57 protein-coding genes and 1 riboswitch (2 of these 58 running past the window's edge) are annotated in these 57,671 nt (G+C 36.7%); of the genes, 50 read left to right on the forward strand and 7 right to left on the reverse strand.

Annotation, left to right across the window (positions count from 1 at the left end):
• The 11 genes from ACIQXJ_RS16350 to ACIQXJ_RS16400 form a co-directional block, all read left to right on the forward strand.
• Window positions 1-154: the 3' portion of a helix-turn-helix transcriptional regulator gene (locus tag ACIQXJ_RS16350; protein ID WP_340822660.1), read on the forward strand. Its footprint begins 50 nt before the window's first position; the window shows 154 of its 204 coding nt (coding positions 51-204); its start codon lies beyond the left edge, outside the window; its stop codon occupies window positions 152-154.
• 2 nt (window positions 155-156) lie between these two features.
• Entirely contained in the window at window positions 157-459 is a 303-nt protein-coding gene (locus ACIQXJ_RS16355) for a hypothetical protein (protein ID WP_401012746.1), read from the forward strand.
• A 40-nt stretch (window positions 460-499) separates the two neighbouring features.
• Entirely contained in the window at window positions 500-952 is a 453-nt protein-coding gene (locus ACIQXJ_RS16360; protein WP_403055056.1) for an SACOL1771 family peroxiredoxin, read from the forward strand.
• A 162-nt stretch (window positions 953-1,114) separates the two neighbouring features.
• Window positions 1,115-1,750 carry a sugar transferase gene (locus ACIQXJ_RS16365; protein WP_403055054.1) on the forward strand — a complete coding sequence of 212 codons (636 nt, stop codon included), beginning with the start codon at window positions 1,115-1,117 and terminating at the stop codon, window positions 1,748-1,750.
• Between the two features lie 18 nt (window positions 1,751-1,768).
• The gene (locus ACIQXJ_RS16370; protein WP_403055052.1) at window positions 1,769-2,893 is read left to right on the forward strand and encodes a glycosyltransferase family 4 protein; all 1,125 of its coding nucleotides are present in this window, start codon (window positions 1,769-1,771) and stop codon (window positions 2,891-2,893) included.
• Window positions 2,886-4,568 carry a GNAT family N-acetyltransferase gene (locus ACIQXJ_RS16375; RefSeq protein ID WP_403080873.1) on the forward strand — a complete coding sequence of 561 codons (1,683 nt, stop codon included), beginning with the start codon at window positions 2,886-2,888 and terminating at the stop codon, window positions 4,566-4,568. Before ACIQXJ_RS16370 ends, ACIQXJ_RS16375 begins: the two co-directional genes overlap by 8 nt.
• Complete coding sequence (locus ACIQXJ_RS16380) at window positions 4,549-5,295, forward strand: hypothetical protein (RefSeq protein WP_403055048.1); 747 nt, start codon at window positions 4,549-4,551, stop codon at window positions 5,293-5,295. The genes ACIQXJ_RS16375 and ACIQXJ_RS16380 overlap by 20 nt, the downstream gene beginning before the upstream one ends.
• Window positions 5,283-6,299, forward strand: coding sequence for a polysaccharide deacetylase family protein (locus ACIQXJ_RS16385; protein WP_403055046.1), 1,017 nt, complete (start codon window positions 5,283-5,285; stop codon window positions 6,297-6,299). Before ACIQXJ_RS16380 ends, ACIQXJ_RS16385 begins: the two co-directional genes overlap by 13 nt.
• A gap of 216 nt (window positions 6,300-6,515) precedes the next feature.
• Window positions 6,516-7,787: an imidazolonepropionase gene (gene hutI / locus ACIQXJ_RS16390; RefSeq protein ID WP_403055044.1), complete on the forward strand. Its 1,272-nt coding sequence runs from the start codon at window positions 6,516-6,518 to the stop codon at window positions 7,785-7,787.
• A 1-nt stretch (window position 7,788) separates the two neighbouring features.
• Window positions 7,789-8,787, forward strand: coding sequence for an agmatinase family protein (locus ACIQXJ_RS16395; RefSeq protein WP_403055042.1), 999 nt, complete (start codon window positions 7,789-7,791; stop codon window positions 8,785-8,787).
• A 202-nt stretch (window positions 8,788-8,989) separates the two neighbouring features.
• Window positions 8,990-9,877 (forward strand): 5'-3' exonuclease, encoded by an 888-nt coding sequence (locus tag ACIQXJ_RS16400; RefSeq protein WP_401012728.1) that lies wholly within the window; start codon window positions 8,990-8,992, stop codon window positions 9,875-9,877.
• Here ACIQXJ_RS16400 and ACIQXJ_RS16405 read toward each other — a convergent pair.
• Together ACIQXJ_RS16405 and ACIQXJ_RS16410 are read right to left on the reverse strand one after the other, a co-directional pair.
• Window positions 9,870-10,373, reverse strand: a complete 504-nt coding sequence (locus tag ACIQXJ_RS16405; RefSeq protein ID WP_403055040.1) for a C39 family peptidase — start codon at window positions 10,371-10,373, stop codon at window positions 9,870-9,872. The genes ACIQXJ_RS16400 and ACIQXJ_RS16405 overlap by 8 nt on opposite strands.
• Window positions 10,374-10,752: 379 nt before the next feature.
• The gene (locus ACIQXJ_RS16410; protein ID WP_401012940.1) at window positions 10,753-11,097 is read right to left on the reverse strand and encodes a thioredoxin family protein; all 345 of its coding nucleotides are present in this window, start codon (window positions 11,095-11,097) and stop codon (window positions 10,753-10,755) included.
• Window positions 11,098-11,557: 460 nt separating this feature from the next.
• Here ACIQXJ_RS16410 and ACIQXJ_RS16415 point away from each other — a divergent pair, with 460 nt between their 5' ends.
• The 19 genes from ACIQXJ_RS16415 (at window position 11,558) to ACIQXJ_RS16505 (ending at window position 36,126) form a co-directional block, all read left to right on the forward strand.
• Complete coding sequence (locus tag ACIQXJ_RS16415; protein WP_403055038.1) at window positions 11,558-13,942, forward strand: 3-hydroxyacyl-CoA dehydrogenase/enoyl-CoA hydratase family protein; 2,385 nt, start codon at window positions 11,558-11,560, stop codon at window positions 13,940-13,942.
• A gap of 44 nt (window positions 13,943-13,986) precedes the next feature.
• Window positions 13,987-15,159: an acetyl-CoA C-acetyltransferase gene (locus tag ACIQXJ_RS16420; protein WP_340822676.1), complete on the forward strand. Its 1,173-nt coding sequence runs from the start codon at window positions 13,987-13,989 to the stop codon at window positions 15,157-15,159.
• Window positions 15,160-15,230: 71 nt separating this feature from the next.
• Entirely contained in the window at window positions 15,231-17,015 is a 1,785-nt protein-coding gene (locus ACIQXJ_RS16425; protein WP_403055036.1) for an acyl-CoA dehydrogenase family protein, read from the forward strand.
• A 456-nt stretch (window positions 17,016-17,471) separates the two neighbouring features.
• Window positions 17,472-17,825, forward strand: a complete 354-nt coding sequence (locus ACIQXJ_RS16430) for an arsenate reductase family protein (RefSeq protein WP_340822678.1) — start codon at window positions 17,472-17,474, stop codon at window positions 17,823-17,825.
• Window positions 17,826-17,906: 81 nt separating this feature from the next.
• Entirely contained in the window at window positions 17,907-18,287 is a 381-nt protein-coding gene (gene gcvH / locus ACIQXJ_RS16435; RefSeq protein ID WP_340822679.1) for a glycine cleavage system protein GcvH, read from the forward strand.
• 261 nt (window positions 18,288-18,548) lie between these two features.
• Window positions 18,549-18,890: a toprim domain-containing protein gene (locus ACIQXJ_RS16440; protein ID WP_401012717.1), complete on the forward strand. Its 342-nt coding sequence runs from the start codon at window positions 18,549-18,551 to the stop codon at window positions 18,888-18,890.
• A 13-nt stretch (window positions 18,891-18,903) separates the two neighbouring features.
• Window positions 18,904-19,215, forward strand: coding sequence for a thioredoxin family protein (locus ACIQXJ_RS16445; protein ID WP_401019762.1), 312 nt, complete (start codon window positions 18,904-18,906; stop codon window positions 19,213-19,215).
• A 55-nt stretch (window positions 19,216-19,270) separates the two neighbouring features.
• A riboswitch (SAM riboswitch) is annotated at window positions 19,271-19,375 on the forward strand.
• An 84-nt stretch (window positions 19,376-19,459) separates the two neighbouring features.
• Window positions 19,460-20,488 carry a methionine ABC transporter ATP-binding protein gene (locus ACIQXJ_RS16450; RefSeq protein ID WP_403055569.1) on the forward strand — a complete coding sequence of 343 codons (1,029 nt, stop codon included), beginning with the start codon at window positions 19,460-19,462 and terminating at the stop codon, window positions 20,486-20,488.
• Window positions 20,478-21,146, forward strand: a complete 669-nt coding sequence (locus tag ACIQXJ_RS16455; RefSeq protein WP_403055033.1) for a methionine ABC transporter permease — start codon at window positions 20,478-20,480, stop codon at window positions 21,144-21,146. Before ACIQXJ_RS16450 ends, ACIQXJ_RS16455 begins: the two co-directional genes overlap by 11 nt.
• A 62-nt stretch (window positions 21,147-21,208) precedes the next feature.
• Window positions 21,209-22,072 (forward strand): MetQ/NlpA family ABC transporter substrate-binding protein, encoded by an 864-nt coding sequence (locus tag ACIQXJ_RS16460; RefSeq protein WP_403055031.1) that lies wholly within the window; start codon window positions 21,209-21,211, stop codon window positions 22,070-22,072.
• A 354-nt stretch (window positions 22,073-22,426) separates the two neighbouring features.
• Window positions 22,427-23,362 (forward strand): glycosyl hydrolase family 8, encoded by a 936-nt coding sequence (locus tag ACIQXJ_RS16465; protein ID WP_403055029.1) that lies wholly within the window; start codon window positions 22,427-22,429, stop codon window positions 23,360-23,362.
• A complete protein-coding gene (locus ACIQXJ_RS16470; protein WP_403055027.1) occupies window positions 23,337-24,194 on the forward strand; it encodes a diguanylate cyclase domain-containing protein in 858 nt (285 codons plus the stop codon). The genes ACIQXJ_RS16465 and ACIQXJ_RS16470 overlap by 26 nt, the downstream gene beginning before the upstream one ends.
• On the forward strand, window positions 24,184-25,623 hold the full coding sequence (locus ACIQXJ_RS16475) for a hypothetical protein (protein WP_403055025.1): 1,440 nt from the start codon (window positions 24,184-24,186) through the stop codon (window positions 25,621-25,623). Before ACIQXJ_RS16470 ends, ACIQXJ_RS16475 begins: the two co-directional genes overlap by 11 nt.
• The gene (locus ACIQXJ_RS16480) at window positions 25,616-26,875 is read left to right on the forward strand and encodes a glycosyltransferase family 2 protein (protein ID WP_401012703.1); all 1,260 of its coding nucleotides are present in this window, start codon (window positions 25,616-25,618) and stop codon (window positions 26,873-26,875) included. Before ACIQXJ_RS16475 ends, ACIQXJ_RS16480 begins: the two co-directional genes overlap by 8 nt.
• Before the next feature lie 11 nt (window positions 26,876-26,886).
• Window positions 26,887-28,941 carry a cellulose biosynthesis cyclic di-GMP-binding regulatory protein BcsB gene (locus ACIQXJ_RS16485; protein WP_403055023.1) on the forward strand — a complete coding sequence of 685 codons (2,055 nt, stop codon included), beginning with the start codon at window positions 26,887-26,889 and terminating at the stop codon, window positions 28,939-28,941.
• Between the two features lie 654 nt (window positions 28,942-29,595).
• Window positions 29,596-30,486, forward strand: a complete 891-nt coding sequence (locus tag ACIQXJ_RS16490; protein ID WP_403055021.1) for a response regulator — start codon at window positions 29,596-29,598, stop codon at window positions 30,484-30,486.
• Window positions 30,483-31,529 (forward strand): HEAT repeat domain-containing protein, encoded by a 1,047-nt coding sequence (locus ACIQXJ_RS16495; protein ID WP_403055019.1) that lies wholly within the window; start codon window positions 30,483-30,485, stop codon window positions 31,527-31,529. Before ACIQXJ_RS16490 ends, ACIQXJ_RS16495 begins: the two co-directional genes overlap by 4 nt.
• Window positions 31,526-32,947 (forward strand): glycosyltransferase family 2 protein, encoded by a 1,422-nt coding sequence (locus tag ACIQXJ_RS16500; RefSeq protein WP_403055017.1) that lies wholly within the window; start codon window positions 31,526-31,528, stop codon window positions 32,945-32,947. The genes ACIQXJ_RS16495 and ACIQXJ_RS16500 overlap by 4 nt, the downstream gene beginning before the upstream one ends.
• On the forward strand, window positions 32,944-36,126 hold the full coding sequence (locus ACIQXJ_RS16505; RefSeq protein ID WP_403055015.1) for a hypothetical protein: 3,183 nt from the start codon (window positions 32,944-32,946) through the stop codon (window positions 36,124-36,126). Before ACIQXJ_RS16500 ends, ACIQXJ_RS16505 begins: the two co-directional genes overlap by 4 nt.
• A 110-nt stretch (window positions 36,127-36,236) precedes the next feature.
• On the opposite strand, the gene gltC is transcribed toward ACIQXJ_RS16505, so the two are convergent.
• On the reverse strand, window positions 36,237-37,139 hold the full coding sequence (gene gltC, locus ACIQXJ_RS16510) for a glutamate biosynthesis transcriptional regulator GltC (protein ID WP_401012699.1): 903 nt from the start codon (window positions 37,137-37,139) through the stop codon (window positions 36,237-36,239).
• Window positions 37,140-38,392: 1,253 nt separating this feature from the next.
• On the opposite strand from gltC, the gene sufC reads away from it, so the two are divergent.
• From sufC to ACIQXJ_RS16590, 16 genes are all read left to right on the forward strand, one after another.
• On the forward strand, window positions 38,393-39,172 hold the full coding sequence (sufC, locus tag ACIQXJ_RS16515) for a Fe-S cluster assembly ATPase SufC (protein ID WP_403055013.1): 780 nt from the start codon (window positions 38,393-38,395) through the stop codon (window positions 39,170-39,172).
• 18 nt (window positions 39,173-39,190) lie between these two features.
• The gene (sufD, locus tag ACIQXJ_RS16520; RefSeq protein ID WP_403055011.1) at window positions 39,191-40,498 is read left to right on the forward strand and encodes a Fe-S cluster assembly protein SufD; all 1,308 of its coding nucleotides are present in this window, start codon (window positions 39,191-39,193) and stop codon (window positions 40,496-40,498) included.
• The gene (locus ACIQXJ_RS16525) at window positions 40,498-41,727 is read left to right on the forward strand and encodes a cysteine desulfurase (RefSeq protein WP_403055009.1); all 1,230 of its coding nucleotides are present in this window, start codon (window positions 40,498-40,500) and stop codon (window positions 41,725-41,727) included. The genes sufD and ACIQXJ_RS16525 overlap by 1 nt, the downstream gene beginning before the upstream one ends.
• Window positions 41,717-42,145, forward strand: coding sequence for a Fe-S cluster assembly sulfur transfer protein SufU (sufU, locus tag ACIQXJ_RS16530; protein WP_340822698.1), 429 nt, complete (start codon window positions 41,717-41,719; stop codon window positions 42,143-42,145). The genes ACIQXJ_RS16525 and sufU overlap by 11 nt, the downstream gene beginning before the upstream one ends.
• Window positions 42,146-42,169: 24 nt before the next feature.
• A complete protein-coding gene (gene sufB, locus ACIQXJ_RS16535) occupies window positions 42,170-43,567 on the forward strand; it encodes a Fe-S cluster assembly protein SufB (protein ID WP_340822699.1) in 1,398 nt (465 codons plus the stop codon).
• A 116-nt stretch (window positions 43,568-43,683) separates the two neighbouring features.
• On the forward strand, window positions 43,684-44,541 hold the full coding sequence (locus tag ACIQXJ_RS16540; protein WP_403055007.1) for a DUF72 domain-containing protein: 858 nt from the start codon (window positions 43,684-43,686) through the stop codon (window positions 44,539-44,541).
• Complete coding sequence (locus ACIQXJ_RS16545; RefSeq protein ID WP_403055005.1) at window positions 44,541-45,362, forward strand: sulfite exporter TauE/SafE family protein; 822 nt, start codon at window positions 44,541-44,543, stop codon at window positions 45,360-45,362. Before ACIQXJ_RS16540 ends, ACIQXJ_RS16545 begins: the two co-directional genes overlap by 1 nt.
• Before the next feature lie 16 nt (window positions 45,363-45,378).
• Window positions 45,379-46,746, forward strand: coding sequence for a bifunctional metallophosphatase/5'-nucleotidase (locus ACIQXJ_RS16550; protein WP_403055003.1), 1,368 nt, complete (start codon window positions 45,379-45,381; stop codon window positions 46,744-46,746).
• 37 nt (window positions 46,747-46,783) lie between these two features.
• Window positions 46,784-47,893 carry an HD-GYP domain-containing protein gene (locus tag ACIQXJ_RS16555; RefSeq protein WP_340822803.1) on the forward strand — a complete coding sequence of 370 codons (1,110 nt, stop codon included), beginning with the start codon at window positions 46,784-46,786 and terminating at the stop codon, window positions 47,891-47,893.
• 44 nt (window positions 47,894-47,937) lie between these two features.
• Window positions 47,938-48,708, forward strand: coding sequence for a sporulation protein YunB (gene yunB / locus ACIQXJ_RS16560; protein WP_403055002.1), 771 nt, complete (start codon window positions 47,938-47,940; stop codon window positions 48,706-48,708).
• A gap of 116 nt (window positions 48,709-48,824) precedes the next feature.
• Window positions 48,825-49,748 (forward strand): lipoyl synthase, encoded by a 924-nt coding sequence (lipA, locus tag ACIQXJ_RS16565; RefSeq protein WP_340822807.1) that lies wholly within the window; start codon window positions 48,825-48,827, stop codon window positions 49,746-49,748.
• 33 nt (window positions 49,749-49,781) lie between these two features.
• Complete coding sequence (locus ACIQXJ_RS16570) at window positions 49,782-50,135, forward strand: YutD family protein (RefSeq protein WP_403055000.1); 354 nt, start codon at window positions 49,782-49,784, stop codon at window positions 50,133-50,135.
• Between the two features lie 156 nt (window positions 50,136-50,291).
• On the forward strand, window positions 50,292-51,104 hold the full coding sequence (locus ACIQXJ_RS16575; protein WP_403054998.1) for an undecaprenyl-diphosphate phosphatase: 813 nt from the start codon (window positions 50,292-50,294) through the stop codon (window positions 51,102-51,104).
• 113 nt (window positions 51,105-51,217) lie between these two features.
• Window positions 51,218-51,607 (forward strand): hypothetical protein, encoded by a 390-nt coding sequence (locus ACIQXJ_RS16580; protein WP_403054996.1) that lies wholly within the window; start codon window positions 51,218-51,220, stop codon window positions 51,605-51,607.
• 250 nt (window positions 51,608-51,857) lie between these two features.
• The gene (locus ACIQXJ_RS16585; RefSeq protein ID WP_403055567.1) at window positions 51,858-52,385 is read left to right on the forward strand and encodes a D-glycero-alpha-D-manno-heptose-1,7-bisphosphate 7-phosphatase; all 528 of its coding nucleotides are present in this window, start codon (window positions 51,858-51,860) and stop codon (window positions 52,383-52,385) included.
• Between the two features lie 48 nt (window positions 52,386-52,433).
• Window positions 52,434-52,628, forward strand: coding sequence for a hypothetical protein (locus ACIQXJ_RS16590; RefSeq protein WP_401012668.1), 195 nt, complete (start codon window positions 52,434-52,436; stop codon window positions 52,626-52,628).
• A gap of 181 nt (window positions 52,629-52,809) precedes the next feature.
• Here ACIQXJ_RS16590 and ACIQXJ_RS16595 read toward each other — a convergent pair whose 3' ends face one another.
• On the reverse strand, window positions 52,810-53,076 hold the full coding sequence (locus ACIQXJ_RS16595; RefSeq protein ID WP_403054994.1) for a DUF3055 domain-containing protein: 267 nt from the start codon (window positions 53,074-53,076) through the stop codon (window positions 52,810-52,812).
• Window positions 53,077-53,164: 88 nt separating this feature from the next.
• Here ACIQXJ_RS16595 and ACIQXJ_RS16600 point away from each other — a divergent pair, with 88 nt between their 5' ends.
• Window positions 53,165-53,617 carry a DUF86 domain-containing protein gene (locus ACIQXJ_RS16600; RefSeq protein WP_403054992.1) on the forward strand — a complete coding sequence of 151 codons (453 nt, stop codon included), beginning with the start codon at window positions 53,165-53,167 and terminating at the stop codon, window positions 53,615-53,617.
• Entirely contained in the window at window positions 53,614-54,366 is a 753-nt protein-coding gene (locus tag ACIQXJ_RS16605) for a TIGR01457 family HAD-type hydrolase (RefSeq protein ID WP_403054990.1), read from the forward strand. Before ACIQXJ_RS16600 ends, ACIQXJ_RS16605 begins: the two co-directional genes overlap by 4 nt.
• A 127-nt stretch (window positions 54,367-54,493) precedes the next feature.
• On the opposite strand, the gene ACIQXJ_RS16610 is transcribed toward ACIQXJ_RS16605, so the two are convergent.
• Entirely contained in the window at window positions 54,494-54,730 is a 237-nt protein-coding gene (locus ACIQXJ_RS16610; protein ID WP_403054988.1) for a YuzB family protein, read from the reverse strand.
• A gap of 404 nt (window positions 54,731-55,134) precedes the next feature.
• Here ACIQXJ_RS16610 and ACIQXJ_RS16615 point away from each other — a divergent pair, with 404 nt between their 5' ends.
• On the forward strand, window positions 55,135-56,202 hold the full coding sequence (locus ACIQXJ_RS16615) for an NAD(P)/FAD-dependent oxidoreductase (protein WP_340822817.1): 1,068 nt from the start codon (window positions 55,135-55,137) through the stop codon (window positions 56,200-56,202).
• Window positions 56,203-56,289: 87 nt separating this feature from the next.
• Here ACIQXJ_RS16615 and ACIQXJ_RS16620 read toward each other — a convergent pair whose 3' ends face one another.
• Window positions 56,290-56,625: a YuzD family protein gene (locus tag ACIQXJ_RS16620; protein ID WP_401012658.1), complete on the reverse strand. Its 336-nt coding sequence runs from the start codon at window positions 56,623-56,625 to the stop codon at window positions 56,290-56,292.
• A gap of 84 nt (window positions 56,626-56,709) precedes the next feature.
• Here ACIQXJ_RS16620 and ACIQXJ_RS16625 point away from each other — a divergent pair, with 84 nt between their 5' ends.
• Window positions 56,710-56,946, forward strand: a complete 237-nt coding sequence (locus ACIQXJ_RS16625; protein WP_024364841.1) for a NifU family protein — start codon at window positions 56,710-56,712, stop codon at window positions 56,944-56,946.
• A 52-nt stretch (window positions 56,947-56,998) separates the two neighbouring features.
• On the opposite strand, the gene ACIQXJ_RS16630 is transcribed toward ACIQXJ_RS16625, so the two are convergent.
• On the reverse strand, window positions 56,999-57,671 hold the 3' portion of the coding sequence (locus tag ACIQXJ_RS16630) for a DUF2225 domain-containing protein (RefSeq protein ID WP_403054986.1). 20 nt of this gene lie beyond the right edge of the window; 673 of the gene's 693 nt are visible here — the last part of the coding sequence; its start codon lies beyond the right edge, outside the window; it ends in the stop codon at window positions 56,999-57,001.

The following is a 57,671-nucleotide window of genomic DNA, read 5'->3' on the forward strand; positions in this document are numbered from 1 at the left end:
ACAGCTATCCGAGAAACTAGGAGTTTCAAGGCAGACAATTATTTCTATAGAGAATGGTCGTTACAATCCATCTTTAGAGCTTGCGTATAAAATCGCAAAATCATTTCAACTAAGTATTGAAGAAGTATTTATTTTTGAGAAAGGTAGTGATTGAATATGAGTTTGGAACAAATGTTAGGATTTCTTGGTATAGTGCTTGGCATTTCAGGAGGTCTTTTTGGACTTTGGTGGGGACGTAGGATGGCAGCACGTAAAAATGGGCTCGATGAAAGATATGAAAAAATTACAGTAAGCTCACTAGCGAATGGGTGGAAAATAACGGTTATCTCCATTTATGTTCTATTTCTATTGCTGATAGCTGGTGTTCAGTTATCTACCGCTCAGGCTTTAGGAATCCTTTTACTAATTCATATGGCTGGATGGGCATTTTCGACAGTTTATTATAATTTAAAATATTAATTCCAAGTAATGGAAAATAAAATTAAGAGGAGCATTTTAAATGCAGCACAAGTTTGGTATGAATTTATCATGGTCGCAAGGAAGAAATGGTACAGGGAACTTAACGTCAACTAATTTGAATACAATCGTATCTATTCCTCGGGAAATGAATGGACCAGGAATAGGAACAAATCCAGATGAAATGTTATTAGGTGCTTCAGCAACTTGTTATTTAATTACATTTGCAGCATTACTGGAAAACGCCAAAATACCAGTAGAGGCATTGTCGATGGAGTCAGAAGGGTTTGTAGATGTAACGGAGGGTGTTTTTACATATGAGAGAATTGTCCATAAACCAAATGTAAAAGTACCGCATCTACCTGAACGTGAAGAGAATCTTATTAATCGGTTAGCTCAAAAAGCAGAACAAACGTGTATGATTAGTAAAGCATTAAAGGGAAATGTTCAAATCGAATGTCACCTTCAAATTGAGCAGGCGTCTGATTGTCAGTAATTAACTTAATCGCTTGATTATTAAAGGAATTATGCCAAAAGTTTTTCTGGTGTAATTCCTTTTGTCATATTTACAGAGTATTTGCTTTGTCTGAAATAGTTCTATAAATGGGCGAAATGAATATATAAAGTTAAGCACTAAAAAAATGTAAAGGATGATGTATTGCACGTACAGACAGCTGAGACAATCACATTTTACGGTCAGTATGGTAAACGGATTTTTGATATAATTGGGGCATTTATTTTAATAATTATTACAATTCCTCTTATGTTAGGTGTACTCCTCCTATTATTCGTTACTACAGGACGCCCCATTTTTTTCAAACAAATTCGAACTGGTTACGAACATCAACGTTTTATCATTTGGAAATTAAGAACAATGGCTATTCAGGCAACACCTGTCAACATGCCTGCTATATGTACAGAAGGTATTCCAGATGATTACTATTTCAAAACTGACCAAGATACGCGCATTACAAAGATAGGAGCAATACTACGTAAGTTAAGCATCGATGAAATTCCGCAGCTTTTAAACGTATTAAAGGGAGAAATGAGTATTGTTGGACCAAGGCCCGAAGTACCGACAATTACGAATAGTTACAGTGCATTACAGGCACGCCGTTTGGAAGTAAAACCAGGTTTAACAGGGCTTGCACAAATTAACGGACGATCTAATATTTCGCATGGTCAAAAAGTCTCCTATGACATTCATTATGTGGAAAACATAACGTTTTGGATGGATTTAAAAATTGTTATGAAAACCTTTTTCGTCGTTCTAGCTAGAACAGGAGCTTACTAAAAGAGCAAGAGGTGAAGGATGCTGAAGATTGTTCAACTAATAACACGTATGGATAAAGTAGGAGGCGCTCAAAAACATGTGGAGGCACTTGCTATAAAGTTAAAGCAAGATGCCCATAAAGTTACGATTGTTACAGGTTATTATGATGCTTCATTATGGCGTTTACAAGATGAGCAAATTGATGTAATCAGTATCCCTGCCATGCAGCGGGCAATTCATCTAACAAAAGATATCCAAGCACTTTGGCAATTACGAGCTACTTTTAAAAAAATACAGCCTGATGTCATTGCTACACACTCTTCTAAGGCAGGGGCAATTGGACGTATTGTCGGTGGCCTTTTGCGCATCCCGACGATTTTTACCGCACATAGCTGGAGTTTTACAGAAGGGGTGCCACAAAAAAAGCAACTGATGTATCGCCAACTTGAAAAAACGGTCCAGCCACTAACAACTAAAATCATCACCGTTTCTGATTATGATCGTAAGTTGGCATTAACAAGAGGCATTGCACCTGCTCATAAAATGCAGACGGTTCATAATGGCATTGAACAATTAGCAACGCAAATAGCACCAAATAGAGTGAAAAATGAGCATCCGCAAATTGTTATGGTTGCTCGCTTTGAGGTGCCAAAAAGGCAGGATTTACTGTTGGAGGCTTTGATGGAGTTATCGGATATACCTTGGCACCTTCAATTTATTGGTGATGGATCTTTGCGTCCCCAATTAGAAAGTTATGTTAAAGACAAAGGTTTTTCAGAGCGAGTTACGTTTTTAGGCAATCAATTAGATGTCACAAAATGGCTTGCTCAGAGTCATATTTTTGCACTGTTATCAGACTGGGAGGGTTTACCCATTTCAATTATTGAAGCGATGAGAGCAGGACTTCCTATCATTGCCACGAATGTTGGTGGAGTCAATGAGTTAGTGACTGATAAAGAAAATGGATTTTTAATCGCTCGTGACGATCCAGGCCTACTGAAAAAAAGGCTTAGACAGCTTTTAACGGATGAAACGCTATGCGAAAAAATGGGCGATGTAAGTGAACGACGTTTTTTACGTGATTTTACGTTTATTCCTATGTATCAAAAAACATTATCAATCTATGAACAGGCAATTTCAAAGTTTGAAAAAAAGGGTGATTAAATTGCAATTAATTCGCATTAGAACAGAAGATGAACTTGTGTATTATAAGGGGATTTGGGATGAGATATTAGCGAATGAACACAATGATAATCCGTTTATTGAATATGCATGGTTTTATAACTGGTGGATTACTATTGGAAGAAAAGAGCGTATCGAGTTATATGCTGTGCAAAAGGATGAGGATATTATTGCATTTTTGCCATTTACGGTACGAATGCTTTGGGGTGTTCGTCTATATGCCTTTACAGGTGAAAATATCGCGAATTATTCGGGTGTTATCGCAAGAAAAAAATGGCAATTACCTGCTATAACATTTGTATTTGATGAGCTTATGAAAAAGCATCGTCATGTACTATTTTCATTTCATGGATTACTTGAAAGTAAAGAGTCCTCGAAAGCAATTGAGCAATATTTCGTTGAAAGGCAATTACCGCCACATATTTTTCGAGTAGTAACACCATATCTTGCCTTTCAAGACGTCGACTTCAATAGCCATTTCAATAACCGTAGAAAAATGCATGGTATAGATAGAAGAGAAAAAAAGCTGCGTAACTTAGGAGCTTTACGTACAAAAACACCTGAACAAGAAAATCTTTGGCAAATGTTTAGATTATTTGATCGACGTGGGGCAAAGAAGATGGATACGAGTGGTTTTACAAAAGGAAAGAAAAAGGAATTTTTTGAACGCATTTTCCACCTTAAAGGGGAAGCGATGCAAGTAGAAGTAGACGCACTTGTTTTTGAAGATCAATGGCTAGCCTTTAACTATGGTATTTGCTGTCGAGGACGCTATGTCACTTACGCACTCGGACATGAGCCGAACTTCAATATTTTTGGGATTGGTCGTTTACTTAATCAAACTACGATAAAGCGCACTTTTTCAGAAAATTATCGTATGTTTGATATGAGTATTGGTTATGAGGCTTATAAATTTGATTGGCGCTCTGGCATCGATTTTACGAGACGTATTGTTGCAAGTAGTAAGACAAAACGTGCAAAGGTATTGCTTGGTTGGATTGTACTGAAGGAACGTTTAATGGAAATGCTAAAAAGTAGTCAGCGTTTCGTTGGATGGAAACGTCATACTCTTGGTGAAATGCGCTATTTAGTAAAGTATGGAAAAGTGAAAGATTGGCTAGAATATGGACAACAATTCGTTGAAAAGTTTGTTCGTTTTAAGCAAGTGGACTTGTATGAGTTATCCCCATCTGATCGAGTCGTTCCACAACAACCAGTAGGGGAGTTGTTTGAGGAAATGCCGATTCAAGAGGCAATGTCACTCGATCAGGAAAAGATTATTTCATTATTTTATAAGGGGTATACCATTTATAAAGATTCCTTTGCACAGACGACGAAGCCTGCATTTGCATTACATACGAAAAACTTACGTGTGGATGCATTGCAAATCGTTGAATCGTTGCCTAAACAAACCTACTTTTTGAGCTATGATTTCTATAAAGAGATAGGTGTTGTTACTGCATTTATTCAAAAAATAAAGCCAAACGAAACACTTTGGATGACAGCAAGCATTTGGCAATGGCGTAAGCGAAAACGATTGCAGCAATTAGGCTATAAACGTATTTCTCGAATGAAGCATTTTAAATGTGCTCGTTATGAGCGCAATCATGTAGAAAATTACACAGAGAGTGGGGGCGATGTTCATTCTATCCATTAGAAGTAAGCGATGGAATATCGCGATGCAGCATATTTACTTTGCAGAAAAGCTAGCAAATACTAGAAAGTCAATGAAGTTAGTTTGTCACACACATTCACTTGTTCCGAGCCGTAAGCTTGTTAAACGTGAAGCGGTTCATATTCTATTAACTGATCATGAGTGCTCGATGTATACAGCACTTTCGAAAAACAATCGAAAACTGCTACGTCGCGCACAGGAAGAGCCCTATCAAGTATTTTTATATAAAGAGCCTTCTGAAGAGAACTTACGAGCTTTTCAACAGTTTTATAATGATTTTGCAAAAAGGAAAAAAATTGAACAAATTACTAAATCGCAGATGGAATCCATTATGCTTTTAAATCAAAAAAACGCTTTGTTTTTGTCAGAAGTACGTAGTATGTGTGGACAAACATTGTGTTATCGATTGGATATTGTACATGCACAAAAAGCGATGTCCTATTATGTAGCGACAAGTGATGCTTTATCATTGCCTGCCCATTTAAAGCGTCCATTACGTTATGCGAATCGTTTCTTGTTATGGCACAATTTAATGTATTTAAAGCAGCAGGGATTTGTACTATACGATATGGGCGAGCTAACAGATGTCGAAACGATTCGTCAATTTAAATTGAGCTTCGGTGGACAAGTTGTTAACGTATATTCAGGCTACATCGCACAATCGAAAATTAGTGCGTTGTTATTGGGCGTGCAAAAGTGGAGAAAATAGCAATCAATGCAAAACATGGTGGTTTAGTGATTTCACTGGACTTTGAGTTAAATTGGGGTGTCCATGATGTATTTCGGCATGGGCAATATAATAAAAATTTATATGGTGTTCGTCAGGCATTACCTAAAATTCTGATGCTGTTTAAGCAATATGAAATCCATGCGACATGGGCTACTGTTGGATTATTATTTGCAGAATCTAAAGGTGAGATGGCTCATTACTTGCGAGGCATTCCAGTGAAATATAAACAAATGCGGTATGCAGCACATTCCCAGCTTGCGAAAGTAGGGGAAAATGAGCAAGAAGATCTTTTACACTTTGGTAAATCATTAATCGAAGAAATTATTCAAACACCCCATCAGGAAATTGGTAGTCATACATTTTCCCATTTTTATTGTTTAGAAAGTGGACAAACAGAAACGGACTTTCTTGCGGATTTACAAGCAATGAACATGATATGTGACGGGTATATTGAACCGATGAAGTCCATTGTTTTTCCGCGTAATCAAGTGAATGACAATTATTTAGCTATTTGTCAGCAAGTAGGATTTGTTTGCTATAGAGGAAATGAACTACATGATTTATACAATCCTAAAAAGTTCACTAAAAAAAATCGATTATCATTTGGTGTAATGAAATGGCTGGATAGCTATGTTAATGTAACTGGCAATCATATGGTACGACTGGAAGAGATGCAAGGGGATGCATTTATTAATGTTCGAGCAAGTGCATTTTTAAGACCATATAGTAGCTTGTTGCGCGCATTTGAGCACCTCAAGGTAAAACGAATTAAAGAAGGAATGCTTGCTGCTGCAAAGGAAGGGGCTTTTTATCATTTGTGGTGGCATCCGCATAACTTTGGAAAACATATTGATAAAAATTTGGCGATGCTCGAGGAGCTTTTGCAATATTATCAAGAATTACAGAAGGATTATAATTTCCAGAGCTATTCCATGCACGAGGTAGCTAGGCTATGTAATGTAAGCAATAACATTTCTGAATAGAGTGTTATTGCTTTTTATTTTGGTTGTTAGAATTCGTCTTTTACTTATATGGAGGTTCTGCTTTTGTAGAATTTTTAAGAGAATAAGAGGGAAATTACTTGAGCGTGACGAAGATGTAAGTTACTTAGTGTTAAATTAGTATTTAAGGGTGTTTACCCTATATAGAACAAGCAGAAGGAAAGAATTAGCTTTCTACATAACAAAGGGGAGTTAGGGATGATGGAAAAGCAACAAAGGCCAATTTGGATTCAAAATATTTCTCAATTAGTGACAGTTGCAAGTGACAAGAAGGGACCTCGTGTACGTGAAGAAATGCGAGAGCTTGGGATTATTGAAGGTGGAAGCGTCTGGATTGAAGATGGTACTATTCAAGATCTTGGTACGACTCGTGACATGATACTTAAATATTTACCCCGTGCAGAGGAAGCGGAGATTGTAGATGCAACAGGAAAAATTGTGACACCGGGATTGATTGATCCTCATACACATGTTGTTTTTGGTGGAAGCCGCGAGCATGAATTTGAGATGCGTTTAGAAGGTGCGAGCTATATGGACATTATGAATGCTGGGGGAGGCATTCATGCAACAACTCGAAAAATGCGCACATTGACAGAAGAACATATTTTCAATCAAACGACGAGACGCTTGGATTTATTTTTACAGCATGGAGTCACAACATTAGAAAGTAAAAGTGGCTACGGATTAGATTTAGAAAATGAGCTAAAGCAACTACGTGTCATGCAGCGCTTGCAAAAAAAGCACCCAATGGACATCGTACCAACCTTTATGGGAGCACATGCAGTACCAGAAGAATATCGAGAGAACCCAGAGCAGTTTGTTGATTTAGTTATTGATGAAATGATTCCTGCAGTTGTTCAAGAAAACCTGGCAAAATTTATTGATGTATTTTGTGAGGTCGATGTCTTTACACCGGAGCAATCCGAACGTATATTATTGGCTGGCAAGGCACAAGGGCTCATCCCTAAAATACATGCTGATGAAATTGAAGAAAATAAAGGTGCACATATTGCGGCAAAAGTAGGGGCCATCTCTGCCGAGCATTTATTAAAAGTTTCGGATGAAGGTATAGAGGAGCTTGCTAAATCGGGTGTTATTGCATGTTTATTACCAGCGACCGCATTGTATTTAGGAGAAAAACCTGCACGTGCTAGAGACATAATTGACGCAGGTGTGCCTGTAGCCATTTCGACTGATTGTAATCCTGGATCCTCTCCAACAATTTCGCTTCCTCTTGTAATGAACCTAGCATGTATCACAATGAAAATGACACCAGCAGAAAGCTTATGTGCTGCTACGTATAATGCTGCTTGTGCATTGCAAATTGAAGATCGTGTTGGCTCCATCGAAGTAGGAAAGCAAGCTGATTTAGTTCTATGGGATGTTCATAATCATCAAAAGCTACATTATATATTTGGTGTGAATCATGTGAAAAAAGTTTGGAAAAAAGGCGTGAAGGTGGTAGGTTAAGATGTTTATTCAACCTGAATGGCAATGGAAACAAGAAAATGGCTCAGGTATGCATCAGTGGATTAAGCAAAAACAAAATCCACATGCAAACGATGTGGATATTATTGTGTATGGAGCATTACTATCATATGCAAGTGATCCATCACAAAAAGCTCAGTATCCTAATGCTTTTCGTAAGGCATGGTCCAGTTTTCAATCTTATAATTTAGACGAACAAGTTGATTTACGTTCATTAGCAATTGTTGATATTGGTGACGTAGCGATAGATTCGAAAAATCGAATGCTTTCGGAATCGGCAATAGAGGCGGCGGCGGAAAACTTAAGTATTGCCTATCAAAAAAGCTTCACATGCCTTATTGGTGGAGATCATGCGATTACTGCTTGTTCATTAAGAGGGATTAAAAATGCTTTTCCGAAAGATCGCATTGGCATTATTCAGCTTGATACACATTTAGATGCAAGAAATCAAGAAGAAATTGGATTAGCAATGAATTCGCCAATTCATCAACTTATTGCATCAGGCGTTGTAGAGGGAAAGCATATTTATAATGTCGGCTTGCATGGCTTTTTTAATTCGCCTGAAATGATTTATTATGCACGTGAGCAAGGAATGCATATGATTACGTTAAAGCAGATGCGACGCGACGGTATACAGTTGACTATCCGTGAAATGCTGCGTCAGCTTATGCATGAAGTAGACAGAATTTATGTGTCTGTTGATTTAGATGCACTGGATATTACATTTGCACCTGATGTACCTGCGGCCACACCTGGTGGGTTAACAGCCTATGAATTATTTGATATTTTAAAGCTTATTGGCGAAAATGAGGGCGTACGTCATATTGATTTTATTTACGCTGATCCAAAACAAAATGAACTTCGTATAGAAACAGTAAAAACGGGCGTTACAGCATTTTTACAATGGCTAACTGGCATTCAATTGGATCACCACAATCGTATATCAAGAAAAGAAAAAGCAGACTATGGGGTTACCCCATAGTCTGTTATTTGCATAAAGAAGAATATTGACGTTGATTTCCGCTACGGACGGGCGCTTTCCGTGGACACATCTAAATTGTTTGAGTGCCTGACACTTAAATACACTTAAATTAATGCGATAGTTTGCTATAATAGAAAAATGCTTATTATTCTTTAGATAATGTCTAAACGCTAGAATAATAGATTAGAGAGGATTTTTCATCATGACTACAAAACCAAAATTGCTTATTGTAGATGGTATGGCATTGTTATTTCGTTCCTTTTTTGCCTCAGCTGCAATGGGGCATTTTATTCGCTTAGAGGATGGCACACCTTCTAATGGTGCGCAAGGGTTTGTCCGCCATGTGTTGACGGCACAATCTATTATGCAACCAACACATTTAGCTATTTGCTGGGATATGGGTTCACAAACATTCCGCAATGAATTATATGATGGCTATAAGGCAAATCGCCCAGCACCGCCAGAGGAAATGCTTCCTCAATTTGATATGGCTAAAAACTTATCTCAACATATTGGGTGGCAAAATTTCGGCGTTGTCGGTATGGAGGCGGATGATTTAATCGGCTCAATGATTACCAAATGGCAAGATGAAGCCGATATTACGGTTATTAGTGGGGATAAGGATTTATTGCAACTGTTGACGCCTACAACGCAAATAGCATTTACGAAAAAAGGTTATACAGAGTATGATCTTTATACACATTCTCGTTTTAAAGAAGAATATGGGATAGAACCGATTCAATTTGCACAAGTAAAGGCTTTTATGGGTGATACAAGTGATGGCTATCCGGGCGTTAAAGGGATTGGTCCAAAACAGGCGCTGAACCTTATTCAAATGTACGGCTCTATCGACAATGTTATTTCTTCCTTAGAGGAATTAAAGCCTGGTCAACGTACGAAAATCAAAGACAATCTTGACATGCTGAAGTTATCACACGAACTAGCAACAATTCAAACGAATGTACCGATAGAAGCAGATATTGCTCAATTAGTAGTGCCAAACTATGAGCAACAGACATTTAAAGCGATAGAAGAACGTGGCTTTACACTTATTGCAAAGCAGGCACGTTCATTGTATTCCCTTATTTAGGTGCTATTTTAACGAAGCTTAACACTTTTTCATTACTTTGAAATAGAGCAGTACGGATTTGGCTGGCACGATTTTTGCCACCATTATCATGGAAAATTAACAATAGCTCACCGTCTTGCACCTCATAGCCAATGAGTGGTACCCAATGATAGACAAAGGTAGATTTTTTATTAAACCATTGCAAGCTAAAATAACGGTCAAAGCGCATTGCAACGGGACGTCCTGCATCTATCTCCTGCAGCGCCTCTTTTAACGTACAGTTGCGTATTTCCCATGTCGGTAACAGTTTCCGAAGGTTATGAATTAAACGCCATTTAAACAAGCCAATCTTTGTGCCGCCGAGTAGTTCATAAAGTTCGTTAACCGATGGAGCTGTCGGACTATAGTAGTGCAGAATGACATGGATTGTTGTTGGCCCACAGGCAGAATTACGATATTTAGTTGCAATGAATGCTTCGTATTGTGATATTCCTTGTATCGGCAAATACTGTTTCATAAAAATCTCCCTTCGAAAAAGAACTGTTTAAATGTAAGTCTTATGCGCTTTCACACATAATTACGTGGAATCCTTCTTTATATTATGAATAGGCTGGGACAAAAGAGAAAAAGTGTTAGATTGTTTGCAAACAATCTAACACTTTTTTGCTGAGACAGTTGATGTTCGCTACGGCTGACGCTTTCCGCGGACACACCGCAAGGCCGCATACCTCGCTATCGCGTGGTTTGTTGCGTCTTACATTTTGTCCTGTTTCCACTGGAGTCACCGCCTTCGCTACTATCAACCAGTACTATCTATGGCAACAATTTACGAAAACCATTGCCCATTTTGTAAATTTAAGAGTTATGTCCCAGCAACATTACTTTTTTTCCTAGATTTATTGTTGAGCTGCTAAAAACTCAGTAACTTGCTGAGGTGTTTTAGCGTTAGCACTATGTAAGTGTGCTAATTTTTCACCGTTTTGGAAAATTAATAAGCTTGGAATACCCATTACATCGTATTTATCTGCGATTTCAGGAAGTTCGTCGCGGTTAAGCTCGTACCAATCAAATTGGTTGTACTCTTCAATAATTGGATCGATAAACATATTCATGCGTGTGCAATCAGGACACCATCCAGCATAAAATTTCACAAGTACTTTTTGCTCACCAGAGATAAGCTCATTAAATTGTTCTGCAGTAGTTATTGTTTTCATTAGTATTTCACTCTCCTTGCTAACCATTTTACACATTTTCTCTTCATCCTGAAAGTTATCTGTTTGGGATATGTAGACTCTACTTATTGTCCTATTTTCGCTCGTAAAAAACAAAAAAAGTTGTATATTGTAAAAATAAATGAAGAAAAAAGATTGCTAATTTAGACAAAATAATCTACACTAAAAACAGAAAAAGTAGTTTTATTTTCATTCAGTGGAAGACTTTTCTCGTGCTGATTTGAGTTGCATATCAACTGACTGAAGATAAGTCTCTGGCGCTTGTCACAGATTATGAAATGACATCAGTTAAAATCTTTTAGCTAAAAATCTGCGACAATGTAAGTGATTGCGACTAGCTAGCATACATTGTAAAAGGTCAACGTGAATGTCAAAATCTAAGCAAAAAATGCCAAAGCGAAATTTTGATTTTTTTTGGCCAAAAAATGAATGGCTATTCATTCAATGGGAGAATAAGGGGGAATTGCTTGTGACTTATAACATTAAAAAAGCGGCTGTTCTAGGTTCTGGAGTAATGGGTTCTGGAATTGCAGCACATTTAGCAAACATCGGTATTCCAACATTATTATTAGACATTGCACCGAAAGAACTAACGAAAGAGGAGGAAGCAAAGGGTTTAACTTTAGAGCATCCAGCTGTAAGAAATCGCTTTGTGAATAGTGCTCTTCAAAAGTTAGTAAAGCAAAAGCCAGCACCACTTACTTCTAAGAAAAATTTATCGCTACTAACGGTGGGGAACTTTGAAGACGATTTAGACAAACTAAAAGATGTAGATTGGGTAATTGAAGTTGTTGTTGAAAATCTAGCAATTAAACAAAGTTTATATGAAAAAATTGATGCTGTACGTACAGCAGGTACAATTATTAGTTCTAATACATCAGGCATTAGTATTAATGCAATGGTGGAAGGGCGTTCAGAAGATTTCCAAAAACATTTTTTAGGGACGCATTTCTTCAATCCGCCGCGCTATTTAAAATTACTTGAAGTAATTCCTGCAACGACAACTGCACCGGAAGTTGTAGACTTTATGAAAAAATTTGGTGAGGACATTCTTGGCAAAGGGGTCGTACTAGCAAAAGATACACCGAACTTTATTGCCAATCGCATAGGCACATATGGCCTGCTCGTTACTTTACTGGAAATGATGAAAGGCGGCTATTCTGTTGGCGAAGTAGATTCAGTGACAGGTCCACTTATCGGTCGTCCAAAATCTGCTACTTTCCGTACGTTAGATGTCGTTGGCTTAGATACTTTTATCCATGTGGCAAAAAACGTATATGACCAAACGTCAGGAGATGAACAGCAAGTATTTGCAGTACCGGAGTTTTTGCAAAAAATGGTTACAAACGGCTGGCTAGGTGCTAAGTCTGGGCAAGGATTCTTCCTGAAGCAAGGAAAGGAAATTTTAGAAATTGATCCAAACACATTAGCATATAGCCCTGCAAAAAAATTACAAACACCTTCAATTGAAATGGCGAAACAAACGCGAGGGTTAGCTAATAAAGTTAAGGCATTAACATATGCTAAAGATCGTACAGGTGAGCTGTTATGGGGGATTTTTGCACCTACATTAATTTACTCTGCACAGCTACATGGTGAAATTGCTGATGATATTGTGGCAATAGATAATGCAATGAAATGGGGCTTCGGCTGGCAACAAGGACCATTTGAAATATGGGATGCCATCGGTGTTGCAGAATCCGTTGCCAAAATGGAAGCGGAAGGTCGCGAGATCCCTGTATTTGTCAAAGATATGCTAGAGAAGGGCTTTACTACATTCTATTCAGAGCTTGAAGGTGACGTAGCGTATTATAATGGGTCGCAATACGTAAAAGTCCCTGTTAATGAAAAAGAAATTAACTTAAAACGCTATAAAAAGAAACATGGCGTTATTAAGTCTAATACAGGTGCTAGCTTAATAGATTTAGGTGACGGAATTGCACTACTTGAGTTCCATTCCCAATCAAATGCTATCGGTTTAGATATTATTCAAATGATTAACTACGCAATAGATGAAGTGGAAGCAAATTATAAAGGCTTGGTAATCGGAAACCAAGGTAAAAACTTCTGTGTTGGTGCTAACTTAGGAATGATTTTAGTAGAAGCACAGGATGATAACATTTTTGAACTAGACTTTGTCATTAAAGCATTCCAAGATGCTATGCAAAAAATAAAATATTCTAACAAACCTGTTGTGGCAGCACCGTTTTCGATGACGCTAGGTGGGGGTGCAGAAGTATGCTTACCTGCTGCACATATCCAAGCGACGATGGAAACTTATATGGGCTTAGTAGAAGTCGGTGTTGGTTTAATTCCAGGTGGTGGCGGTAATAAAGCGCTTTACCAAAAGTTCTTGAAAGGTTTACCAAATGGCGTTGAGGTAGACTATCAAAATATTGCTAATAAAGTATTCGAAACAATTGCGATGGCTAAAGTTTCAACTTCAGGTGAGGAAGCGCGCGATAATAACTTCCTAGATTTTGCAGATGGTATTTCAGTCAATGCAGATCACCAAATTTATGATGCAAAGCAAGCTGCTTTGGCACTTTATGATGCAGGTTACCAACCACCAGTGCCAACAAAGGTACCTGTTGTCGGTGCATCGGGCTACGGTACGTTACTAATCGGTGCTCAAGGCATGTTTGAATCAGGTTTCATTAGTGAACATGATTTAAAAATTGCTAAGAAGTTAGCGTATGTAATTGCAGGTGGAAAAGTTCCATATGGCACATTAGTAGATGAGCAATACCTATTAAACTTAGAGCGTGAAGCATTCCTAAGCTTAGTGGCAGACCCGCTATCTCAACAAAGAATGCAACACATGTTATTAAAAGGAAAACCACTTCGTAACTAACTAGACTAAAATGTTTGCACATGAAACAAAGGGGGATTTAGACGATGCGTGAAGCCGTTATTGTAGCAGGAGCACGAACTCCTATTGGAAAAGCGAAAAAAGGTTCATTAGCAACAGTAAGACCGGATGATTTTGGGGCAGCAGTTGTCAAAGAAACATTAAAGAGAGCGGGCTATGAAGGTCCTGTCGATGACTTAATTTTAGGCTGCGCAATGCCAGAAGCAGAGCAAGGGATGAATGTAGCTCGTAGTATTGGAGCGCTTGCAGGGCTGCCAGATACTACACCTGCACTGACAATTAATCGATTTTGTTCATCGGGTTTACAGGCAATAGCATATGCAGCTGAACGTATTATGCTTGGTCATTCAAAGGCCATTCTTGCTGGCGGTGTTGAATCGATGAGTATGGTGCCAATGGTAGGAAATACACCACGCTTAAATCCAACATTAGCTGAAACTGCACCACAATACTATATGGGGATGGGGCATACAGCAGAGGAAGTAGCACGTCAGTACAATGTTAGTCGTGAAGATCAAGATGCATTTGCTGTACGATCACATATGCTTGCAGAAAAAGCAATTAAAGAAGGTAAATTCAATGATGAGATTGTTCCGATTGAGGTGGAACAACATTATGTGGATAACAATAATAAACTACAGGTAAAAAAATTTACCTTCAGTGTTGATGAGGGCGTTCGTCCAGGCACATCAGTTGAAGGTTTAGCTAAACTTCGTCCTGCATTCCATGTAAAAGGAAGTGTTACAGCAGGTAACGCTTCTCAAACTTCTGATGGCGCTGCTGCAGTTCTAGTAATGGATCGTGAGGAAGCCGAAAAGCAAGGAATGACACCGATGGCTAAGTTTTTAGGCTTTGCGGTTGGCGGAGTTCCACCTGAAGTAATGGGTATCGGTCCAATCGTAGCAGTTCCCAAAGCACTTGAAATTGCAGGTTTATCAATTCAAGATATTGATTTGTGGGAAATTAACGAAGCATTTGCCTCACAGTCATTACAGGTTGTTCGTCATTTAGGCATCGACCAAGAGAAAGTCAACGTGAATGGTGGAGCAATTGCTTTAGGACATCCACTTGGCGCAACAGGTGCGATTTTAACGTTGAAGCTAATTCATGAGCTGAAACGACAAGGTAAAAAATATGGTGTTGTTACGATGTGTATCGGCGGTGGTATGGGCGCTGCTGGAGTATTTGAGATTTTATAAGTTATGTGAAATTATTTGAGAATTGTGAATTGTGTGAGTGCCTGGCACCTAAAAATAAGGAGGAATTTAACATGACAGAAAAAACAACAGATATCATTAAAGGCGGCGGATTTATCATTGAGGACGTGGCATTGGATCGCGTATTTACACCAGAAGATTTTACAGATGAGCATAAAATGATTGCCAAAACAACTGAAGAGTATGTTGCTAATGAGGTATTACCTGTAGTTGAAAACTTAGAGCATCATGAGTTCGAGCATTCAGTACGTCTACTGAAAAGTGCTGGTGAACTTGGTTTATTAGCTGCAGATGTACCAGAAGAATACGAAGGTCTTGGTTTAGATAAAGTATCTTCTGCATTAATCGCTGAAAAAATGTCAGTAGCTGGAGGCTTCTCGATTACACATGGTGCACATGTAGGGATTGGTTCATTGCCTATCGTGTTATTCGGGAACGAAGATCAAAAGCAAAAGTATTTACCGAAGCTTGCTTCTGGTGAATTAATTGCAGCTTACGCATTAACAGAGCCGGGGTCAGGTTCGGATGCTTTAGGTGCCAAAACGACTGCAAAGCTAAATGCTGCTGGTACTCATTATGTATTAAACGGTGAAAAACAATGGATTACTAACGCTGGTTTTGCCGATGTCTTTGTTGTGTACGCAAAAATCGATGGCGATAAATTTTCAGCATTCATCGTGGAACGTGCCTATAATGGTGTTTCTGTAGGTCCAGAAGAAAAGAAAATGGGTATCAAATCTTCTTCAACTCGTACATTAGTGCTTGAGGATGCAGAAGTCCCGGTAGAAAATCTACTAGGTGAAGTAGGTCGTGGACACGTAATTGCGTTTAACATTTTAAATATCGGTCGTTATAAATTAGGTGTAGGAACAATCGGTGGCTCAAAACGTGCTTTAGAGCTAGCTATTCAATATACAAACCAACGTCAACAATTTAAAACGAAGCTTTCAGATTTCAACTTAACGAAAGAAAAACTATCGACAATGGCGTCTCAATTATATGCGTCTGAGTCATTAAATTATCGTACGGTCGGTTTATTTGAAGATCGTTTAAGCCAACTAAGCCCTGAAGAACAAAAACAAGGTAAAGTTATTGCAAATGCAATTGCTGAATATGCAATTGAATGTTCGATTGCAAAAGTGTTTGGTTCGGAAACATTGGATTATATTGCAGATGAAGCGGTGCAATTACATGGTGGTTATGGCTTTATGGCAGAGTATGAAGTGGAGCGTATTTATCGCGATTCCCGAATTAACCGTATTTTCGAAGGTACAAATGAAATTAACCGCATGATTGTACCAGGTACATTTATGAAAAAAGCATTAAAAGGCGAATTGCCATTATTACAGGTCGCACAAAACTTACAACAAGAACTTCTTATGCTAATGCCTGAAGATGTAGGCACAGAGCCACTAGCACAAGAAAAATACCTTGTGAAAAATGCTAAGAAAATTGCTGTGTTAGCAGCTGGTATGGCAGCGCAACGCTATGGAGCGAAGCTTGACCAAGAACAAGAGGTATTAGTGAACATTGCCAATATCGCCAACCAATTATTCGCTATGGAGTCTGCTGTTTTACGTACAGAAAAGGCAATTGCGCGTGAAGGTGCAGAAAAATCACATCAAAAACTACTTTACACACAAATCTTCTGCCAAGAAGCATTTGCAGAAATTGAGAAAGAGGCAAAGGATACAATTCTTGCTTCAGCAGATGGAGATACTGCACGTATGACATTGTCAGCATTACGTAAACTGACTCGTAACAATCCTTATAACCTAATTGCTAAAAAGCGTGAAGCTTCAGTTAAACTAATCGAAGCAGAAAAATTCATCGTATAATATAATCTTTGACCTAGCTACTTGCTATAGGGTAGCTAGGATCAGAATATCGACAAAAGACAACGAGAAAATCATTCTTGTTGTCTTTTATCATATGGGTGCCAGGCACTCAAACAATTCTGAATTTTGCTAGTAGATATTAATGTAAGACGTAACAGACCGCGCGCTAGCAAGGGTTACGGCTTACACTGTGCCAGCGGAAAGCGCAGTGGATTTTTTGCGAAATAGAAGCCGATATGATGCTAGGAATCTTTGCTAAGTGCCAGATGCGAGGTGCCAGGCACACAAACAATTTCTGTGCTGGTCAGACCGTCCACCCGTAGCGAAAATTAATGGCGGTAGCCGCATTCGACATTACTAATTTATCTTGCGTAACTAGCCAATAAATGTTTCATTTTGGCTCATACTAGTTATGATGGTATACTACAGGAAATGATAGCAGAGGAGCCTATAAATATGATTCAATTTATCCATTACCCTAAATGTACAACTTGTAAAAAAGCGCAGAAGTGGTTAAACGACAATGGCGTTTCATACGAAGAGGTACACATTGTTGAACAACCACCTACGAAAGAGCAAATAAAGAGTTATTGGCAAGCTAGCGGACAGCCACTGAAGAAGTTTTTCAATACATCTGGCATGAAATATCGTGAACTTGGGTTGAAGGATAAACTGGCGGAAATGCCGGAAGATGAACAGCTCACACTACTTGCTTCGGACGGTATGCTAATTAAGCGACCGATTGTTACTGATGGAAAAAAAGTAACGTTAGGTTTTAAGGAATCAGATTTTGAACAAGCGTGGAAATAACAGCTTTAATCCTTGTTTTTATGAAAGAAGTATGGCACACTGAAAGTGAATATATTACATATTTATGGAGGGGTTTTTGGCATGAGCACACCTAAAGACTTACGTTACTCTGAAGAACACGAATGGGTAAAATTAGAAGATGGTAAAGTACGTATCGGTATTTCACATTTCGCACAATCTGAATTAGGAGATATCGTTTTCGTTGAGCTTCCACAAGTTGGCGACGAAATTAAAACAGATGATCCATTTGGAAGCGTAGAATCAGTAAAAACTGTTTCTGAATTATACGCACCAATTTCAGGTACTGTAGTTGAAGTAAATGCAGATTTAGAAGATAGCCCTGAATTCGTAAACGAATCACCATACGAAAAAGCATGGATGATCGTTGTAGAACCTGCTGATGCTTCAGAGATTGAAAGCCTTATGACTGCAGAACAATACGAAGAAATGATTGCAGAATAAACAAGCCTATAATAGAAAAACGTCGGCATACACACCGGCGTTTTTTATTATATAACACGAGTTATTAGTTGTTAATTTGATGTGTACAAAGCTAAACTCTGCAAGTAAACGATAGTATAGTGACTCACCAAAATGTTGTCCAAATTGCGAAGAGACATGTGGAAATGATTGTTAACAAGTAGATCTATGCATCGTGTTAAATCAATCAGGAAATTGCGATGAATTATTGTAGTAGATAACTGTCTAAATGGGGGTGGCGTGATGTTCGAAGGGAAATGTTTAATCGTGGAAGGCCGTTCGGATAAGCTTCAAATAGAACCTATTTTGAGTGAAGATGTTACAATACTTTGTACAAATGGTACAATTGGTGTGCATCAATTAGAAGAATTACTCGACCCATATGAGGGCTGTGAGCTATATACATTTTTTGATGCAGATGCATCAGGAGATAAACTACGAGCATTAATGGACAGACATTATCCTGAGGCGGAGCATTTGCGGACAATGCCTACTTATAAAGAAGTAGAAACTACACCGAGGAAAGTGCTTGCGATGATTTTATTACGCGCGCATTTTTCCATCCATAATGAATATATTTTGTAAGGTTGCGTGAAAAATGGAAGAATGGTCAAAAGAGCAGTGGGAAACGGCTGTAAAATCTGGTGAAAAAACGGCCTTTTATTTATATACACCGATGTGTGGAACATGTGCAGTTGCATCTAAAATGATGGATATCATAGAACAGTTACTGCCACAGTTAAAATTAGGTAAGGCAAATATAAATTTTTTAGAGCAAATAGCTTATGATTTTCAAATCGAAAGTGTACCTTGTTTACTCGTTAGCGATGGAGGAAAAGTTATAGAGAAGGTTTATGCATTTCAATCCGTACCGTTTTTATACGAATTGTTAAAAAAACCAATTGACTGAACTTTGCTAGCATGGTAAAGTAACAACTATATTAAAAACTATTAAATATATCGAACTCTTATAAAGAGCGGCGGAGGGAAGTGCCCTATGAAGCCCGGCAACCATCACATATGTGAAAAGGTGCCAAATCACTCAAAGATTTTTCTTTGAAAGATGAGAGAACGGTTTAGCGTATAAAGTACGTGACCCCTTCTACTTGTCTGTGAGTGAAGGGGTTTTCTATATGAGAAAAGGAGTATTCGCTATGATACAGCTTCAAAATATTACGAAGAAATACAAAACCGCAAATGGCGAATTAACTGCTGTTAAAGATGTCAATCTTACGATTAACAAAGGTGAGATTTTTGGCATTATCGGCTATAGTGGCGCTGGTAAAAGTACGATGATTCGTTTATTAAACGGTTTAGAAAAGCCGACAACAGGTACGGTGAAGGTGAACAATCAAGAATTTTCATCTATTAAGGGCCAAAAGTTGCGTGATGCTAGACAAAAGGTAAGTATGATTTTCCAACATTTTAACTTACTTTGGTCAAGAACAGTTGCTGAAAATATCGCTTTTCCACTTGAAATTGCAGGTATAGCTAAGAGTGAGCGAGACGCACGTGTGAAAGAACTTATAAAACTTGTTGGATTAGAAGGACGTGACAAGGCGTATCCATCACAGCTATCAGGTGGTCAAAAGCAACGTGTTGGCATAGCACGAGCACTTGCCAATAATCCTGAAGTGTTGTTATGTGATGAAGCTACATCGGCACTCGATCCAGAAACAACAGATGCAATTCTTGATCTGCTTGTCGACATTAACGAACGATTAGGCTTAACAATTGTATTAATTACCCATGAAATGCATGTAATCCGCAAAATCTGTCATCGGGTAGCGGTAATGGAGGCTGGAGAAATTGTAGAGCGTGGTGAAGTATTACAAGTGTTCCAAGCACCACAAGCGGCCATTACTAAAAAATTCGTTTCTCAAATTACCGATACGAAGGAAACCCAGGAGACAGTTGCACAGCTTAGAGTAAATTATCCAACGGGACACCTTGTTAAGCTTGTCTTTGTTGGTGAAAAAACAGAGCAGCCTGTTATATCGCATTTAGTAAAACAGTTTGATGTGGAAATAAGTATTGTCCATGGCAATATCTCACAAACTAAAAATGGTGCATACGGTACACTTATTGTACAAATTGATGGCACAGAGACAAACGTAGCAGCTGCTTTAAGTTATTTAAATACAGTTGAAGTACAAACGGAGGTGATTGCAAATGCTAACTAGTCTCTTTCCGAATGTCGACTGGGAAAAAATGTGGACAGCCACATATGAAACACTTTATATGACCACTCTTTCAACAGTCGTAACATTTATACTTGGTTTAGCCATTGGCATTATCCTCTTTTTAACGAGTCCACACCAATTATGGGCTAATAAAATCGTTAACTTTTTAACAGGATCGGTCGTTAATATATTTCGTTCGATACCATTTATCGTGTTAATTATTTTACTAATCCCATTTACAAAGTTTTTACTTGGGACAATCCGAGGAGCAAATGCAGCCTTACCAGCACTTATTATCGGTGCTGCACCATTCTATGCACGAATGGTATTAATAGCATTACGTGAAATTGATAAAGGCGTTATTGAAGCAGCCCGCTCAATGGGTGCTAAAACGTCTACGATTATTTGGAAAGTACTAATTCCAGAATCATTACCAGCACTTATTTCTGGAATTACCGTAACGGCTGTAGCACTCGTTGGGTATACGGCAATGGCTGGAATTATTGGTGCTGGCGGCCTAGGAAACTTAGCCTTTTTAGATGGCTTCCAACGTAATCGCCAAGATGTGACATTAATGGCAACTATTTTGATCTTAGTAGTCGTATTTATCATCCAATGGATTGGCGATATGATTACAACGAAAACAGACAAACGTTAAAAAGGTTAACCCGGTTTTTACCGCTAACATATTGTTTGAACAAATAAAGGGAGTGTATACAAATGAAGAAGTTATTAGCAGGATTATTTTTGTCAGTACTTGTACTAGCTTTAGCAGCTTGTGGTGCTGGTAACAAAGACGAAGCAGGTTCAACATCTGGAGACAAGGCAGACGACAGTGCAAAAACTGAAGAAAAAGTAACATTAAAAATAGGTGCTTCTAACACACCTCACGCAGTTATTTTGGAACAAGCAAAACCGATTTTAGCTAAAGAAGGTATTGATTTAGAAATTGAAACGTACCAAGATTACGTACTACCTAACCAAGATTTAGATTCTGGTGAAATTGAAGCGAACTATTTCCAACATATCCCTTATTTAGAGCAACAAATTAAAGATAATGGCTATGATTTCGTAAATGCTGGAGGCGTACATATCGAGCCAATCGGTATTTACTCTAAAAAATATAAATCGCTTGAAGACCTACCTAAAGGTGCAACAATCTTATTATCGAACTCAGTTTCAGACCATGGCCGTATGCTGTCATTGTTAGAAGCAAAAGGCTTAATTAAATTAAAAGATGGTATCGACAAAACAGCAGCAGAAATTAAAGATATTGTTGATAATCCGAAAGACTTTAAATTCGATGCAAATACTGCACCAGAATTACTTGTTCAAATGTTTGAAAACGAAGAAGGCGATGCGGTTCTTATCAACTCTAACTATGCAATTGATAACGGCCTAAACCCTATTGAAGATGCAATTGAGCTAGAAGATAAAGAATCTCCATATGTGAATATTATTGCGGTACGTGCTGGAGACGAAAATAAACCAGAAATTAAAAAATTATTAGAAGTGTTAAAATCTAAAGAAATCCAAGACTTCATCGTGAAGGAATGGAAAGGCTCAGTAGTACCAGTTAAATAGATTTTTCTAACACTATAGTACAAGCCATGAAAATGGTTTGTACTATTTTTTTTGGGGGGAAAGATAAATAATGGTTTGAAATCCAATAATTAAGTTCTTCTATTTTTTCTAAATTGTTTAGAATTTGTTTAGATTCATTTAATATGATTACTGATATAATATTATTCGCCAATAATACTGAAAAAATTTGGTATTTAGTCCTGATGGAGGTGAAATCCTATAACGAAATTTTTTAAGGGTGGTATTTTAGTCATATTTTGCCTGTTGTTTGTTTTAATGAGCTGCTCACAAGGGAAAGAGAAAATAACCAAAAAACCCATTTCATCAACAGAGAAGTTTGTTATTGAGGAACTAATGACAGAAGATAACTTATTACGTACTGATTTAACGCAACAAAAAGATGTGTTTTTATCTGAATCAGTCGGATTATGGTTGACCTATTTACTAGAAAAAGATGATCAAGCTCGCTTTGATGAGCAGCTTGAAGTGATTGATAATTATTTTTTAGAGAAGAAATTTATTGTCTGGCGAATTGACGATAAAAAACAAGCTACTGTCAACGCACTGATTGATGATTTTAGAATTATGCGAGCGCTCTTTGATGCTGGTGAGAAATGGAATGATGAACGTTATATTACGTTAGGGAAGTCCATTGGCAAAAACATTGTAAAGTATGGAATGCAAGAAGATACGTTTGTAGATTTTGTTGATGTTCATACACATAAAAAGGCTAACACTATTACATTAAGTTACATTATGCCTTCTGCCCTTTTAAAGATGCGACAATATCATGTTTTATCTAAAGCGCAACTAGAGCATCAATTATCTATTTTATCAAAAGCTCCAAAAGCTCAAGCAGGTTTTTTTCCAAAATATTATGATGTCGTATCCAAAAACTATGAGTATGATACAGAGTTACATATGATAGATCAATTGTATACTGCTTACCATAGTGCAACTGTAGGTTTGGAAACGAAGCATTTTACCAATTGGTTGCTGTCTTTATATAGTAGAGATCATAAATTGTACGGTCGCTATGATGCTAGTACTGGTGAACCAACTGTAACATTCGAATCACCTGCTGTGTACGCGATGGCTACTCGTTATATGTTGGAAATCCATAACGATAGGATGGCTGAAGAATTTTTCCGTAAAATGGAATCGCTCAAGGCGAATGCAAATACGGGGTATGTAGACGTGCAAACAAATGCGACACATATATTTGATAATTTATTACCACTTCTAGCGGAAAGAGAGGTCGTCGATGCGAACAGCAATAAAATGGAATAAAGCCATATTTCTTTATGGAATTTTACTTATTTTGCTTCTACAATTACCTGCTTATTTTTTACTACATCAAGATATGGAAAGCTTATTATTATATATCTTTTTAGTACTTATCGTAATCATCACACTTTGGAGAGGTACGGTTACTGGGCTAATAAGTAGTCTTTTATTTATTTTTATCAGTGGATCAACATTACTTTATATCGGTATGACTGGTTCTGTAGCATTGTTAAGTAATGCATTTTCAATGCAACAATTTTTGGCATATGGTGTTGTATTACTACTCCTAGTATTATGTGCAGGAAAGATTCATGAATTATTGTTAGCACAAGAAAAATATATGAAAAACTTACAGCAGGATGTCAAAAACTTTGTAGCAATTGATGTTGAAACTGGTTTTGATAATGAATCCCGTATGCGTGTAATTGTTAATGAAGAAATGCGAAGAGCGGATCGTCATCAACATTCTTTTGTTTTTATTATGCTAAAGCTTGAAAACTATGAAAAATTTAAAAAGCTATATGGTTTCAAAGAAGCACAGTTTTTATGGAAGCAACTAGCGGAAAAAATACAACAATCTGTTAGACAAACAGATAAAAAATTTCGGTATCGTGAAAATTATCTTGCCATTTTATTAATCGATACATCAGATCAATACATCGATATTATTTACGAAAAGTTGGATCAAGCTTTAAAAAACCATCAATTATTAAATAAGCGATGGGTGACACTAAGCTACAAAACAAGTTATTTTACTTACACGCCAAAGATGGATCAAAGTTTTGATGATTTATTAGCAGAAATGGAAAGAGAGATGAAAACAAGTGCGCTTTAGATTTGGCTTGCTCGTCTTCATTGTTCTTTTTTATTTGGTTAGTATGCCTCAGCATTATCAAGCAAGTGCCGATGATAAAGACATTGCACTTATTTATGTTACTAGCAATCAACAAGTAGATGAAGATGTGCAAATTCTACGTGAAATGCTAAATGCTTATACAGATGTAGATGTCATATCGGTGGAAAATATTAAAGAGGATACGTTGGATGGTTATAAACGAATTGTCATTTTAAATTCCTATAAGATGCATATACCTTTCCAAGCATTACAGGCTATGAACAATTTCCATGGACCCGCTGTTGCTATAGGGGAGAATATTGAGCAGATTTCCTCATTCGCACATTGGCAAAAGGGAAAAAAAGTCGAGCTTCGAAAAATCGGGGAACATGAATTGCAGAGTCCGATTGAATGGACGGTCATGACCCCACCTAACGATGCTGAAGTTATACAAATGGCATCTTCATTTAATGAAGACTTCCCTTTTATTATGAAAGAAAAAAACAGCAATTGGTCTTATATAGGGAAAGTGATTCAATCACCCCCTTTAGTATATGACTGGCCTTCAATATTTGGTGAGCTATTGAAACTATCGACTCCAACCATACATCCTGCATTTATTGTGTTAACAGACATTAATGTGGAAACGGATGTTTTGAAGTTAAAGAAAGTAGTTGAACAGTTAAAGCAATTTAATGTTCCTATCAACTTACAGATTAGCCCTCTATATGAGGAAGATGGTGCAATTTATTATTTACAGGACAATAAGGCATTGCTGAAATATTTACAACAACTACAGCAGGAGGGGGTAGCTTTTATTTTATCTTCTTCACAAGCTAACATTGAAAAAAGTGTAGATTATTTAGTATTACGAAAAATTTACCCTACGTTAATTCTAGATGATAGTGCATTTTTTAGTGGAGTATTGCGACAACAAGAAAATCATTTTTATATAACCGAAAGAGATTCACAAAAAATTTATCCCTACACAATAGCAGCAATAAATGATGTGAATTTATATCCGCTGTATTCCGCACAGCAGTCGATTCGTAAAGTCAATAATGCGCCAGGTTCAACTATTGGAATTCAATATCCTAGTTACTTAGGGGCTCATCATGTACAAGAGCTTGTTGAACTCTTAAACAAACAAGTACAGCTAGAATGGCTTGATTTTAGAAAAACAGAACAGTTTGTACAGACGTCTAAGGTTTCAATAATGCAATCAGCAAACGGAGAGCAAAAGATACAGCTTTCTTTTACCAAACTGGATCGCTTAAAAAAAATGTTTGATGAGCGGCCATTTGAAGTAGTTTTATGGCTGTTAGTAATCATAGTATCGTTATTTGTTATTGTATTTTTTATGAATACTTTGCGACTACGTATAACGCTACGTAAGCGATTATTTGAGGAGAGGAAAAGTAATGGCTGATATTTTATTTTATATTTCATTGTTTCTCATATGGATTATGCTGTTATACCATATGTTTTTAATGCAAGGGGGCTATTTGCATTTTCGATCTTATGAAAAGGTTATCGATGAATGGTCAAAGAAAATGATAGATGTTCCAACAGTGAGTATCTTTATTCCTGCACATAATGAAGAAGTTGTAATTGAACAAACTTTACGTGCAATGTCCCGATTGTTTTATCCGAAAGATAAGTTGGAAGTAATCGTTATTAACGATAATTCATCGGATAGGACAGGAGAGATTGCAAGAAAGTTTACAGAAAAATATCCGTTTATACGAGTGATTGAAACAGTAGAACCTTATAAAGGCAAGGGCAAATCTTCTGCATTAAATGCTGCATTAGCCGATTCTACTGGGGAAGTTGTTATTGTTTACGATGCAGACAATACGCCAGAACGTATGGCAATTTGGTATTTAGTTATGGGGCTTGTAAATGACCCTAAAGCTGCAGCTACAGTGGGGAAATTTCGAGTGGTAAATGCGACTGAAACATGGTTAACACGATTTATTAATATTGAAACAATTTGTTTTCAGTGGATGGCACAAGGTGGTCGTTGGAAGTGGTTTAACATTGCAACAATTCCAGGTACAAATTTTGCCATTCGTCGTAGTATTTTAGAACAATTAGGTGGATGGGATGTAAAGGCGTTAGCGGAGGATACTGAATTAACTATTCGTGTCTATAATTTAGGCTATCATATCCGCTTTTTCCCTAAGGCTATTACATGGGAACAAGAACCAGAGACGTTGAAAGTATGGTGGAAACAACGAACACGCTGGGCAAGGGGAAATCAGTATGTTGTGCTAAAGTTTTTAAGCCAATTTTTCACATTGAAAAGAAAAAGTATTATTTTTGATTTGTTTTATTTCTTTTTTACTTACTTTTTATTTTTCTTCGGTGTCATTTTGTCCAACATTTTATTTATCACCAATCTTTTTTACGATATTGGACTAACTGTCGGAGATATCGCAATTGTTTTATGGGTTTTGGCTTTCTTGTTATTTTTAGGTGAAGTGATGATTACCTTAAGCATTGAAAAAACAGAAATGAATCGTAAAAATTTTTTCTACGTTATTTTAATGTATTTTACATATTCACAAATGTGGATTGTATTAGTTATTTGGTCGCTATTTTTAGAGATAAAAAGAGTTTTTACTGGCCAAGAAGTGCAGTGGTATAAAACTGAGCGCTTTGCAAAGAAAACAAAATAAGGAGAACAATAATGAGAGTCTTACTTTATATTTTTACAGTCTTAATCAGTTTGCCGTTCTTAGCTACGCATGCTTTAGCTGCGCCAATCACAGTAGAAAAACAAACAATAGCTATTGAGGCAAACAGCTTAGCAAAAAAACCATTGTTGTCTCAGGCAATTGAATTACAAGGGCCTTCCTCTTCAAGAGATTTCTATTACACGCTCAGTCAAGATGTAGAGGCAAAGGGACAAACTGTTTCATTTCAAATACAGCAGTCAGAGCTGTTAATAGCTCCATCCTCTTTTACGATAAAAGTGGATGATAGCGCAATTAGATCGATTGCATTAACTTCAGATTTATTGAAGCAAACTGTGACGGTTACTTTACCGGAAAGTGCCTTAATGAAAGGAACGCATAAAATAACAGCAAGTTTCTATGGAATTTTGAAAGAAGGTGTCTGTGTGGCACCGGGGAATGAAGGCAATTGGTTACGTATCGATATTTTATCGTCTATTTCATCATTTAATGAAAGTACACAACAATGGACATTGAGCAACTATCCTGAAGCGTTTGTAGGCTATGAAGAATATAGAACAACACTTATAGTACCTGATGAGGCTTCAGAACAAACATTGAATGCTAGTTATCAACTTGCTGCTTATTTGTCAGAGCAAGGGGAGAATGACGTTGATGTTAAAAGAGAATCTGCTGTTGCACGTGTTGCTGGTCCGGTTATTGTGGTAGGAGCAAAAGATGAATTTAGTACAAATTATATGATTAAAATGCTCGGGACTGCCAATAGTCAATTTGAAGATGGTCTTTCACTTAGTGTTCATAGTCTTAAAAATGAGGAAAGTAATCAAAGTGTGCCTATTTTGTTTGTGTCAGCCGCTTCTTCAAACGCACTACAAGAGCGAATTTCATTATTGACGGATACTAAATTATATAGTCAATTTGCCGGAAGTACGTTAACAGTGGATGAGTTACCAACAGTGAACAATTCTTCTAATTCAACACTTCTCTTTTCACAACTAGGTTTTGACCATCAAATATTATCGAGTCAAGAAACGATGACTCCGCACTATTATGTGTCTTTACCACAGGTTGAGGCTGATAAAGAAGCAAACATGCGATTAGTCTTAAAGAAATCAGCTCTCTTACCTGAAAAAGGTAAAAATAATGAACGACAAGTAGAATTGATAGTATGGGTTAATGATGTACCGCATGCAGTTGACCTTCAGAAGCTAGAGTCAATTTCTTCAGATTTATATGAAGTGAATGTGCCCATTCAAACAAATGTGTTAAATAAACAATCGATGACAGATATCCAATTTGAAGTAACTGGTTTTCAATTAGAGGATCCTTGTGAAACGACGAATGAACGTTATTGGCTTTATATTGATGGTAGTAGTACATTATCTATTACAAAAGAAGCTACAACACCAACATTTACATTGAGAGATTTTCCAAATGCTTTCCAAGAACAATCTTTGATTATTGTTCCGAATAATACGGTAATAAACGATACACAAATGCTCTTGTTGTATAAGTCGTTAATGACGAATGGTGAAATGGCTCAAACAATATTGAGGAAAGAACGAGACGTTAAGGAAGATGAATTAAAACGAAGTGCAATTATTTTTGCTGGAGCTTCTTCCGATTTCACAACGCTCATAGGAAACAAAAACAATATCCCACAATCTGTAGAGGATTTACTAAAGCAAGGATTTCTTCCAGAAACAATTGCTCAATATACATTTATTACCCAAAGTTTTTGGGATGATAAGCAACCGCTATTAATCATCCAAATGATGGATGAAGCAGCAAATCAAAAGGACTTTTTAGCCCAATTGAAGGGGACAAATGAAAAGGTAAGCTCTGCTATTGAAACAAAGGAGGGGAAATTTGTAGTTGCAGCTAGTAGTGCGGCAGACATTGAAAAATCTACCTCAGAGCAGAAGAATTCTATTTCATTTGTGCTTATAGCAGAATTTGCTGTATTGATATTAGTGATTGGGCTTATACTATATTTGATTTTACGTAGAAGAAGAAAAAATCTCCTGGTTGAGGAAGAAGAAGAGTAGAATGTAAATTAATTTAGTAGAGACAAAAGACGAAAAGTGTTAGATTGACTGCCATCAATCTAACACTTTTTTGTTGTAAATGATGATGGTTGCGTGTAAAGGAAATTAACGAGAAATAGGTATGTTATCAAGCCTAAAAATGGAATGAAAAGAATATAGTAAACTTCGTGAACATTCTATGCTCTGTTTTGAGGAGGTTGTTTGACACAAAAGTTTTTGTGTGCTTATTTTGCTTCATAATATCGAGTAACTAGCTGTATTTTTTAAGGTTTAATATTGCTAGTATAGGGCAGTAAAAAGGTGAAGGCTTGCCATATTAAGGTGGTTGACGAATAAACTAGCGTATGACTGCTAGGTGAACAAAATAATAGAATGGCTTCAACAACTCTGTTAAAAAATTGCTATATAAGGTGGTCTTCAATTGTTAAAAGCTATATAATGATAAAATTGACTACCTCCAATATTTTGCTTTTCGTGGACGAGCTTGTTAGAAATGGTATGTGCCGTTTTTTGAGGGGCTTGTCTGACTCATTTTCTTGCGGAACTTATGATGTGAGGTTGCCTTGTTTAAAAAATAACAATTATATAACTGTACTTTTCAAGGTGTTGAAGGTTTGGAATCATTTCTATGATTGCTACAAGGAGGTATGAATAATGAATGAAGTTAAATTAACAAAAGCAAATGAAATAATGCAAGAACAAGATGTGAAAAAGTACTTTGAAATTATGCTTGAAAGTGTTATTCGTTCACACATGACGATTACCACTATTTTTTTAAAAAGTGTAAAAAATACCTCGTTAGAAGTAGACCATAGCAATGTGAATACTCAAATTGCCCAATTTTTAAAAGAGAATATTCGGAAGACGGATTTACTCTTTCAATTGGAAGATAGAGAGCATTGGGGCATTGTTTTTTTACAAAGCAGTGATGTAGAAGCAAATGCGTTTTTACAAAGAATCTTTAATTTACTTAAGAAGGATAAGAAAATATCAAATCAAGTTGCATTAAAAGCTTCTATTACGGAAATACGTAATAATCATATAAATTTCGATCTATTATTGGCGAAAAATAAAGAGTTACTAGCAGACGACGATCAACCAAATTGGTTTATAGAACACATTGATGATTATCGTATACAAACAATTGAACATGTAAAAGTGAGTATTATTGAGCAAAATGCGATTTTTAGAAAGGTGCTAGAAACGACTTTAAAATCTATGGATATAGCTAATTTTACGTTTGAAGTAACAGCATATGAAGATGGTTATAGTTTTTTACAGTCTAAATCTTATCAATCGGGTCATTTGCATTTAATCATTATGAATGATATTTTACCACGCAACAATGGCTTAGAAATTTTACACAGTTTACGGTCAATGCCGAATGAAAAAAAATTCATTATTTACATGATGTCTGAACGTAATTCAGAGATTGCCGCATTGAATGCCTATGAGGGTGGAGTCGATGAATTTATCGTTAAGCCGTTTAATTTACGTCTATTAGAAGCGAAAATTAAACGAACTTTTGCGAGGTATTGGTTATGATTGAATTATCACTGTCGTTTCTTTTAACAGTAATAGCGCTACTGCTAATTGTTCTGTGTGGTTTCATGCTATATATATTTTATCAACGCCAAAGTGAAGTTTATTTTAATAAATCTAGAGATGCATATATAAGAGATTACTCGCAGCTTTGGTATGAGTATTTATTTAATAATGAAATTTTTTCAGTTGTGCTAATTCCTCGTGGCAAGCCACAAGTAGAGGCAATCGAAGATATTTTCACATCCTATTTAAAGAACATTACAAACGAAGAAATGAAACGGAAAATGAAAGACTTTTCCAATTTATATGTGAAAAAGTTTTATGAAAAGGACTTAATGAGTAAACGTTGGAGTATTCGTATGAATGCTTTGTACCGCATTGCAGAATTACAGCTAGATGATTTACTTGATGCTTGTAAAAATTTGGAAAAAAAGGATTATTCTAAGGAAGAGTTTTTTCAATTGCTTAAAATATATTCCTTGTTTCAGCCAGAATTATTTATTCAAAAATTAAAGGTTCCCAATGCAAAATATTCGGAAAGTGAATATAGAAGGTTATTTGTTTTATTAGAGGAAGATATTTTTATGCGATTTTTTGATGACTTTACCAGTTGGCCTGCTAGTATTCAATTTGCTGTTATCGATACAGCTGCTGCCAAAAAAAATATGAAATATATTGATAAATTAGAGGAATTATTAACGAATGATAATGCCGAGCTTAAAATACGAGCACTGAAGGGTCTTTTTGAAATTGGTGTGATAGAAGACATCGATCCGTATATACCATTCGTAACATCAGATTTATGGGAAGTACGATTAATGGTAGGAAAGATATTTAAGTATGTACCACTGTCCTATACTTATCCGTATTTAAAACAGCTTCTTCAGGACGACAATTGGTGGGTTCGGTCCCAAGCGGCAAAGACAATTGCTGAAGACCGTGAAGGAATTGAGAAATTGAAGGAGTTTATTTCCGATTCTCAAGATCAATATGCAGTAGAAATGGCACAAGATTTAATAACAAGAAAGCAGGGAAGCAGATGAATTTTTTACATTACTCCATGTTGATCTTTGGCGGCGTAATAGTATTTTATATGCTATTTGTTATTGTTTCTTATTGCACTATGTTTGCCATAGCTATGTTTGATTTGCGAAAACGGTACCGCTTGGACCCTTCAGAATACGACGATGCGCATATCGACGCATTTTATTCGAAGCCAGTATCCTTACTTGTCCCAGCTTATAATGAAGAAATAGGTGTAGTAGATACCGTCTATTCTTTGCTTAATTTACGTTATCCGCAAACAGAAATTATTATTATTAATGATGGCTCAACAGATAACACACTTGAAACGGTCATTCAGCATTTTCAAATGAAGCCAGTGAATAAAATTGTACAAACCAATATTCAGACTAAGCAAGTGCTACAAATCTATGAATCTGAAATTTATATGAATTGTATATTAGTTGATAAAGTGAATGGTGGGAAGGCGGATGCATTAAATGTTGGCATTAATGTATCCCAATATCCGTATTTTTGTTCCATTGATGGGGATTCAATTTTAGATGAGAAAGCATTACTTCGCGTGATGAAACCTATTGTTTTATCTGACGGTGAGGTGGTTGCGGCTGGGGGAAATATTCGTATTGCCAATGGGGCAAAAATGCAACTTGGCTCAATTTACGACTTGCAGTTACCAAATAATTACTTGGTCATTATGCAGGTGATTGAATATTTACGAGCCTTTTTAATGGGACGAATCGCTCTAAGTAAGTTTAATCTTGTATTAATTATTTCTGGAGCCTTTAGTGTATTTTCAAAAAAATGGGCGGTTGAAGCAGGGGGCTATGCAACAAATATTATTGGAGAGGACATGGAGCTTGTTGTAAATATCCATCGACTCATTAAAGAGAAAAAAGCAAATAAACGAATAGAGTTTGTACCAGATCCAGTATGTTGGACAGAAGCACCACACACATTAGGGGTATTGCGAAATCAGCGAAGACGTTGGCACCAAGGAATGTTTGAAAGCCTTTGGAAACATAAAAAAATGACATTAAACCCACGGTACGGTTTGATTGGATTAGTCTCATTTCCATATTTTTGGCTTGTTGAATGTTTAGGACCTATTGTAGAACTAGGTGGTTATATATACATCGTAATCGCGTTTTTCTTAGGGCAAATTTATTATGAGATGGCGATTTTGTTATTATTGCTTTTTGTTATATATGGTGTGATTTTTTCTGTGGCTTCGGTATTATTCGAGGCCTGGAGCATGAATACGTATCCAAGAAAGAGAGACTTAATACGTATGGTTCTTTTAGCGCTTACAGAAATTTTTTGGTATCGTCCACTCACGCTCCTATGGCGTTGTGAAGGATTAATTCGTTTCTTACGTAAGAAGAGTGAATGGGGAAATATGAAGCGTGTCGGGATTGCTGAAAAGGAGAAAAGTGTATGAAGCGAATATATATAGGAATTATCGTGGCATTCATTCTTATTAGTACTCCAATTATAATTTGGTACTTGGACGATAAAACCCCGCTAAACGTAGCTATTTTAGATAAAACAGTTCCGAATGAAACATATCGTGAACATATCGGAGTAAATTGGTTTTTAAATCATTATAAATATACAATGGACAATCAGCCTTATGACATAACTAAAAGTTACTTTGGTACTTATCCAGATGACAAACTGAAAAGCGTAAAGGAAAAGAAATTCCCAACAGACTACAGTAACTATGATGTGATCTATTTAGCAGATACGTATGGGGTATATAAAGATGATTTAGAAGAGCAAAAACGGCTTGGACAACGCTCAGAAAAAATTGTCGGTGGTTTAGAAATGGAAGAATGGCAAGTGATTGTATCTCGTCTAGCGAGTCATAAAAAGAGTATGCTAATAGCCGAGTATAATACATTTGCTTCTCCGACATCGGAAGCCGTCCGAAAAGAGCTTCAAGATTATCTAGGCATTTCATGGTCTGGATGGATTGGACGTTATTTTAATGAGTTGGATTATCATAAAAACACGGAAATCCCACAATGGGTAGTGGATGAATATGGTGACGATTGGCCTTATAAAGGTGGAGGCTTTCTATTATTTAATGAAATTACAGAAAAACTAGTAGTATTAGAGATGGACAAGCACGTAAACACGGAAGGGATTCAACTGCAATTTACTGAGGAGGGCAAGCAGTTTTTTGATACCTCTAGTAGTGCGAAATATGAATACTGGTTTGATATCATTACGCCGAAATATGCAGAGGATGCACTTGCTAATTATAAATGGGACTTAACAGATGAAGGGGCAAAGTTATTAGAAGAAAACAATATTCCGCAACAATTTGCAGCGATTGTATCACAGGATAAACGTTATACAACGAGCTATTATTTTGCGGGGGATTTCAATGATATGGCACGTGTACCTACCCTTTATAAATTCAAGGGGTTACCTACTGTTTATAAATATGCTGAGAAGTTTGCTGATAGTTCATTTTATTGGTCTATCTATATACCTGTTATGCACAAAATATTTGAGACGTTTGACAACAAGGAAGTTAAAGAAGCGAGTCACCCTAAAGATTTAAACTATAATGCACGCATTCAAGGTGAAACATTCGAAGTTTTACAGGATGGAAAATGGGAACCGATAACATTTAAAGGTGTCAATATCGGTATGGGGAAACCAGGTGCGTTTCCAGGGGAAGCGGCAATCACTGAAGAAGAGTATTATCGTTGGTTTAATCAAATTGCTACGATGAATGCGAATACGATACGAGTATATACATTACATCCCCCAGGTTTCTACCGAGCGCTAGCAAAGTACAATGAAGAAAATCCAGATAAAACATTATACGTTTTACATGGTGTTTGGATAAATGAAGAAGGCTTATCGGAATCGCTTGATGCTTATGATACGACTACCTTAAAGGATTTCCAAAATGAAATGAAGCAGATGGTTGATGTGATTCACGGTAATATTTATGTGGAGCCTGTCGCAGGGCATGCATCAGGCTTATACGATGTAGATGTTTCGCAATATATAATTGGCTGGGTGCTTGGGATTGAGTGGTATCCGAAAATGGTCGTTGGAACAAATGATAAGCATGCTACTATTGGACAATATAATGGAACATATTTTGAAACCAAAAATGCCTCACCTTTCGAATATTGGCTAGCAGAGCAGATGGACACGATTACAATATATGAGAAGAGCAAATACAATTGGATGCGCCCGATGAGTTTTACTAACTGGGTAACAACGGATTTACTTGAGCATCCATCTGAACCATCTGAGGACGAAGATTTAGTAGGAGTAAACCCTAACGTGATTTTTACGAAGGGTGAAATGCAAAAGCCAGGACAATTTGCTTCGTACCATGTCTATCCATATTACCCGGACTTCTTTAATTTTGATAAAGACTATTTAAATTATGTAGATTTCCGTGGGCAAAAAAATAGTTATGCTGCTTATTTAAAAGAATTACATGAAGCACAAACAATGCCTATATTGATTGCAGAATTCGGTATTCCGGCATCTCGTGGAATGACACATGAAAATGTCTACGGCTGGAATCAAGGGCATATGTCTGAAAAGGCACAAGGTGAGACATTGCAACATTTGTATGAAGATATCATGCATGAAGGATTGCTTGGCGGTCTTGTTTTCACATGGCAGGATGAGTGGTTTAAGCGGACATGGAATACAATGGATTACGATGATCCGAATCGTCGACCGTTCTGGTCTAATGCTCAAACAAATGAACAGCAATTTGGCTTAATGAGCTTTGATCGAAATAAAATTAAAGTAGATGGAAAAATAGAAGATTGGAATGAAGGTACACAACTTTATGAAACATCGCCTTCTAGCTCAATTGACTTTGCGGTAGATTACGATGAGAAGTATATGTACATGAAGTTGAAAAGCGAGTATTTATCGAAAGCTTCACCACGCATCTTATTGGATGTAGTGCCAGAACAGGGGAATACATCTGCAACAACTATTAAAGATATGAAATTTTCAAATGGTGTAGATTTTATGGTCGAGTTGAATAAAGATAACGATTCTCGTGTTGTGATTGATGAATACTATGATTTCTATGATTATTTCTATGGACATCGTTTAAATATGATTCCCCCACGCATGAAAGAAGCGATAAAAGATAGCGGTAAGTTTGCGCCGATATATTATGTGTTAAACAAACAATTGTATTTACCAGAACAAAAAATGACAACCGACTTTAGTTTTTATGAAACAGGTAAATTGCTGCAAGGAAATGCAAATCCCGAAGCATCAGATTATAATTCGCTTGTTGACTACACATGGACTGATGATAATGTGATTGAACTACGGATTCCATGGCTCCTTATTCAATCAAAAGATCCGAGTCAGCGTGAATTTATGGGAGACTTATATGCAAATGGTGAAACCGCTTCAGTTAAAGTTGATAATATTTTTATAGGTCTAGTATTTGTTGATGGGGAAGGCAAAGTAGTGCAATCTTTACCAAAGTCAAACAATAATGTTATGCCAGCTCTTGAATCTTATCATTGGGATACTTGGCAACAACCTAAGTACAATGAACGTTTAAAACAATCCTATTATATTTTACAAGAGCTATTTAAAGACAAGTAACCATTACAGCGAAAGTAAAATAAATTAATATGAAATACCCAATGGATTTTGAGATTCCATTGGGTATTTTTGATGTTAGATAATCAACAATGACGTGAAAATTGCCATTGTTATTGAAACTGCGAAAGACGGGAAAAGAAATTCGTTACGAAGTCTAAAAATATTTTTTCAGATGGTGCGATTTCTCGATTTACAGGTGAAATTATACCAACTGTTCTTGGTATTGTGGGCGATTCAATTGGCACTTTAATAGTGAATCGGGCTGCTGAATCGTATAGTGAGCTCTCAGGTAGTAGGCTGACACCAATTCCAGCGGCCACTAAACCTTTTAATGCATCTAAGTCTTCACCTTCAGATATTACATTTGGTAAGAAGCCAGCAGCACGGCATGCATCCATCGCAACTTTATGTAATATATAGCCATCTGGAAAAAGAACAAAAAGATCATTACGTAAATCTGCTAGCTGAATACTTTCTCGTTTTGCTAAAGGATGATTTGCTGGCAATAGGGCTGCAATATTCTCGGTGAATAAGATGTTTGATTGAATTGCTTCGTCCTTTGGTGGCAGCGGTCCTAAAAATGCTAAGTTAAGCTCACGATTTTTAACGGCATCAATTAAAAAGCGATAAGAGCCTTGGCGCAATTGGAATTGCAAATCTGGGTATTCACGCTTAAAAGCTGAAATAACGGTTGGCAGTACATAACTTGCTAAGCTCGTAGGAAAACCGATTTTAATAGTTCCTTTTGCGGGATCTAAATATTCCTCAACCTGCTTGGCTGCAAAATCTATTGCTTTTAAAGCGGTGATTGTATGTTCAAGAAAAGTTTTTCCTATCGGTGTTAATTTTACATTTCTGCCGACACGTTCAAAAAGTGGTGTACCTAATTCGTCTTCTAAATTAGCAATTTGACGACTTATTGCTGATTGGGCAACATGAAGGTGTTCAGCAGCTTCAGAAATATGCTCACGCTCTGCAACCTCCACAAAATAACGTAATTGACGTAACTCCACTGGATATTCACCTCTATCTAATCGAAAAATCCGATTAATTATATTTTAATTATATAATATTTAAGATATAAAAAGACTGAAAAAATATCATGGTGCTAAAAAACGCATAAAAGATTACAATCAACTCAAATGCATTTTAAACCATTTAATGTAGATGACCAATATCTGTTAAAAATGAATCCGAAAGAGGCGGTTTTACGCAAATTCTGTTAGTAATTTGGCAGCTGAATCTTGGATAATCGATGTCAGGGGAGATTGAATTAGTTGGCTGCTAATTTTACTGATAATCACAATGTTAGAAGGTTTAACATTTAATGATCAGCATACGAGCAATACAAAGTTGCAAGCCGAAGATGGAAGATTAGATCTTTCCGCGATTTCTAAAAATGAAAAAGAAGTTGCCCACTCTTGTGAATGAAAGTTTATCGGCAATAAATATGTAGATACTAATTTTCCAGAGAATACGCAGTTCGAAATGGTGCCAGGACCGTGGAGGCCAGGCACTAATACAATTTCCACATGTATGTTATGAATACCAAGTAAAAAATCCATGTTGACTTTTGCGGCTTACACTGTGACCGAGGAAAGCGAAGTAGATGGTCGCGATTGAGGAACTGATACTATGTTTATGCTAAGTGCCAGGCACTATAGCAATATTTAGCCTTCATACATATTTTAAAGAAAAAGTGTTAGATTGACTGCAATCAATCTAACGCTTTTTCGCTTTTGTCCCTAGCCTCTTTTAAATGTACATGTAAAATTTTGCGATGACTTCCGCTGAAAGCAAAGTGAATTTTTAACATACAGTAAAAAGTGTATAAATTTTGAAGGGATTATAAAATAGTTTTTTTAAAACGATAGTAATTAATAGTACTAGTACTCTATAATTTTATTTTCTTATAGTGATTCCATTCTAATGAAATAGGATATAGTATAGATATGGTTGTTTGTGCATTTTTGTCACAAAACCGCTACAATTAACGCTTTATGCGGGGTTTCCACTATGTAGCTAGATGAAATCCATTCTCATTTAGGGATATTTCATTGAAAATAGACTTTGTCTATTCTCATTAGCAGTTTCGATTCTAAAAAATCTGAAAATGCTTAAAAAGTCTTTATAATTCAAGATTTTATCATTGAAAAATGAAAGTGGTCAAAATGGTTTGCATAGAGAACGATTTTCAGTTAAGATTAGAATGATGATAATTAAGGAATGGTTGCCCATTCACAGAACACAATATGGAGGTATTTTCATGTCAACTTTAGTAATTAAAGATCTTCACGTTGAAATCGACGGGAAAGAGATTTTAAAAGGCGTAAACCTTACAATTAATACAAATGAAATCCATGCAATTATGGGACCAAACGGAACTGGTAAATCAACACTAGCTTCTGCAATTATGGGACACCCAAAATACGAAGTTACTTCTGGTACAGTTGAACTTGATGGTGAAAACGTACTTGAAATGGAAGTTGATGAGCGTGCACAAGCTGGCTTGTTCCTAGCTATGCAATACCCATCAGAAATCGCTGGTGTAACAAACGCTGATTTCTTACGTTCAGCTATTAATGCACGCCGTGAAGAGGGCGACGAAATTTCACTAATGAAATTCATTCGTGAATTAGATAAAAATATGGAATACCTTGAAATGAACGAAGACATGGCACAACGCTATTTAAACGAAGGTTTCTCTGGCGGTGAGAAAAAACGTAACGAAATTCTTCAATTAATGATGATTAAGCCAACTTTCGCTATTTTAGATGAGATTGACTCTGGTCTTGATATCGATGCACTTAAAGTTGTTTCTAAAGGTATTAATGCAATGCGTGGCGAAGGTTTCGGATGCTTAATGATCACTCACTACCAACGTCTACTTAACTACATCACACCAGACCATGTTCACGTAATGATGCAAGGTCGCGTTGTAAAATCAGGTGGCGAAGAATTAGCGCACCGTTTAGAAGCAGAAGGTTATGACTGGATTAAAAAAGAACTAGGTATCGAAGAAGAAACAGAAGAACAAGAAGCATAAGAAGGAGGACGAACTAGCATGACAGTGGAACTTAACTTGCCTGTAACAATACAGGACGTGCGCTCGTTCTCAGAGGCTAATGGTGAACCAACTTGGTTTGCAGAGCTTCGTACGGCAGCACTAGACAAAGCAGCTGGTTTAGATATGCCAAAACCAGATAGAACAAATATTTCAAAATGGGACTTCATGAACTTCCCATCTCATACAGTTGTCAGTGAAGAATTTGCTTCACTTGATGCACTTCCAGAAGAGGCACGAGGCTTAATTGACCTTGAGTCACAAGAAAACTTATATATTCAACGAAACAATACACCAGCGTTTATTAAAACATCACAGGAGCTTGCTGACAAAGGTGTTATTTTTACAGATATGTTAACAGCTGTACGTGATCACGGTGAGCTTGTTCAAAAGTACTTCATGACTGAAGCGGTAAAAGTTGATGAACATAAATTAACAGCACTTCACGCAGCACTTGTGAACGGTGGCGTATTTGTTTACGTACCGAAAAATGTCATTATTGAGCAACCTTTACAAGTTGTATTCTTAAATGATAATGCAGAAGCTTCACTTTATAACCACGTATTAGTAGTAGCTGAAGCAAATGCAGCTGTCACATATGTGGAAACATATATTTCTACAGTTGAAGAAGCAAAAGCTCAAGCTAACATTATTTCTGAAGTAATTGTACAAGATAATGCACAAGTAATTTACGGTGCGGTTGATGTACTTGCTAAAGGTTATACTACTTATGTAAATCGTCGTGCTCGTTTAGCGCGTGATGCAAAAGTTGACTGGGCTCTTGGTCTAATGAATGATTCAGATACAATTTCTGAAAACATTACACACCTTGTCGGTGACGGTTCACATGCTGATACAAAAACAGTTGTTGTTGGTCGCGGAGAGCAAAAACTAAACTTTACAACAGAAGTTCGTCACTGGGGTAAAAACTCAAATGGTCACATCTTAAAACACGGTGTGATGAAAGATGCAGCACAGTCAATTTTCAACGGTATTGGCTATATTGAGCACGGTGCTACAAAAGCAGATGCACAACAAGAATCACGTGTGTTAATGCTTTCTGAAAAAGCACGTGGCGATGCTAACCCAATTCTTTTAATTGACGAAGATGATGTAACAGCAGGACACGCAGCATCTGTAGGACGAGTAGATCCACTACAACTTTATTACTTAATGAGTCGTGGTATCTCGAAAGCAGAAGCAGAGCGCCTTGTTATCCATGGATTCCTTGCGCCAGTTGTTAAGCAATTACCTATAGAAGGCGTTCAAAAGCAACTGACGGAGGTTATCGAAAGGAAAGTTCGCTAATGATCAATAAAGACATTAAAAGCTATTTCCCAATATTAAATCAACAAGTAAATGGTCATCCACTTGTTTACCTTGATAGCGCAGCAACATCTCAAAAGCCTACTCAAGTAATTGAAGCAATTAAGCATTATTATGAATTTGATAACTCGAATGTTCACCGAGGTGTGCATACATTGGGAAATCGTGCGACTGACAAATACGAGGGTGCTCGTGAAAAGGTGCGCAATTTCATTAATGCGAAATCAACAGAAGAAATTATTTTTACTCGTGGTACAACGACTGCGTTAAATACAGTAGCATCTAGTTATGGTCGTGCAAATGTTGAGCAAGGTGATGAAATTGTCATTACGCATATGGAGCATCACTCCAACATTATTCCTTGGCAACAGCTTGCAAAAGAAAAAAATGCAACATTAAAGTACATTGACCTTGAGGCAGATGGCACAATTGATCTTGAAAAAGTTCGAGCAACGATAACACCGAAAACGAAAATCGTGTCAGTATCAATGGCATCAAATGTTCTCGGTACAATTAATCCGATTAAAGAAATTGCAAAAATTGCACATGCAAATGGTGCTGTAATGGTAGCTGATGGTGCGCAAGCTGCACCGCATATGAAGATTGATGTGCAAGATTTAGATGTAGATTTCTTAGGTTTTTCAGGTCATAAAATGTGCGGTCCGACTGGAATAGGTGTACTATATGGTAAAAAAGAGCACCTTGAAAAGATGGAGCCAATTGAATTTGGTGGCGAAATGATCGATTTTGTTGGACTACATGATTCAACGTGGAAGGAATTACCGTGGAAATTTGAAGGTGGTACGCCTATCATTGCAGGTGCAATCGGTTTAGGTGCTGCTATCGATTTCTTAACTGAAGTAGGGTTAGAGAATATTGCACAGCATGAGCATAAGCTTGTAGGCTATGCAATGGATCAACTTGAAACAATTGAGGGACTTAAAATTTTTGGTCCGCGCGATCCAATGAAACGTTGTGGTCTTGTTACGTTTAACTTAGATGATGTACATCCGCATGATGTTGCAACAGTTCTAGACATGAACGGTATCGCTGTTCGTGCAGGACATCATTGCGCTCAGCCACTAATGAAATGTCTCCAACAAGTAGCGACAGCGCGTGCAAGCTTTTATCTGTATAACACGGAGGAAGATATTGACCGCTTAGTTGCCGGGTTGCGTTCTGCGAAGGAGTATTTTGGCGATGTCTTTTAATAATTTAGATCAACTATACCGTTCAGTTATCATGGATCATTATAAAAATCCTCGAAATAAAGGATCTTTAGATACAGATGCTGTAACAATTGATATGAACAATCCGACTTGTGGCGACCGCATTCACTTAACGCTTAAAGTGAATGATGGTGTTGTAGAAGATGCAAAATTTGATGGTGAAGGCTGTTCTATTTCGATGTCTTCTGCTTCAATGATGACACAAATTGTCAAAGGGAAAAAAGTAGAAGAAGCTTTAGAGCTTGCTGAAATTTTCTCAAAAATGATGATGGGTGAAGAATATAGCGATAAATACGACCTTGAGGATGTTGAGGCACTGCAAGGTGTTTCTCAATTCCCTGCACGAATTAAATGTGCGACATTGGCTTGGAAAGCAATGGAAAAAGGCGTAAAAGAATAATAATTCGTGAACGGAGGAGAAATAATGGCTAAAAAAATGCCGGATATTGGCGATTACAAATACGGATTCCATGACAAGGACGTATCAATTTTCCGTTCAAAACGTGGTTTAACTGAAGAAATCGTCCGTGAAATTTCAAATATGAAGCAAGAGCCTGAGTGGATGCTTGAATACCGCTTAAAAGCGCTTGAAACTTTCTATACAAAACCAATGCCACAATGGGGTGGCGACCTTGGCGATTTAAACTTCGATGAAATTACGTACTACGTAAAACCATCTGAAGCTACGCAAAAATCTTGGGATGAAGTACCTGAAGAAATTAAAGCAACATTTGATAAATTAGGTATTCCTGAAGCAGAGCAAAAGTATCTTGCAGGTGTATCAGCTCAGTACGAATCTGAGGTAGTATACCACAATATGAAACAAGAGCTTGAAGATCTTGGTATTGTGTTTAAAGATACTGATTCTGCATTACGTGAAAATGAAGATATTTTCAAAAAATATTGGGGTAAAGTAATTCCATACACTGACAACAAATTTGCTGCACTAAATTCAGCAGTTTGGTCAGGTGGTTCATTTATTTATGTGCCACCAGGTGTAAAAGTTGAAACACCTTTACAAGCTTACTTCCGTATTAACTCTGAAAATATGGGTCAATTCGAACGTACGCTAATTATTGTGGATGAGGGTGCACATGTACACTATGTTGAAGGATGTACAGCTCCTGTTTATACAACTAACTCTTTACACTCAGCAGTTGTAGAGATTATCGTTGAAAAAAATGCTTATTGCCGTTATACAACGATTCAAAACTGGGCGAACAACGTTTACAATTTAGTAACAAAGCGTACAGTTGTTGAAGCAAACGGTACGATGGAATGGATCGATGGTAATATCGGTTCTAAATTAACGATGAAATACCCAGCTTGTATCCTAAAAGGTGAAGGCGCTCGTGGTATGACATTATCAATTGCATTAGCTGGTAAAGGGCAACACCAACATGCTGGAGCAAAAATGATTCATATGGCACCTAATACATCTTCTACAATCGTTTCTAAATCGATTGCTAAACAAGGTGGTAAAGTAACATATATGGGTCAAGTACGTTTCGGTCCTAAAGCAAGTGGTGCACGTGCCAACATTGAATGTGATACGTTAATCATGGATAACCAATCTACTTCGGATACAATTCCATACAACGAAATTTTAAATGATAATGTTTCTTTAGAGCATGAAGCGAAAGTTTCTAAAGTATCAGAAGAGCAATTATTCTACTTAATGTCTCGTGGTATTTCTGAAGAAGAGGCAACAGAAATGATCGTAATGGGCTTTATCGAACCATTTACGAAAGAATTACCAATGGAATACGCAGTAGAAATGAACCGTCTCATCAAGTTTGAGATGGAAGGTTCTATCGGCTGATTTTTTGTTGATGTACATGCGACTAGAGCTATTTTAGCTTTAGTCGCTTTTTATTTTTGTAAGTATTTGCACTTAGAAAGTGTGTGCTATCATTATGTACATAAGGAGGGAGTCACTTGATTCGAGTTGGATTAACAGGTTGGGGCGATCATCCTTCGTTATATAGTAGTGTGACTGCCTCAAAGGACAAATTATTCGATTACGCAGGTCATTTTTTAACGGTAGAATTAGATACATCTTTTTATGCCATTCCGTCAGTTGATAATGTTCGAAAATGGTGTGAGCTAACACCAGATTCATTTCGTTTTGTAATAAAGGCTTACCAGGGAATGACTGGACATTTGCGGGGGGAAATTCCCTTTGAATCCAAAAATGATATGTTCAATGCTTTTATCGAATGTGCTAATGAATTTAAACGTCACGGGAAGTTAGCAATAATATTGGCACAATTTCCGCCATGGTTTGATTGTCAGTCAAAAAATGTACAATACTTACTGTATATTAGGCAACAATTAAAAGAGTTCGATGTGGCGATTGAGTTTCGGAATCAGACATGGTATGCAGAGAAGGTTGTTAAGCAAACAATGGATTTTTTAAAGGAACATCAATTTATTCATACAATTTGCGATGAACCGCAAGCAGGTATTGGTTCTGTTCCTTTTTATCCTGCAGTAACGGCAAATAATGCACTCGTCCGTATTCATGGACGTAATATTCATGGTTGGCGTAATACGGGCAATTCGGAAAACTGGCGCAAAGTTCGTTTTTTATATGATTACAATAAAGAAGAACTACAACAACTCGGACAGCATCTTCTAAGCATAGAGCCTAATGTGCAGGAGCTATTTGTTTTATTTAATAATAACTCTGGTCAACATGCTGCAAAAAATGCGAAAGAACTTCAGGAGATGTTAGCTATTCGAGATGTTGGTTTAGCACCAAAACAATTAAATATGTTTGAGGGAGAAGTATAATGGAGTTTATTCTTTTAGTAGTGATTGCACTAGCCTCGGGGCTCATTGGTTCACTTGTAGGGCTCGGTGGAGGGATTATTTTAGTACCTGCAACTTTATTTGTTGGATTAAACCTCGGAATGCTCTCAGATATTACACCGCAAAAAGTAGTAGGGCTATCGGTTGTAATGATGATTTTCACTGGGCTAGCGTCCACTTTAAGCTATATGAAATCCAAAACAGTGGATTATAAAAGTGGGTTTATATTCTTTTTAGGGAGTATTCCAGGGACGATATTAGGTGCATGGGTAAATAAAGGATTGGATTTACCCTCATTTAACTTATATTTTGGGATATTATTAATTGTTATATCGATAATTTTACTTGTACGCGATAAATTGAAACCTGTACAATGGTTTGTGAAAAATGGTACGCAACATCAGTTTATCGATGAAGCAGGACAAACGTATGTCTACGGATATCCTATTTGGTTTGCGTTATTATTCTGCTTTGCAGTTGGCTTTGCCTCAGGATTATTTGGAATTGGTGGCGGCTCAATGATTGTGCCTGCAATGATTATTTTGTTTTTATTTCCGCCACATGTTGCAGTGGCAACTTCGATGTTTATGGTATTCCTAACTTCGATTGTGAACTCCGCGAGTCATATTTATTTAGGACATGTACCATGGCTTTATACGATTCCTGTTATTCCTGGAGCTTATATCGGGGCTAAACTAGGAGCAGCGCTTAATAAAAAAATTAAATCCGATACACTTGTCCTAGCACTACGAATTATTTTATTATTATTAGGAATTCGTTCCATTATAGAGGGCTTATTGTAAAGAAGAGGTGGCTTGAATGCTGGAAAAAATTCATATTTTTCACACAAATGATTTGCATAGTCATTTTAAGTATTGGCCACGAATGCAAAACTATGTGACTACGCAACGTGCTCAGTATGAGGCTTTAGGTGAAACGAGCTTTTTAGTGGATGTTGGGGATCATTTAGATAGGTCGAATATTTATACAGATGCCACAATTGGCAAGGGCAATGTCCAATTATTAAACAACGCCGGTTATGATGTTGTAACAATAGGCAATAATGAAGGCATTACATTGTCGCATGAAGAGCTCTTTCATTTATACGATGACGCGCTATTTGAAGTCGTAGTGGGAAATGTTAATGCATCCAAAGGGGAAAATCCAACGTGGTTGAAGCCTTACGTTATATTAACAACGAAATACGGTACAAAAATTGCAGTTATTGCTGCGACAGCAATGTTCGAAATCTATTATAAGGAATTGAACTGGCAAATAGATGATGCTCGAAGCTCACTTATTCGTTTAACTCACCAACTTCGTAAAGAAGTTGATATTGTTGTTTGTCTGTCACATTTAGGAATTACTGAAGATGAACTATTAGCGGAGGAATGTCCAGGAATCGATGTCATTTTTGGTTCACATACCCATCATACCCTGCCAAATGGCAAGTTTATCAATGGTGTCTTGCTTACAGGTGGAGGAAAATTTGGTCAATATACGGGACACCTCGTGCTAGAATACGATAAAAAAACGAGGGAAATTGTTGAAAAAAAGGATACTTTAATTCATAATAAGGACTTGCCAATTGTTGAAAATGAAAAAGAGTTTCTGCTATCTTTAGAAGAAGAAGGTAAAAGCTTATTAGACAAGCCTGTATTTTCAACCAAAAAGACGTACAATAAAGAATGGTTCCACTACTCACAATTATCACATCTATTTGCGCAAGCAATAATAGAAAGAAGTGGTGCGGACTGTGCGTTATTTAATGCAGGGATTTTTTTAGACGGCCTTCCAAAAGGAACGGTAACAGCGCTTGATTTGCATAAAATTTTTCCACATCCTATTAATTTATGTACAATTGAATTGTCAGTTTCGGAAATGAAAGAAATTTTTCAGCAATCGAAAAATGAAGAATGGCCCAATATGGAACTTAAAGGGTTAGGTTTTAGGGGCGTTATTTTTGGTAAGATGCTGACATATGGCTTTGCTATGAATGAGGATCGTCAATTGCTCATAAATGGTAAGATTGCAGATAATGATCGTACTTATAAATTAGTGACACTTGATTTGTTTACGTTCGGTTATTTTTATCCAAGCTTTAAATATGCAAAGAAAAAATATATTTTACCTGATTTTTTACGAAACATTATGTTAGATTATGGGCAAAGTTTCTTTAAGCGATAGATAAACAAAGCTTTAAGAATGGATTGGGGAAGAAGTCATGCGATTAATTTCAATCGATGTATTAAAAGAAGGTATGGTATTAGGAAGAACCATTTGGAATGAGGCAGGTCATCCACTTTTAAAGAAAGACGTTGTCATTAATGAACGTATTATTGAAAGACTTCAACAGTTGAATACTCATTATTTATATATAGACGACAAACTTTCTGAAGGCATTGAAGTGAAGGAGACGGTTCCTACTGATGTCCGAAACAAAACCATTTCGACCATAAAAGATTCTTTTCAATCAATAAATGGTTTAAGTACGGTTAATGCCTCTTATATACTTGATCAGCAATCGAAAGCGATTGTCACGATTGTCGATGAACTACTCTCAGCTGTTACAGGTAATAATGAAATTTTAACGGTTTTAACAGATGCTTATTTATTCGATGAATATTTGTATCAGCATTCTTTTCATGTAACCCTATATTCGATTGCTATTGCTAAAGAATTGGGACATTCAGCCGAAGATCTTCGTTTAATTGGTATTGGTGCCTTATTGCATGATGTTGGAAAGCTTATGGTGCCGAAAGAGATACTCAAAAAACCGGGTCGCTTAACGCATGAGGAATTTGAAATGATGAAAATGCACACGCGTTTTGGATTTGATTTATTACGTAATTTACATTCCATTTCCTTACTGGTTGCACATTGTGCTTTTCAACATCATGAACGCATTGATGGAAGTGGCTATCCACGTGGTTTAGTTGATTTTGAAATTCATCCATTCGCTAAAATTATCGGTGTAGCTGATGTATTCGATGCGGTGACTACGAATCGCGTATATCGTGAAAAGATGCTTCCTTCACAAGGGCTTGCCATTGTAGAAGCTGGCTCAGGTACACTTTACGATGCGCGCATTGTCAATGCATTGAAAAAATCAGTTGTACATTATCCGAATGGACTGATTTTAAAATTATCAGACGGTCGTCGAGGAATTGTTTCTAAACAAAATAATTTGGATTCATCCTTGCCGTGGATTCGAATTTTTGAAGAACAAAATGAATTACTCACAGCGACATATGAAATTAATTTAGTGGACTATCCAACTGTAACAATTGATAGTATTGAAACCGATTATGTAGTACCATCGAGAGTCGTATAATTTGCTCCTCCTGTTCATAAGTTGTAGAACAGGAGGAGATTTTTTTGTTTTTCCCTCGAAAAAGGATGAAATTGCGAACGAATCATAAAAGAGGAATGCAGCTCAATCGTTTAACCTTATTAATTGTTGTGAGTATCATTTGTATAGTATTTTTTCTGTATTTTTTAAATGAACGTCTTAAACCCACATATTTGGAATATGCCGAAGTTCAGACGAATAAAATAGCGTCGTATGTTGTCAGTAAAGCCATTAACTCACGTACTTCTAACGTATTAGACGTTAATGATATAATCGAAGATGTACCATCTGGCACCTCTGTAACAACAAAATTTAATACAGAAATTATCAATAGAGTACGTGCAGAAACACTCGAACTTGTAAAAATGTATTTAGAGCAGGCTGAGCATGGAGAATTGGCCCATCTACCAGATTTAGATAATGTCGAATATGATATGAATAAAATTCAAGAAGGTGATGGGATTGTTTTTTTCGTCCCACTTGCACAGGCGGCTGATCTTCCTTTACTCGGTAATTTGGGTCCGAAAATACCAATTCGTTTTCATGTAATAGGTAATGTTCATAGTAATGTTACATCAGATATAAGGGAATTTGGCATTAATAGTGCCTATGTAGAAGTAGGTATTCATATAGAAGTTAATGTCCAAATAATAGTTCCATTTGCTAGTAAATCAACGACGGTATCTCAGGACATTCCGGTAGCGATGGGGTTAACGAGAGGACCAGTACCAAACATTTATACAAATGGTGGAGATGCAGTACAACCATCTATAGAAGTACCAGTTCCGTACCAATAGAAAAGTTTAAGTTGAGAGTAAATGTTAGTTGTTGCCGTTCGTGTAATATGATACATTGACAACAGTGATGGTAGATAATATTCAACAAAAGATAACTTTGATAGGGGCGAATTTGTATGACATCCTGTAAACCTACTAGCCATGAAAAAGAAGAACATGTAAGAAAACCAGATTGGCTTAAAATTAAACTAAACACGAACGATGAATATAAAGGTCTTAAAAAGCTTATGCGTGAAAAAAATCTTCATACAGTATGTGAAGAAGCGCGCTGTCCAAATATTCATGAATGCTGGGGTGAACGCCGTACAGCAACTATGATGATTTTAGGATCAGTTTGTACACGTGCTTGTCGTTTCTGCGCAGTAAAAACTGGTTTGCCAAATGAGTTAGATCTTGCGGAACCAGAACGTGTTGCAGACTCAGTAGCCATTATGAATTTAAAGCACGTTGTAATTACAATGGTAGCACGTGATGATTTAAAGGATGGCGGTGCAGAAGTTTTAGCTGAAACAGTGCGCGCTATTCGCCGTAAAAGTCCTTTCACGTCTGTAGAAGTATTACCTTCTGACCTTGGTGGTTTGAAGGAAAATCTTCAACTTTTAATGGACTCTAAACCAGATATTTTAAATCATAATATTGAAACAGTACGCCGTTTGACACCAAGAGTACGTGCACGTGCGAAATATGAACGTTCATTAGATTTTCTTCGTTTGGCAAAAGAGATGCAACCAGACATTCCAACAAAGTCATCATTAATGATTGGCTTAGGAGAAACGCATGAAGAAATTTTGGAGGTAATGGACGATTTACGTGCAAATAACGTGGATATTATGACAATTGGTCAATATTTACAACCAACAAAAAAACATTTATCTGTAAAAAAATATTATTCACCTATTGAATTTGGCAAACTTCGCAAAATTGCAATGGAAAAAGGCTTCAAGCATTGTGAAGCAGGACCACTTGTACGCAGTAGTTATCATGCCGATGAGCAAGTGAATGCTGCAACGAAGGAGCGACAACTACAAGCTGAAGTATAATGTGAAAAGATTGACGAGAAAGGTGGTGTCACTTTGATAATTATAGAAGGATATGAATATGAAATTGTTGAAGATTATCGTGAAGCTTTTCAGGAAGAAGCATTTAAGGAGCGGTACTCTGATATTTTAGTCAAATATGATTATATTGTAGGCGACTGGGGCTATAATCAGCTACGTCTAAAAGGTTTTTTTGATGATAAAAATCAAAAATCTACCTTTGATACGAAAATTAGTACGCTACAAGATTACTTATATGAGTATTGTAATTTTGGCTGTGCTTATTTTGTTTTACGTAAAGGCGGTAAAGTTATTTTACAGCCCGACGTTGTAGTAAATGAAGCAACTGAAGTGACAAAACTAAATGACAATGAACAAATAGCAGAATAGCTATAATATTACCTGATGTGAAATTTGCATCAGGTTTTTTTATTTATAGGTGTTTTGAAATATTTAAGACATTCATCTAATTTAGAGTGCCATTATTATTATGTATAATGAAATAACTACCATTGTAATAATTTTTGAAGAGGGAGAGGAACATCTATGGAACTTTTTGATCTAATTAAAGCGATTATCTTAGGTTTTATTGAAGGAATGACAGAGTTTGCACCTGTTTCATCAACTGGTCACTTAATTATTGTAGATGACATGTGGCTACAAACAAATATACTTTTAGGAGATAAAGCTGCAATTACATTTAAAATTGTAATTCAATTAGGCTCAATTTTAGCTGTTTTTCTTGTTTTTTGGAAACGTATTTTAAGTCTGTTAGGGTTTAATAAAAATATTACGTCTCATTTAAACTTGTTGCATGTTGTAATTGCATTATTACCTGCAACTGTATTGGGTTTAACTTTCAAGGATTATATTGACAAATTATTTAAAATAGAGACGGTCATAGTGGCTCTAATTATTGGTGCAGTTCTTATGATGTTTGCTGATAAATTAGGTCCTGAAAAATCGAAAGTTGTCTCTTTGGATCAAATTACTTATAAACAAGCATTTATGATTGGAATTATACAATGTTTATCACTTTGGCCTGGATTTTCACGTTCAGGAGCGACGATTTCAGGTGGCGTTTTACTTGGAATGAATCATAAAGTAGCAGCTGATTTTACCTTTATCATGGCTGTACCAATTATGATAGGCGCAAGTAGTGTATCAATCGTTAAAAATTGGGAATACTTATCTTTTGATTATTTAGGGTTTTACACTGCGGGTTTTATTAGCTCGTTTGCTTTTTCTCTTATATCCATTCGCTTCTTTTTAAAAATTATTTCGCGCATTAAATTAACCCCATTTGCAATTTACCGAATCATATTAGCTATTATCTTAGTCTTTATGTTATATATGTGATTGTTAATTTTTATATAAATCAAATAATTTAGAATTATTAATATTCAGAATTTACAGAATTAATAGTTTGTGATAATATAGAATCGAAAAAAATACGAAGGGAGATTTTTTCCATGAAAAAGATGGTGAAAGCTTTATTTTCTTTCGCATTTGTTAGTATTATTGCAATTGGATTTAGTAATGATGTCCCTGCAGCTATTCAATCTAATAATGCAACAGTTTCCTTGGGGAATTTTAGTATTAGTTCGGGACAAACTAGAACTACTGATTATTGTAAAGCTATTAAAACTAATATGACATTAGGGTTTAATGCTGAAAATAGTTTTGGTAATTATAAATTCCAACATAAACCTCCTAACGGCAATTGGAGTACAGTAGGTTCTAATTCTGTTGTTTTAGCAGGAACAAAATATATTAACGTTAGTTCAAAAGTAGATTGGTCATATCGCCTTGTTTTCAATGGTGGTAGTAGAACAAATTACATCCAAGTATGGTGTGAGTAATATAGATGTCGTAAGTTTTCCATTACAAATGGGAGAAGAGATTTCTAGTTGGTGGTAACATAACCGTCCGCCGAAGTGAATAGGAAGGTGTTAGATTGATTGCAGTCAGTCTAACACTTTTCTATTTGTTCTTACGAACTGTAAAATGAAATTAACTTCAGTCAAAGTCTGTGTTCATAGCTTTACTCGCAATGGGAAACAATATCTTTTAACGAAGGCGTAAATGATTATTAATAAAGGTGTGATTTATATAAAAAGAGCAGTATTTTTGGACAGGGATGGCGTTATTAACGAAGTATTGACCAACAGAGTTAAATTTGTTAACAAACCTCAGCAACTTTTTTTCTTACCTGGCGTACCGGAAGCGATAAAAAAATTGAACGATTTCTTTGATTTTGTCTTTGTTGTAACAAATCAAGGAGGTGTTGGATTAGGGTTTATGAAGGAAGGTCAACTTAAAAAAATTCACGTTCATATGGCGAATGAATTGAAGAAACAAGGTGCTACAATTCATGAAGTAGTGTATTGTCCTCATAAACCAAAAGCTGGGTGTGACTGTCGTAAGCCCAAAAGTAAGTTAATTGTGGATCTTGCCGAAAAATATAATGTCGATTTATCCAAATCCTATATGGTGGGGGATACAGATACAGACATAATTGCAGGGAAAAGAGCCGGCACAAAGGGCGTTTTTCTAGGTAAACGCGATCCGCTTGCAGATGCAATATTCCCCGACTTAATAAGTGCAGTAGACTGGATAATAGAAGATGCACAATTTTAGCTTTTAATGTATTAAGTATAAATCACATAAAAAAGGATAATTTATAAATTGGAGGTGAAAATTTTGGCGAACGATAAACAAAAGAAAAAACAATTAGACCGTGAAGAATACGGATATGGATTTGATATTAGTGTTGATGATTTAGCTGTTATTGGGCAAAACAAACAAGCGAAAAAACAAAACGATAACGAAAATAAAGACAAACCACATAATAAAGACAACCCATCAACCTTAAATAAATAATGATGTATGGATTGTCCAAGATGGTAATTCAATTAGCGAAATCTGTTTGTCGATGAGATTTTGACAAAAAAAATTCCGCTCTATTCCAGCGGGGGAGTTAATGTCAGTTTGTACGACTTACGGATTGCCCCAAGGAAATGATCAGCGGAATTTTTTTTGTATTTAAATCTTCATACGGGTGTCAATTAAGTAATTCACGTAAGTAGTCACGTAATTCAATCGTGTCTTCTTCAGAACGGTTGTACACGTGTTCAAGGTAGCCAGGTTCTTCGACATCGTCTGGTCCTATAATGGCGAAACGGCCAAATTGGATATCCATTACAAGTACCTTTCCAAAGAAGCGTCCAGATTGTAAAATGGCTAAATCGTAACGAAGTTTTTGCCCTGCGAAACTTACAAAGCGTGTTTTTGTATCTTCTACATCATCATATAAGAAAAAACGTTCCATCTTTTAATCTCCTTCCAGTCCTATAGATATGGTACTATAGAAGAGAAAAGAGTATCAACTTTAAAAGATTTGAATGGGGGCTTTCCTTGTGTATTTTGTAGATCGAAATAAAATCACAACAAACTTACAGTACTTAGATAAACTATTAGCTATTTTTGAGGCAGAGGATAACTGGCTTCAAAGTGATATTACGAAATTAGCAATCGAGCGTATCGGTCATAACGTGATGGAATCAATGATGGATGTAGGTAACTTGATGATTGACGGCTTTATTATGCGTGATCCAGGTAGCTATGAGGACATAATTGATATTTTAATCGATGAAAAAGTTGTATCAACTGACATTGAAGCATCATTAAAGGCTGTTGTAGGCTTACGTAAAATGCTTGTTCGTGAATTTGCATCTGTAGATATTACTGAAGTTTTGGATGTTTTAACGGCAAGCTTACCTGCTTTAAAGCAGTTTGCACCAGCTGTGAATAGCTACTTAACAAATGAGTTAGGTCCCGTATCAGCATTTTTACCTGAGGATCATCAATGAAAACTTATAAGGCTTATTGCTTTGATTTAGATGGCACTGTCTACCGCGGTAAGGAAGGTATTTCTTCCGCGGTAGCTTTTATACAGAGATTACAGCAACAGGGGGTTGAACCCTTTTACGTGACAAACAATTCTTCTAAAACGCGAGAGCAATTACAAGAATCTTTAAGAGCTATTGGAGTAGAAGCACCACTTCATCATATTTATTCTAGTGCCTTAGTTACGGCAAAGTATGTAGCTCTGAATTTTTCAGGCAAGAAAGTAGCGATGATGGGCTCAGATGGTATTAGATTGGCGTTAAAAAATGAAGGAATTGAACCTGTAGACAACGAGCCAGATGTATTTGTTATGGGAATAGATCGAACTTTGGATTATATGGCATTAGCAAAGGCAACGATTGCAGTGCAAAATGGTGCGACATTTATCGCAACAAATCAAGATATTAAGTTTCCAACAGAATATGGATTTTTACCTGGGAATGGTTCATTTGCGCGTTTAGTAGGGGATGTTGCAGGTGTCGAGCCGATATACATCGGTAAGCCATCGCCTGCAATGCTCGACATCATTGCAAGAGAGCATCGTTTTACAAAAGATGAGATGGTGATGATTGGTGATAACTACGATACAGACATTATGTGTGGTATTCGTTTCGGCTGTGATACAATTCATGTTAACACAGGCGTAACGCCAACAAGTGCCGTGCTTGAAAAAGAACTGCAACCTACTTATTTAGTAGAAACGCTCGTTTAAAAACACTAACTGTGATGGACTTTATAAAAAAACAAAGGATGTTATACCGATTAATGGTATAACATCCTTTTCATATGTGTAACTTTATTTTATAGGACTCGACATGTATGTTATATAAACAATTATATTACCATAATGGATTTTCTTCGATAAATTGATATATAGCTTCTGTGAGCTCATCAGGAGAAGCGGCTTCAACTAAATCACCATTTACTATCGCATAAAAGGATTCAGAACACTTCGTACAATAGCTGAGGCAGCCATATTCCAAAACGTCGATATTTGGATCGCGTTCGAGTATTTCATAAGTTTTCTGTGAGCCATTTGCTAAATTACTTACACAAAATTCAACCATTGGATTCATATGTTCACCTCACCATTGTTATGCTACTAGCTTTTGAAACGTTCGTCAATGTTTTAACTTGATTCAACAAAAGCCAACACATTTTCAAGTGGGGGAAAATGCTAAACTATGCACATGATTTCGTAGGCGTTCATAATCGAAATGAATCATGTTATGAGTTACCGAGAATGTCACAAATTTAAAGTGGTACTTTTCGAGCATGCTACACAAAAACTAGAGATAATAAGCTCGAGCTGTAATCGTTCTTGTATGAATTGTTGTTAAAAAACGCAAAGAAGTAATCGATATTGTGAAATCTTTCACAAAAAATGCATATTGATATTGTGAAACTTCTCACAATCGGTTATACTCAATTGTGGATACTTTGTGAACAATTATTATTAGATATATTAAAGGAGACTATTATGGGGAAATTAGTACTTTTAGGTGGCGGCTACGGCAATATGCGTGTCATGCTTCGACTTTTACCAAACAACTTACCGTTAGACACGGAAATCGTTTTAGTAGATAGAGCACCTTTCCATAGTTTAAAAACAGAATTTTATGCATTAGCAGCAGGGACATCGACAGATAAAGAAATTCGTGTAAGCTTCCCAGAGCACGAGCGTTTAACGGCTGTATATGGTGAGGCCGTTGACATTAACCGTGCAGAAAAAGTAGTCATTCTAGAAGATGGGCAACGTATTGAATATGATGATTTAGTAATTGGTCTAGGCTGTGAAGATAAATATCATGGTGTGCCAGGTGCAGAAGAGTACACATACAGCATTCAGACGATGGCAAAATCACGTGCAACATTCCAAGCGTTATGTGGTTTACCAGCAGGCTCTACTGTCGGTATTGTGGGTGCTGGTTTAAGTGGTATTGAGTTAGCGAGTGAACTACGTGAAAGCCGTGCTGATTTAAAAGTAAAATTATTTGACCGAGGTTCACGTATTTTGAAAGACTTCCCTGAGAAGCTTAGTAAATATGTGAAAGCATGGTTTACTAAACATAATGTAGATGTAATAGCAAACTCTAATATTACTAAAGTAGAACCTGGTAAAATATTTAATCATGAAGAAGAAATTCCGTTAGATGCCATAGTTTGGACTGCAGGGGTACAGCCTGTTAAAATCGTCCGCGATATGGATGTAGAAAAGGATCGCCAAGGTCGTCCAATTGTTACACAATACTTTAATGTTTTGGATGATGAGCATGTATATGTTGTAGGTGATTGTGCTTCTTCAGACTTTTCTCCAAGTGCACAATTAGCGGAAGAACAGGCAGAGCATATCGTCAAAGTATTGCGCATGCGTTGGAAAGGTGAGCATTTACCAGAAAAAATGCCAGATATTAAATTAAAAGGTTTCATGGGTTCATTAGGTAAAAAACAAGGCTTCGCATACCTAGCCGATACAACTGTTACAGGTCGTATTGCGCGTTTAATGAAATCTGGATTACTGTGGATGTATAAATATCAAAACGATTAATAAGTTGCTCTTTTGACGTTGAGCATTAATATATAATAAAAAAGGGATTGCTCAAAGAACTTATGAACAATCCCTTTCCTATTTTCTTTAAACGGTTTCGTCAGGTGTAAAGCCAAGGTTTTCAAGTGCAGTGAAGACAGGTTTTAATTGGACATAGCCTTCTCCTACTACTTCATCATTAATTAGGACAAGTGGATAGAAAAATTCATCTTCTTGAATACGTGTAGCATAGTCCTGGTCACGATCATTCTCAATTGGACCTTCAATATCGACATAGCGAATATCATAGGCTTGGTCTGGATATTTTCGATCAATGGCAGCTTGTAACCATTCATATGTATCTTTTGAAGAAGGTGCATTGACACAGCTAGCACAAATCACAGCTGTTCCGTAAATTTCAATAATTGGTTTTGATTGACCCATAGTATTTATTCTCCCCCGTGATTCTATATTGGATTTTTTCTGTTGCTAACATTATAATCATTATAAGGAAAGGAGTCGAGACAAATGGCAGAAGCAACGATTAACGACCAAGTTCAAGAAGTATTAGATAAATTACGCCCATTCTTACTACGTGACGGTGGAGACTGTGAATTAGTAGACGTAGAAGATGGTGTTGTAAAATTACGTTTATTAGGTGCATGCGGTAGTTGCCCTAGTTCTACGATTACACTAAAAGCAGGTATCGAACGTGCTTTATTAGAAGAAGTACCAGGTATCATTGAAGTAGAGCAAGTTTTCTAATCATTTCGTATAAAAAGTTCTAGCTGAATAATTCAGGCTAGAACTTTTTTGTTTACACATGTCGAGCTTTTTCTTTTTCTTCGCGAATAAGAGTCCATTGCTCCTTTGCCATATCGATAATTTTTGCTTCGCCACCACTGCTTTGTTTCTCAATAACTTTAGAAAAGAAGCGTGTCGCATTTTCAACATCACCGATACGACGAGATAATTCGGCAATCATATACATAATGCGAACATCTGACATTTGAGTTGAGCTGTAATCCTCATTTGAATAAGATTCCATATAAAGATCACGTGACATTTTCATAAATCGTTGCTCTTGCCCTTCATTTTTTAATGCACGATATAGCCATGCAAGACGTAAAGTAAGGCCAGCTGTAGCAACGAATTTTTCCTTTTTAATAGTGCCGCATAAAAACGCTAATTTATAAGCTTGAATCGCTTGGAATATAGTACGTTCGCCTTTGAAATCATGATGTACCCATTTTTCTGTAATTTGCGTCTGAATAACATCCTGTACGCCAGGCGCAAAATATTTTGAAAAGTCTTCAGTAAAGGAGAAGCCACAATGCTCGCAAACGAATACGTTGTAGTAAAGAGCATTGACATCGTCCGCATAAATCGGATGAAAATCAGTTTCGGTATGATCTACTTTTATGAATTTAGAGCGTACTTTTAATGTTGGAAATTCTTTTTTACAATTAAGACATTGTACTTTCTTTTCG

This window comes from Lysinibacillus sp. NPDC097868 (assembly GCF_044761135.1).
GTDB lineage: Bacteria > Bacillota > Bacilli > Bacillales_A > Planococcaceae > Lysinibacillus.

What these genes read in the sequence shown, in the direction of transcription:
- ACIQXJ_RS16355 (WP_401012746.1), top strand. Translation starts at nt 157, where the DNA reads ATGAGTTTGGAACAAATGTTAGGATTTCTTGGTATAGTGCTTGGCATT.
- ACIQXJ_RS16360 (WP_403055056.1), top strand. Translation starts at nt 500, where the DNA reads ATGCAGCACAAGTTTGGTATGAATTTATCATGGTCGCAAGGAAGAAAT.
- ACIQXJ_RS16370 (WP_403055052.1), top strand. Translation starts at nt 1,769, where the DNA reads ATGCTGAAGATTGTTCAACTAATAACACGTATGGATAAAGTAGGAGGC.
- ACIQXJ_RS16380 (WP_403055048.1), top strand. Translation starts at nt 4,549, where the DNA reads ATGTTCATTCTATCCATTAGAAGTAAGCGATGGAATATCGCGATGCAG.
- hutI (WP_403055044.1), top strand. Translation starts at nt 6,516, where the DNA reads ATGATGGAAAAGCAACAAAGGCCAATTTGGATTCAAAATATTTCTCAA.
- ACIQXJ_RS16395 (WP_403055042.1), top strand. Translation starts at nt 7,789, where the DNA reads ATGTTTATTCAACCTGAATGGCAATGGAAACAAGAAAATGGCTCAGGT.
- ACIQXJ_RS16400 (WP_401012728.1), top strand. Translation starts at nt 8,990, where the DNA reads ATGACTACAAAACCAAAATTGCTTATTGTAGATGGTATGGCATTGTTA.
- ACIQXJ_RS16405 (WP_403055040.1), bottom strand. Translation starts at nt 10,373, where the DNA reads ATGAAACAGTATTTGCCGATACAAGGAATATCACAATACGAAGCATTC.
- ACIQXJ_RS16410 (WP_401012940.1), bottom strand. Translation starts at nt 11,097, where the DNA reads ATGGTTAGCAAGGAGAGTGAAATACTAATGAAAACAATAACTACTGCA.
- ACIQXJ_RS16420 (WP_340822676.1), top strand. Translation starts at nt 13,987, where the DNA reads ATGCGTGAAGCCGTTATTGTAGCAGGAGCACGAACTCCTATTGGAAAA.
- ACIQXJ_RS16425 (WP_403055036.1), top strand. Translation starts at nt 15,231, where the DNA reads ATGACAGAAAAAACAACAGATATCATTAAAGGCGGCGGATTTATCATT.
- ACIQXJ_RS16430 (WP_340822678.1), top strand. Translation starts at nt 17,472, where the DNA reads ATGATTCAATTTATCCATTACCCTAAATGTACAACTTGTAAAAAAGCG.
- gcvH (WP_340822679.1), top strand. Translation starts at nt 17,907, where the DNA reads ATGAGCACACCTAAAGACTTACGTTACTCTGAAGAACACGAATGGGTA.
- ACIQXJ_RS16440 (WP_401012717.1), top strand. Translation starts at nt 18,549, where the DNA reads ATGTTCGAAGGGAAATGTTTAATCGTGGAAGGCCGTTCGGATAAGCTT.
- ACIQXJ_RS16445 (WP_401019762.1), top strand. Translation starts at nt 18,904, where the DNA reads ATGGAAGAATGGTCAAAAGAGCAGTGGGAAACGGCTGTAAAATCTGGT.
- ACIQXJ_RS16450 (WP_403055569.1), top strand. Translation starts at nt 19,460, where the DNA reads ATGATACAGCTTCAAAATATTACGAAGAAATACAAAACCGCAAATGGC.
- ACIQXJ_RS16455 (WP_403055033.1), top strand. Translation starts at nt 20,478, where the DNA reads ATGCTAACTAGTCTCTTTCCGAATGTCGACTGGGAAAAAATGTGGACA.
- ACIQXJ_RS16460 (WP_403055031.1), top strand. Translation starts at nt 21,209, where the DNA reads ATGAAGAAGTTATTAGCAGGATTATTTTTGTCAGTACTTGTACTAGCT.
- ACIQXJ_RS16465 (WP_403055029.1), top strand. Translation starts at nt 22,427, where the DNA reads ATGACAGAAGATAACTTATTACGTACTGATTTAACGCAACAAAAAGAT.
- ACIQXJ_RS16470 (WP_403055027.1), top strand. Translation starts at nt 23,337, where the DNA reads ATGCGAACAGCAATAAAATGGAATAAAGCCATATTTCTTTATGGAATT.
- ACIQXJ_RS16480 (WP_401012703.1), top strand. Translation starts at nt 25,616, where the DNA reads ATGGCTGATATTTTATTTTATATTTCATTGTTTCTCATATGGATTATG.
- ACIQXJ_RS16485 (WP_403055023.1), top strand. Translation starts at nt 26,887, where the DNA reads ATGAGAGTCTTACTTTATATTTTTACAGTCTTAATCAGTTTGCCGTTC.
- ACIQXJ_RS16490 (WP_403055021.1), top strand. Translation starts at nt 29,596, where the DNA reads ATGAATGAAGTTAAATTAACAAAAGCAAATGAAATAATGCAAGAACAA.
- ACIQXJ_RS16495 (WP_403055019.1), top strand. Translation starts at nt 30,483, where the DNA reads ATGATTGAATTATCACTGTCGTTTCTTTTAACAGTAATAGCGCTACTG.
- ACIQXJ_RS16500 (WP_403055017.1), top strand. Translation starts at nt 31,526, where the DNA reads ATGAATTTTTTACATTACTCCATGTTGATCTTTGGCGGCGTAATAGTA.
- ACIQXJ_RS16505 (WP_403055015.1), top strand. Translation starts at nt 32,944, where the DNA reads ATGAAGCGAATATATATAGGAATTATCGTGGCATTCATTCTTATTAGT.
- sufC (WP_403055013.1), top strand. Translation starts at nt 38,393, where the DNA reads ATGTCAACTTTAGTAATTAAAGATCTTCACGTTGAAATCGACGGGAAA.
- sufD (WP_403055011.1), top strand. Translation starts at nt 39,191, where the DNA reads ATGACAGTGGAACTTAACTTGCCTGTAACAATACAGGACGTGCGCTCG.
- ACIQXJ_RS16525 (WP_403055009.1), top strand. Translation starts at nt 40,498, where the DNA reads ATGATCAATAAAGACATTAAAAGCTATTTCCCAATATTAAATCAACAA.
- sufU (WP_340822698.1), top strand. Translation starts at nt 41,717, where the DNA reads ATGTCTTTTAATAATTTAGATCAACTATACCGTTCAGTTATCATGGAT.
- sufB (WP_340822699.1), top strand. Translation starts at nt 42,170, where the DNA reads ATGGCTAAAAAAATGCCGGATATTGGCGATTACAAATACGGATTCCAT.
- ACIQXJ_RS16545 (WP_403055005.1), top strand. Translation starts at nt 44,541, where the DNA reads ATGGAGTTTATTCTTTTAGTAGTGATTGCACTAGCCTCGGGGCTCATT.
- ACIQXJ_RS16550 (WP_403055003.1), top strand. Translation starts at nt 45,379, where the DNA reads ATGCTGGAAAAAATTCATATTTTTCACACAAATGATTTGCATAGTCAT.
- ACIQXJ_RS16555 (WP_340822803.1), top strand. Translation starts at nt 46,784, where the DNA reads ATGCGATTAATTTCAATCGATGTATTAAAAGAAGGTATGGTATTAGGA.
- lipA (WP_340822807.1), top strand. Translation starts at nt 48,825, where the DNA reads ATGACATCCTGTAAACCTACTAGCCATGAAAAAGAAGAACATGTAAGA.
- ACIQXJ_RS16575 (WP_403054998.1), top strand. Translation starts at nt 50,292, where the DNA reads ATGGAACTTTTTGATCTAATTAAAGCGATTATCTTAGGTTTTATTGAA.
- ACIQXJ_RS16580 (WP_403054996.1), top strand. Translation starts at nt 51,218, where the DNA reads ATGAAAAAGATGGTGAAAGCTTTATTTTCTTTCGCATTTGTTAGTATT.
- ACIQXJ_RS16595 (WP_403054994.1), bottom strand. Translation starts at nt 53,076, where the DNA reads ATGGAACGTTTTTTCTTATATGATGATGTAGAAGATACAAAAACACGC.
- ACIQXJ_RS16605 (WP_403054990.1), top strand. Translation starts at nt 53,614, where the DNA reads ATGAAAACTTATAAGGCTTATTGCTTTGATTTAGATGGCACTGTCTAC.
- ACIQXJ_RS16610 (WP_403054988.1), bottom strand. Translation starts at nt 54,730, where the DNA reads ATGAATCCAATGGTTGAATTTTGTGTAAGTAATTTAGCAAATGGCTCA.
- ACIQXJ_RS16615 (WP_340822817.1), top strand. Translation starts at nt 55,135, where the DNA reads ATGGGGAAATTAGTACTTTTAGGTGGCGGCTACGGCAATATGCGTGTC.
- ACIQXJ_RS16620 (WP_401012658.1), bottom strand. Translation starts at nt 56,625, where the DNA reads ATGGGTCAATCAAAACCAATTATTGAAATTTACGGAACAGCTGTGATT.
- ACIQXJ_RS16625 (WP_024364841.1), top strand. Translation starts at nt 56,710, where the DNA reads ATGGCAGAAGCAACGATTAACGACCAAGTTCAAGAAGTATTAGATAAA.